70 protein-coding genes, 1 rRNA gene and 2 pseudogenes are annotated in these 55,255 nt (G+C 46.4%); 65 read left to right on the top strand and 8 right to left on the bottom strand.

Features of this window, described 5'->3' with window-relative positions:
• Window positions 1–149: 149 nt before the first annotated feature.
• The gene (locus ACO9K6_RS04335) at window positions 150–1,097 is read right to left on the bottom strand and encodes a metallophosphoesterase family protein (RefSeq protein ID WP_424766496.1); all 948 of its coding nucleotides are present in this window, start codon (window positions 1,095–1,097) and stop codon (window positions 150–152) included.
• 189 nt (window positions 1,098–1,286) lie between these two features.
• Here ACO9K6_RS04335 and ACO9K6_RS04330 point away from each other — a divergent pair, with 189 nt between their 5' ends.
• Window positions 1,287–2,408: an amidase domain-containing protein gene (locus ACO9K6_RS04330; protein WP_424766316.1), complete on the top strand. Its 1,122-nt coding sequence runs from the start codon at window positions 1,287–1,289 to the stop codon at window positions 2,406–2,408.
• 97 nt (window positions 2,409–2,505) lie between these two features.
• Window positions 2,506–3,960, top strand: a complete 1,455-nt coding sequence (locus ACO9K6_RS04325) for an oligosaccharide flippase family protein (protein ID WP_424766315.1) — start codon at window positions 2,506–2,508, stop codon at window positions 3,958–3,960.
• Between the two features lie 76 nt (window positions 3,961–4,036).
• On the opposite strand, the pseudogene ACO9K6_RS04320 reads toward ACO9K6_RS04325, so the two are convergent.
• Together ACO9K6_RS04320 and ACO9K6_RS04315 are read right to left on the bottom strand one after the other, a co-directional pair.
• A pseudogene (locus ACO9K6_RS04320) lies at window positions 4,037–5,320 on the bottom strand (SpoVR family protein); the annotation flags it as partial.
• A gap of 21 nt (window positions 5,321–5,341) precedes the next feature.
• Window positions 5,342–6,760, bottom strand: coding sequence for a recombinase family protein (locus tag ACO9K6_RS04315; RefSeq protein ID WP_424766314.1), 1,419 nt, complete (start codon window positions 6,758–6,760; stop codon window positions 5,342–5,344).
• A 744-nt stretch (window positions 6,761–7,504) separates the two neighbouring features.
• Here ACO9K6_RS04315 and ACO9K6_RS04310 point away from each other — a divergent pair.
• The 30 genes from ACO9K6_RS04310 (at window position 7,505) to ACO9K6_RS04165 (ending at window position 29,226) form a co-directional block, all read left to right on the top strand.
• Complete coding sequence (locus ACO9K6_RS04310) at window positions 7,505–7,654, top strand: hypothetical protein (RefSeq protein ID WP_424766313.1); 150 nt, start codon at window positions 7,505–7,507, stop codon at window positions 7,652–7,654.
• A gap of 1,464 nt (window positions 7,655–9,118) precedes the next feature.
• Entirely contained in the window at window positions 9,119–9,532 is a 414-nt protein-coding gene (locus tag ACO9K6_RS04305; RefSeq protein ID WP_424766312.1) for a hypothetical protein, read from the top strand.
• 12 nt (window positions 9,533–9,544) lie between these two features.
• Window positions 9,545–9,913: a phage tail fiber protein gene (locus ACO9K6_RS04300; RefSeq protein ID WP_424766311.1), complete on the top strand. Its 369-nt coding sequence runs from the start codon at window positions 9,545–9,547 to the stop codon at window positions 9,911–9,913.
• Between the two features lie 2 nt (window positions 9,914–9,915).
• Window positions 9,916–10,212 carry a hypothetical protein gene (locus ACO9K6_RS04295; protein ID WP_424766310.1) on the top strand — a complete coding sequence of 99 codons (297 nt, stop codon included), beginning with the start codon at window positions 9,916–9,918 and terminating at the stop codon, window positions 10,210–10,212.
• Window positions 10,213–10,215: 3 nt separating this feature from the next.
• Entirely contained in the window at window positions 10,216–11,574 is a 1,359-nt protein-coding gene (locus ACO9K6_RS04290) for a hypothetical protein (protein ID WP_424766309.1), read from the top strand.
• A 10-nt stretch (window positions 11,575–11,584) separates the two neighbouring features.
• Window positions 11,585–13,288 carry a terminase large subunit gene (locus ACO9K6_RS04285; protein ID WP_424766495.1) on the top strand — a complete coding sequence of 568 codons (1,704 nt, stop codon included), beginning with the start codon at window positions 11,585–11,587 and terminating at the stop codon, window positions 13,286–13,288.
• A gap of 12 nt (window positions 13,289–13,300) precedes the next feature.
• Window positions 13,301–13,519 (top strand): hypothetical protein, encoded by a 219-nt coding sequence (locus ACO9K6_RS04280; RefSeq protein ID WP_424766308.1) that lies wholly within the window; start codon window positions 13,301–13,303, stop codon window positions 13,517–13,519.
• A gap of 20 nt (window positions 13,520–13,539) precedes the next feature.
• Window positions 13,540–14,811, top strand: a complete 1,272-nt coding sequence (locus ACO9K6_RS04275) for a phage portal protein (RefSeq protein ID WP_424766307.1) — start codon at window positions 13,540–13,542, stop codon at window positions 14,809–14,811.
• Window positions 14,795–15,385 (top strand): HK97 family phage prohead protease, encoded by a 591-nt coding sequence (locus ACO9K6_RS04270; RefSeq protein WP_424766306.1) that lies wholly within the window; start codon window positions 14,795–14,797, stop codon window positions 15,383–15,385. The genes ACO9K6_RS04275 and ACO9K6_RS04270 overlap by 17 nt, the downstream gene beginning before the upstream one ends.
• Before the next feature lie 20 nt (window positions 15,386–15,405).
• Window positions 15,406–16,620: a phage major capsid protein gene (locus ACO9K6_RS04265; RefSeq protein WP_424766305.1), complete on the top strand. Its 1,215-nt coding sequence runs from the start codon at window positions 15,406–15,408 to the stop codon at window positions 16,618–16,620.
• 51 nt (window positions 16,621–16,671) lie between these two features.
• On the top strand, window positions 16,672–16,962 hold the full coding sequence (locus tag ACO9K6_RS04260) for a phage head-tail connector protein (protein WP_424766494.1): 291 nt from the start codon (window positions 16,672–16,674) through the stop codon (window positions 16,960–16,962).
• The gene (locus ACO9K6_RS04255; protein WP_424766304.1) at window positions 16,959–17,267 is read left to right on the top strand and encodes a phage head closure protein; all 309 of its coding nucleotides are present in this window, start codon (window positions 16,959–16,961) and stop codon (window positions 17,265–17,267) included. Before ACO9K6_RS04260 ends, ACO9K6_RS04255 begins: the two co-directional genes overlap by 4 nt.
• 2 nt (window positions 17,268–17,269) lie before the next feature.
• Window positions 17,270–17,722 (top strand): HK97 gp10 family phage protein, encoded by a 453-nt coding sequence (locus tag ACO9K6_RS04250; protein ID WP_424766303.1) that lies wholly within the window; start codon window positions 17,270–17,272, stop codon window positions 17,720–17,722.
• A 5-nt stretch (window positions 17,723–17,727) separates the two neighbouring features.
• The gene (locus tag ACO9K6_RS04245; RefSeq protein ID WP_424766302.1) at window positions 17,728–18,126 is read left to right on the top strand and encodes a DUF3168 domain-containing protein; all 399 of its coding nucleotides are present in this window, start codon (window positions 17,728–17,730) and stop codon (window positions 18,124–18,126) included.
• 12 nt (window positions 18,127–18,138) lie between these two features.
• Window positions 18,139–18,843, top strand: a complete 705-nt coding sequence (locus ACO9K6_RS04240; RefSeq protein ID WP_424766301.1) for a phage tail tube protein — start codon at window positions 18,139–18,141, stop codon at window positions 18,841–18,843.
• 58 nt (window positions 18,844–18,901) lie between these two features.
• Window positions 18,902–19,111, top strand: a complete 210-nt coding sequence (locus tag ACO9K6_RS04235) for a hypothetical protein (RefSeq protein ID WP_424766300.1) — start codon at window positions 18,902–18,904, stop codon at window positions 19,109–19,111.
• Window positions 19,101–19,481: a hypothetical protein gene (locus ACO9K6_RS04230; RefSeq protein ID WP_424766299.1), complete on the top strand. Its 381-nt coding sequence runs from the start codon at window positions 19,101–19,103 to the stop codon at window positions 19,479–19,481. Before ACO9K6_RS04235 ends, ACO9K6_RS04230 begins: the two co-directional genes overlap by 11 nt.
• A 38-nt stretch (window positions 19,482–19,519) precedes the next feature.
• Complete coding sequence (locus ACO9K6_RS04225) at window positions 19,520–19,807, top strand: hypothetical protein (protein WP_424766298.1); 288 nt, start codon at window positions 19,520–19,522, stop codon at window positions 19,805–19,807.
• 15 nt (window positions 19,808–19,822) lie between these two features.
• A complete protein-coding gene (locus tag ACO9K6_RS04220) occupies window positions 19,823–22,498 on the top strand; it encodes a phage tail tape measure protein (RefSeq protein WP_424766297.1) in 2,676 nt (891 codons plus the stop codon).
• Between the two features lie 12 nt (window positions 22,499–22,510).
• Complete coding sequence (locus ACO9K6_RS04215) at window positions 22,511–22,861, top strand: DUF6711 family protein (protein WP_424766296.1); 351 nt, start codon at window positions 22,511–22,513, stop codon at window positions 22,859–22,861.
• Between the two features lie 8 nt (window positions 22,862–22,869).
• Window positions 22,870–24,441: a hypothetical protein gene (locus tag ACO9K6_RS04210; RefSeq protein ID WP_424766295.1), complete on the top strand. Its 1,572-nt coding sequence runs from the start codon at window positions 22,870–22,872 to the stop codon at window positions 24,439–24,441.
• Entirely contained in the window at window positions 24,441–25,094 is a 654-nt protein-coding gene (locus ACO9K6_RS04205) for a hypothetical protein (RefSeq protein WP_424766294.1), read from the top strand. Before ACO9K6_RS04210 ends, ACO9K6_RS04205 begins: the two co-directional genes overlap by 1 nt.
• Window positions 25,095–25,108: 14 nt before the next feature.
• Window positions 25,109–25,291 (top strand): hypothetical protein, encoded by a 183-nt coding sequence (locus ACO9K6_RS04200; RefSeq protein WP_424766293.1) that lies wholly within the window; start codon window positions 25,109–25,111, stop codon window positions 25,289–25,291.
• 74 nt (window positions 25,292–25,365) lie between these two features.
• Window positions 25,366–25,902: a hypothetical protein gene (locus ACO9K6_RS04195; RefSeq protein ID WP_424766292.1), complete on the top strand. Its 537-nt coding sequence runs from the start codon at window positions 25,366–25,368 to the stop codon at window positions 25,900–25,902.
• Window positions 25,902–26,780 (top strand): hypothetical protein, encoded by an 879-nt coding sequence (locus ACO9K6_RS04190; protein ID WP_424766291.1) that lies wholly within the window; start codon window positions 25,902–25,904, stop codon window positions 26,778–26,780. Before ACO9K6_RS04195 ends, ACO9K6_RS04190 begins: the two co-directional genes overlap by 1 nt.
• A gap of 13 nt (window positions 26,781–26,793) precedes the next feature.
• Complete coding sequence (locus ACO9K6_RS04185; protein ID WP_424766290.1) at window positions 26,794–27,117, top strand: hypothetical protein; 324 nt, start codon at window positions 26,794–26,796, stop codon at window positions 27,115–27,117.
• Window positions 27,118–27,134: 17 nt separating this feature from the next.
• A complete protein-coding gene (locus ACO9K6_RS04180; RefSeq protein ID WP_424766289.1) occupies window positions 27,135–27,314 on the top strand; it encodes a hypothetical protein in 180 nt (59 codons plus the stop codon).
• Window positions 27,315–27,345: 31 nt separating this feature from the next.
• Window positions 27,346–27,633 carry a hemolysin XhlA family protein gene (locus tag ACO9K6_RS04175; protein ID WP_424766288.1) on the top strand — a complete coding sequence of 96 codons (288 nt, stop codon included), beginning with the start codon at window positions 27,346–27,348 and terminating at the stop codon, window positions 27,631–27,633.
• Window positions 27,630–27,866 carry a hypothetical protein gene (locus ACO9K6_RS04170; protein WP_424766287.1) on the top strand — a complete coding sequence of 79 codons (237 nt, stop codon included), beginning with the start codon at window positions 27,630–27,632 and terminating at the stop codon, window positions 27,864–27,866. The genes ACO9K6_RS04175 and ACO9K6_RS04170 overlap by 4 nt, the downstream gene beginning before the upstream one ends.
• Window positions 27,859–29,226, top strand: coding sequence for an N-acetylmuramoyl-L-alanine amidase (locus tag ACO9K6_RS04165; protein WP_424766286.1), 1,368 nt, complete (start codon window positions 27,859–27,861; stop codon window positions 29,224–29,226). The genes ACO9K6_RS04170 and ACO9K6_RS04165 overlap by 8 nt, the downstream gene beginning before the upstream one ends.
• 45 nt (window positions 29,227–29,271) lie before the next feature.
• On the opposite strand, the gene ACO9K6_RS04160 is transcribed toward ACO9K6_RS04165, so the two are convergent.
• On the bottom strand, window positions 29,272–29,607 hold the full coding sequence (locus ACO9K6_RS04160) for a DUF3862 domain-containing protein (RefSeq protein ID WP_424766285.1): 336 nt from the start codon (window positions 29,605–29,607) through the stop codon (window positions 29,272–29,274).
• Between the two features lie 449 nt (window positions 29,608–30,056).
• Here ACO9K6_RS04160 and ACO9K6_RS04155 point away from each other — a divergent pair, with 449 nt between their 5' ends.
• From ACO9K6_RS04155 to ACO9K6_RS04145, 3 genes are all read left to right on the top strand, one after another.
• Entirely contained in the window at window positions 30,057–30,257 is a 201-nt protein-coding gene (locus ACO9K6_RS04155; protein WP_424766284.1) for a hypothetical protein, read from the top strand.
• A gap of 315 nt (window positions 30,258–30,572) precedes the next feature.
• Window positions 30,573–31,793 (top strand): FtsK/SpoIIIE domain-containing protein, encoded by a 1,221-nt coding sequence (locus ACO9K6_RS04150; RefSeq protein ID WP_424766283.1) that lies wholly within the window; start codon window positions 30,573–30,575, stop codon window positions 31,791–31,793.
• Window positions 31,790–32,398 (top strand): replication-relaxation family protein, encoded by a 609-nt coding sequence (locus ACO9K6_RS04145; RefSeq protein ID WP_424766282.1) that lies wholly within the window; start codon window positions 31,790–31,792, stop codon window positions 32,396–32,398. Before ACO9K6_RS04150 ends, ACO9K6_RS04145 begins: the two co-directional genes overlap by 4 nt.
• A gap of 51 nt (window positions 32,399–32,449) precedes the next feature.
• Here the strand turns inward: ACO9K6_RS04145 and ACO9K6_RS04140 are convergent, their stop codons facing one another.
• Both ACO9K6_RS04140 and ACO9K6_RS04135 read right to left on the bottom strand, forming a co-directional pair.
• Window positions 32,450–32,689, bottom strand: coding sequence for a helix-turn-helix domain-containing protein (locus ACO9K6_RS04140; protein ID WP_424766281.1), 240 nt, complete (start codon window positions 32,687–32,689; stop codon window positions 32,450–32,452).
• 208 nt (window positions 32,690–32,897) lie between these two features.
• Entirely contained in the window at window positions 32,898–33,263 is a 366-nt protein-coding gene (locus tag ACO9K6_RS04135; protein ID WP_424766280.1) for a helix-turn-helix domain-containing protein, read from the bottom strand.
• A 419-nt stretch (window positions 33,264–33,682) separates the two neighbouring features.
• On the opposite strand from ACO9K6_RS04135, the gene ACO9K6_RS04130 reads away from it, so the two are divergent.
• From ACO9K6_RS04130 to ACO9K6_RS04015, 24 genes are all read left to right on the top strand, one after another.
• Window positions 33,683–33,994: a helix-turn-helix transcriptional regulator gene (locus ACO9K6_RS04130; protein ID WP_424766279.1), complete on the top strand. Its 312-nt coding sequence runs from the start codon at window positions 33,683–33,685 to the stop codon at window positions 33,992–33,994.
• Window positions 33,991–34,323 (top strand): hypothetical protein, encoded by a 333-nt coding sequence (locus ACO9K6_RS04125; RefSeq protein WP_424766278.1) that lies wholly within the window; start codon window positions 33,991–33,993, stop codon window positions 34,321–34,323. Before ACO9K6_RS04130 ends, ACO9K6_RS04125 begins: the two co-directional genes overlap by 4 nt.
• 181 nt (window positions 34,324–34,504) lie before the next feature.
• On the top strand, window positions 34,505–34,852 hold the full coding sequence (locus ACO9K6_RS04120; protein ID WP_424766277.1) for a type II toxin-antitoxin system PemK/MazF family toxin: 348 nt from the start codon (window positions 34,505–34,507) through the stop codon (window positions 34,850–34,852).
• Window positions 34,849–34,980 carry a hypothetical protein gene (locus tag ACO9K6_RS04115; protein WP_424766276.1) on the top strand — a complete coding sequence of 44 codons (132 nt, stop codon included), beginning with the start codon at window positions 34,849–34,851 and terminating at the stop codon, window positions 34,978–34,980. Before ACO9K6_RS04120 ends, ACO9K6_RS04115 begins: the two co-directional genes overlap by 4 nt.
• The gene (locus ACO9K6_RS04110) at window positions 34,964–35,221 is read left to right on the top strand and encodes a hypothetical protein (protein WP_424766275.1); all 258 of its coding nucleotides are present in this window, start codon (window positions 34,964–34,966) and stop codon (window positions 35,219–35,221) included. Before ACO9K6_RS04115 ends, ACO9K6_RS04110 begins: the two co-directional genes overlap by 17 nt.
• On the top strand, window positions 35,218–36,159 hold the full coding sequence (locus ACO9K6_RS04105; RefSeq protein ID WP_424766274.1) for a YqaJ viral recombinase family nuclease: 942 nt from the start codon (window positions 35,218–35,220) through the stop codon (window positions 36,157–36,159). Before ACO9K6_RS04110 ends, ACO9K6_RS04105 begins: the two co-directional genes overlap by 4 nt.
• 3 nt (window positions 36,160–36,162) lie before the next feature.
• Window positions 36,163–36,990, top strand: coding sequence for a recombinase RecT (locus ACO9K6_RS04100; RefSeq protein WP_424766273.1), 828 nt, complete (start codon window positions 36,163–36,165; stop codon window positions 36,988–36,990).
• Entirely contained in the window at window positions 36,991–37,617 is a 627-nt protein-coding gene (locus ACO9K6_RS04095; protein WP_424766272.1) for a DUF1642 domain-containing protein, read from the top strand. It begins immediately after the preceding gene.
• Window positions 37,618–37,632: 15 nt separating this feature from the next.
• Window positions 37,633–38,499 (top strand): DUF4373 domain-containing protein, encoded by an 867-nt coding sequence (locus ACO9K6_RS04090; RefSeq protein ID WP_424766271.1) that lies wholly within the window; start codon window positions 37,633–37,635, stop codon window positions 38,497–38,499.
• The gene (locus tag ACO9K6_RS04085; protein WP_424766270.1) at window positions 38,429–38,755 is read left to right on the top strand and encodes a replicative helicase loader/inhibitor; all 327 of its coding nucleotides are present in this window, start codon (window positions 38,429–38,431) and stop codon (window positions 38,753–38,755) included. Before ACO9K6_RS04090 ends, ACO9K6_RS04085 begins: the two co-directional genes overlap by 71 nt.
• Complete coding sequence (locus tag ACO9K6_RS04080; protein WP_424766269.1) at window positions 38,752–40,071, top strand: replicative DNA helicase; 1,320 nt, start codon at window positions 38,752–38,754, stop codon at window positions 40,069–40,071. Before ACO9K6_RS04085 ends, ACO9K6_RS04080 begins: the two co-directional genes overlap by 4 nt.
• Entirely contained in the window at window positions 40,055–40,258 is a 204-nt protein-coding gene (locus ACO9K6_RS04075; RefSeq protein ID WP_424766268.1) for a hypothetical protein, read from the top strand. The genes ACO9K6_RS04080 and ACO9K6_RS04075 overlap by 17 nt, the downstream gene beginning before the upstream one ends.
• Window positions 40,240–40,707 (top strand): SAM-dependent methyltransferase, encoded by a 468-nt coding sequence (locus ACO9K6_RS04070; RefSeq protein ID WP_424766267.1) that lies wholly within the window; start codon window positions 40,240–40,242, stop codon window positions 40,705–40,707. The genes ACO9K6_RS04075 and ACO9K6_RS04070 overlap by 19 nt, the downstream gene beginning before the upstream one ends.
• Window positions 40,708–40,857: 150 nt before the next feature.
• Window positions 40,858–41,538: a RuvC family protein gene (locus tag ACO9K6_RS04065; protein ID WP_424766266.1), complete on the top strand. Its 681-nt coding sequence runs from the start codon at window positions 40,858–40,860 to the stop codon at window positions 41,536–41,538.
• Between the two features lie 78 nt (window positions 41,539–41,616).
• Window positions 41,617–42,813, top strand: coding sequence for a DNA (cytosine-5-)-methyltransferase (dcm, locus tag ACO9K6_RS04060; protein WP_424766265.1), 1,197 nt, complete (start codon window positions 41,617–41,619; stop codon window positions 42,811–42,813).
• 43 nt (window positions 42,814–42,856) lie between these two features.
• Window positions 42,857–43,024, top strand: coding sequence for a hypothetical protein (locus ACO9K6_RS04055; protein ID WP_424766264.1), 168 nt, complete (start codon window positions 42,857–42,859; stop codon window positions 43,022–43,024).
• A complete protein-coding gene (locus ACO9K6_RS04050) occupies window positions 43,021–43,710 on the top strand; it encodes a sigma-70 family RNA polymerase sigma factor (RefSeq protein ID WP_424766263.1) in 690 nt (229 codons plus the stop codon). The genes ACO9K6_RS04055 and ACO9K6_RS04050 overlap by 4 nt, the downstream gene beginning before the upstream one ends.
• Entirely contained in the window at window positions 43,691–43,915 is a 225-nt protein-coding gene (locus ACO9K6_RS04045) for a DUF3310 domain-containing protein (protein WP_424766262.1), read from the top strand. Before ACO9K6_RS04050 ends, ACO9K6_RS04045 begins: the two co-directional genes overlap by 20 nt.
• Before the next feature lie 180 nt (window positions 43,916–44,095).
• Window positions 44,096–44,584: a pyrophosphohydrolase domain-containing protein gene (locus tag ACO9K6_RS04040; RefSeq protein ID WP_424766261.1), complete on the top strand. Its 489-nt coding sequence runs from the start codon at window positions 44,096–44,098 to the stop codon at window positions 44,582–44,584.
• Between the two features lie 29 nt (window positions 44,585–44,613).
• A complete protein-coding gene (locus tag ACO9K6_RS04035) occupies window positions 44,614–44,925 on the top strand; it encodes a DUF4406 domain-containing protein (RefSeq protein WP_424766260.1) in 312 nt (103 codons plus the stop codon).
• A gap of 219 nt (window positions 44,926–45,144) precedes the next feature.
• Window positions 45,145–45,615, top strand: a complete 471-nt coding sequence (locus ACO9K6_RS04030) for a hypothetical protein (protein WP_424766259.1) — start codon at window positions 45,145–45,147, stop codon at window positions 45,613–45,615.
• A 51-nt stretch (window positions 45,616–45,666) separates the two neighbouring features.
• Entirely contained in the window at window positions 45,667–46,062 is a 396-nt protein-coding gene (locus ACO9K6_RS04025; RefSeq protein WP_424766258.1) for a hypothetical protein, read from the top strand.
• Window positions 46,063–46,226: 164 nt separating this feature from the next.
• Window positions 46,227–46,700, top strand: coding sequence for an ArpU family phage packaging/lysis transcriptional regulator (locus ACO9K6_RS04020; RefSeq protein ID WP_424766257.1), 474 nt, complete (start codon window positions 46,227–46,229; stop codon window positions 46,698–46,700).
• Between the two features lie 67 nt (window positions 46,701–46,767).
• A complete protein-coding gene (locus ACO9K6_RS04015) occupies window positions 46,768–46,914 on the top strand; it encodes a hypothetical protein (protein WP_424766256.1) in 147 nt (48 codons plus the stop codon).
• A gap of 66 nt (window positions 46,915–46,980) precedes the next feature.
• Here ACO9K6_RS04015 and ACO9K6_RS04010 read toward each other — a convergent pair.
• A pseudogene (locus tag ACO9K6_RS04010) lies at window positions 46,981–47,157 on the bottom strand (SpoVR family protein); the annotation flags it as partial.
• Between the two features lie 238 nt (window positions 47,158–47,395).
• On the opposite strand from ACO9K6_RS04010, the gene arfA reads away from it, so the two are divergent.
• The 5 genes from arfA (at window position 47,396) to ACO9K6_RS03985 (ending at window position 54,295) form a co-directional block, all read left to right on the top strand.
• The gene (arfA, locus tag ACO9K6_RS04005; RefSeq protein ID WP_424766255.1) at window positions 47,396–48,910 is read left to right on the top strand and encodes an arabinosylfuranosidase ArfA; all 1,515 of its coding nucleotides are present in this window, start codon (window positions 47,396–47,398) and stop codon (window positions 48,908–48,910) included.
• Window positions 48,911–49,012: 102 nt separating this feature from the next.
• Window positions 49,013–49,930, top strand: a complete 918-nt coding sequence (locus tag ACO9K6_RS04000; protein WP_424766254.1) for an ArsR/SmtB family transcription factor — start codon at window positions 49,013–49,015, stop codon at window positions 49,928–49,930.
• A 163-nt stretch (window positions 49,931–50,093) separates the two neighbouring features.
• A complete protein-coding gene (locus ACO9K6_RS03995) occupies window positions 50,094–51,824 on the top strand; it encodes an ABC transporter ATP-binding protein (protein ID WP_424766253.1) in 1,731 nt (576 codons plus the stop codon).
• The gene (locus tag ACO9K6_RS03990; protein WP_424766252.1) at window positions 51,817–53,637 is read left to right on the top strand and encodes an ABC transporter ATP-binding protein; all 1,821 of its coding nucleotides are present in this window, start codon (window positions 51,817–51,819) and stop codon (window positions 53,635–53,637) included. The genes ACO9K6_RS03995 and ACO9K6_RS03990 overlap by 8 nt, the downstream gene beginning before the upstream one ends.
• 112 nt (window positions 53,638–53,749) lie before the next feature.
• Entirely contained in the window at window positions 53,750–54,295 is a 546-nt protein-coding gene (locus tag ACO9K6_RS03985) for a YkvA family protein (RefSeq protein ID WP_424766251.1), read from the top strand.
• An 89-nt stretch (window positions 54,296–54,384) separates the two neighbouring features.
• On the opposite strand, the gene ACO9K6_RS03980 is transcribed toward ACO9K6_RS03985, so the two are convergent.
• On the bottom strand, window positions 54,385–54,759 hold the full coding sequence (locus ACO9K6_RS03980; RefSeq protein WP_424766250.1) for a DUF4190 domain-containing protein: 375 nt from the start codon (window positions 54,757–54,759) through the stop codon (window positions 54,385–54,387).
• A gap of 423 nt (window positions 54,760–55,182) precedes the next feature.
• Between ACO9K6_RS03980 and ACO9K6_RS03975 the strand changes: the two genes are divergently transcribed.
• Window positions 55,183–55,255 (top strand): 16S ribosomal RNA (locus tag ACO9K6_RS03975); the annotation flags it as partial.

The raw sequence follows: 55,255 nt of genomic DNA, 5'->3' as shown, positions 1-55,255 counted from the left end.
AAAATGAAGAAATGGCGTGGCCAGGGGGTTATCCCTGGCCACGCCATTTCTGGTTGTTGGTCTTTGCCCAAACACGCTTTCTGGTTCAATCATCCTTCGAACCGATAACGCGCAGTCTTCCTCACGGGGATTAAGTCAGAAGCGATTGCTTATTTTAAATAAATCGTTTCATGCGGATAAATCCAGCGTTTTGAGATATGTTCTCTTTTTTTTATTACGATTCGGTTGTTATAAACCTCCACGATTAAGCTTTCACTTTTATGAGTCGGAACAAAATGTTGCTCTCTAACTTGGCGGATGGAACCAGTTCCAATGATATGGAAATTATCGAATGCCATTTGCTTTGTGTTTTCCAAATCTAAATGAGTGTGACCCGAAAATAAAAGGACATGCGGGTAATTTCGAAGTAATTGACGCAATTCTTTATGCTGAATTACTCCCCGAGCATTTTCACTACCATCCAATGATTGGACAAGTGGTTGATGCAGGAAGACGAAGATTGGTTTTTTGGTTTTACTGTAGGGTGTAATCGAATTTTCTTCCAGTCGTCTCGCCAACCAGTTTAATTGCTTTTGACTTAAATAGGCGTCTTCTTGAACAGATTTATCGAAGTCACGATACTGTTCGCTGCCTAAAAAAATAAAATGATAATCATCCAACCAAAGATCATGATAGGGCTTTTTATACCCAAATCGGTTTTGAAAAAGCTCCTTGGCTTTCTCGCTTGTCCAATGGGGATTAAGCCGCAGCCCAGCATGTTCATATTTCCATATTTGATAATACTCATGATTTCCGATCGTAGCGTGTACAGGCGCGTGCTGAACCTTCCTTAGCAATTTTTCCAATCGTTTGTAATTTTTGTTTTGTCCATTCGTCAAATCGCCATTAAGAATCAAGATCGAGCTGTTAGGATTGATATTTCGATGATCCCGAAGAGCTTTGAGAAAACGGATTTGGGCGATAGGATCACCCTCCTTAATATGAATGTCACTCATGACAGAGAACTGTAATAGGGGGAATTCAGCAGTTCCATCTCCTTTGCAAGCATGAACAAAATTGCTGCTAAAAATTATGGCACAAATAACAAGTGCGCGCACGAATCGCAAGGGAATTCCTCATTCCTCTCTTCTGAGTATTCTTGGCAATCAAATTATTAAATAAGTTGTGCAATTTTGAAGTGAAAAAAACGGTTCATTTCAATTACTCTGCCAAGGAATGAATCAATACGTTTTGGATACCCTAAGCAGGTACGCATTAGACCGCCTAAAAGGGGAGAATACTTTCTCGTGAACAGCTTGATAAAGGTATTTATGATTAGTTTTTTCCTAGTTGCTATAGCTTTTTCAAATCGTACAGCGGGAGTAAAAGCAGCACCGGTACATGAGCAAGATCTTTCATCATTTTTGAATGAATTATTTAATAAGAGAAACGATCTCTTAATCGATAGCAAGCAGGGAACAATTGAGCAATACTATCTTAAGGAAAAGACTAGCAAATACGCGCTTCATCATGAACGCAACAGAAGTAAATATATACAATTATGGGCAGAAAAACGTAAAATTGATTTTGTTGAAGCAACCGGGGTTATTCATATTAAGCGGCTTAAACCATTAGGAAGTGATCTCGCAAGAGTTTCGTTGGATCATTCATTAAAGCTCAGTTACATTTATTTAAATAAGATCTTGCCTCCACAGTCCTTTGGCATTGGTACCAGGCACGAAATAATGTTGAAAAAAATGAATGGCAAATGGCTTGTTCTTCGTGAATGGTACTCGGATCCGCTTGATGAGAATCCGAAATGGATACCTGAGACAACGGATGGTTTAGCTCCTTCAGTGAAAATGGGGGAAGCAGCGGAAAAATTCGACGGGAAATACAATCGGAAACGCGCCGTGGCATATGCAACAAAATATTCAGGTACCGCTTGGGGAGCAGGGAATAATCACCGTTATAATTCCAAATATTTGGACTATACGGGACAAGGCGGGGATTGTACAAATTTCGCCTCACAGGTGATTGGTGATCCTGTGGAAGGAGGCGGCCTGCCCATGTTTGGTGGATGGCGCTACTTGTATTCCGTCGGCGGTAAAAAAACTTGGGTCCAGACCGATGCATTTAAAAATTTTTTGCTTCGATCAGGGTACGGAACAGTCGTTGGTCGGGGGCGCTTTACGGACGTCGTGAAACCGACTGAAAAAAATGCACATGGCGCAATTTCGCAATTAATGCCTGGAGACCTAATTGCTTATGTAATTCGAGGCGATGTTGATCATTTCTCTATCGTTGTGGGATTTGATCAGAATGGTTATCCGCTTGTCAATTCTCATACAGCGGATCGTTACCGTGTCCCGTTTGATCTGGGATGGGATAAATATACAGATTATTTGTTGATTCATGTAAAGGGATAATAATAGTGTGATAAAAAGATCTTTTGCCTCATACACTGAGCAACTTTGTCATAAGAATGGACAAGGAGATGTTTTGGCTAAGGGGTGAAAGAACGAATTGAAGCTGCCGCTGCTAGCGAAACAAATGGCTTTGCGCTCCAGTGCTATAGTTATTGTTAAAATAATTGGTTTAATTGGCAGGATATCTTTGACACGGCTGGTTGGTGCGGAAGGGGTCGGGCTCTACCAGATTGTATATTCCTTTTATGGTTTAATGCTTATGCTAATTACCGGCGGATTGCCGACCGCTCTTGCGTTGTATACGGCGAATCATGTCTCCCGTGGTTGGGCTTTGTTCAAACTCTTATCGCTTTACATGATCGTAATTGGCGGATTCGTCAGCCTTCTTATTTACTGGTTTTCATCTGCCCTTGCACAAATTCTAGGTAATCCGCAGCTTGTGTTTGCACTGCGATGTTTGGCTCCGGCCCTGTTCGCGGTACCGCTGCTTGCTTTATTGCGCGGTTTTCTGCAAGGGGTTGAAAAATATGAATTGATTGCCTTTTCTGAAATAATGGAACAAGTCGTTCGCGTGGGATCATTGCTGTTATTCGTTCCGCTATTTTTGCCTTATGGCGTTTCAACTGCGGTGGGAGGCGGGATACTTGGAACTTTCACAGGGGCATTGCTTGCTTTCGCCGGATTGATCATATCATTTTTTTTATTTCAAAATTTTCAGATATCAAAATATAATTTCAAGGAAGTAACTTCTGACATATCGATGTTATATCAAACTTCACTCGTCATCGCATTCACACGCTTGCTTATCCCTGCATCTGACTTTATAGATGCCATTCTAATCCCAAACCGTTTGCAGGCTGCCGGATATTCGTCGTCGGAGGCGACTGCAATGTTCGGTGTCATAACGGGCATGGCAATTATCGTTGTATATTCCCCTACACTCATCACCGCAGCATTATCACATACTTTGACCGTGAAAATCGCAGCAGACTGGCAGGAAGGCCGGAAGGTACAATTTTGCAGACGCACGTATGCAGCGCTGGAATTGGGATGGTTATGGGGTTGGGCTTCCGGATTGTTTCTTTTTACTTATTCTGCACAATTATCCTGGCTCATCTTCGGGACAGAGGAGGCTTCTAATCCGATTAAATATTTAGCTTTTTTGCCGCTTATCGTCGGACTCCGCGAAATGACAACAAGCGTATTATGGGCGCAAGATCGTAAAAGAGTACCACTCATTGGTCTCATCGCAGGGATCTGTCTCAGTTTATTGCTTTTTTACTTCCTGGTCGCTATACCTAATTTCGGATATATCGGAGCTGCTGTCAGCATTTTGGCAATGGAGCTCGTGGCGGCAACGTGGAATTTGCAGGCGCTTAAGCAAGTTCTTAGAGACTATTTTCGTTTACTGCCGCTCTTATGTGATGTGCTTATTCTTGTGATTATGATGATCTTAGCAGCAGCCTTACCGAATGTCCCAGGAATGATCCTTTTTTTCGTCGGTGCGGGCCTTTATATGAATATTCGAATTCTGCAGAGAAAAGCTTACTAGCTCGTCCAGCTTTGAATACTAAAAAACCAAAAACACTGTATCCTCAAGTTGAAGGCACAGTGTTTTTGGTTGTTCTTTAAACAAACTTCCGGCTCGTCTTCTTCCCATCACAGCTGAATACAATTTTCTTATCCTCAACGAACGTCTCCAAATGAACGTTCTTGCCCCAAAGATGCACGACATGCGGCAGTGTCCGTTCCACATATTTCAGATCAAGCTCCATGCCCTCATACTCATGGACGAGGTACAGCTCTCCTACGCGATTAAAATCGCCGTCCTTGACCAGAAGACTTGGGAATCCGCCGTTAACCTTAGAGTACACAAGCTGGTCGCGAATGTTCTCCCACGACTTATCTGTAATTTTCCATTCCGGACCCTTCTTCTCGAAAATGTATAGATCCAGGTCGTTAACTAATGACTTCGTTAAGTAGTTGCGAAGGAACGAGATGTCGGAGTCGAGCTCCCGGACCTCGAACATTTTCTCCCGGCCTTTGCCGGGGACACGGCCGAAGCGAGCTTGCTCCTCTTTCGTAGGATGATCCCAGCGGCGCTCGATATCCTCAAATATTTTCAGACCCAAATAATAGGGATTAAGCGTGTGCCGCGACGGCACGACGACGGATGAATTAAGCTTAGCGAACTCGATCGTCTCATCGCTCGTCAGGTCAAGCTCGCGAATAATTCGTTGATGCCAGTAGGAAGCCCAGCCTTCGTTCATGATTTTCGTCTCAATCTGCGGCCAGAAGTAAAGCATTTCGTCACGCAGCATGGAAAGGATGTCGCGCTGCCAATCCTCTAAGATTGTGGAATATTCTTCGATGAACCATACGATATCCTTCTCTGGACGCGGTGGAAAGCGTTTGGCGTCAGCAGCTTGAGAATGGGCAGCCGATGCGGCTGTAGCCGTGCGATCAGGATCAAGATTCCATATATCATCATACTGTGATGCGGGAATATTCCACTCGGAGCGCTCGCTGTCTTTTTGCACCATTTCAATGTAGCGTTTTTTATCCAGCTGATATGGTTTGATCAGAGTCGGATCGACATGCTCCTGAATGGCGAGAATAGCGTCGATGAACTTCTCGACAGCTTCCGTGCCGTGATCCATTTCATATTGATGAATGCGGTCGGCCGTGGCGGACATGCTCTCAACCATATTTCGATTCGTGACGCTGAAGCGGGCATTGTTCTTAAAAAAGTCGCAGTGCGCGAGCACGTGGGCGACGATTAGCTTGTTTTGGATCAGGGAATTGCCCTCTAGAAGGAAAGCGTAGCAGGGGTTGGAGTTAATGACGAGCTCATAGATTTTGCTGAGGCCGAAATCATATTGCATCTTCATCTTATTAAACGTTTTGCCAAAACATCATGAGAATGAAAAACTCTATGAAGTCGCATTCCAACTAACCTCATGGGCTTCGCCTTTGTTTAACACAACTTTACTCACCACGGTTCTCAAAGTGCGTTTTTGCTCCGATTCTGTGAGGTAAGGCCACGCTTTATTAAAGTCCTTTATTCTTTTGTGTAACGTCCGATAATCGTGGTATACGGGAGCGTCTTCGATTTCCTCCATTTGTAGTTGAATAGATTCCCGTTCCTCTTCAAGCTTGCTCAATCTATCCCCAATTGCAGAAGCCTTTATAGCGCCCGATTGAATGGCGTCATATAGGTTTTCTATCCCAGCCGTAACCGTGTCGAGCTTTGCTTGCAAATTAATTCTTATGTTTGCGTCCGGCTCGAATGATCGTTTCTTTTCGATAACCCCTTTCACTTTCGTGGAACTAACAGACAACTCGCGAATTTCATCAATAACAAACTGCTCAACTTTTTCCCGACGAAAGTAACCAAGCGTGCAACTTGCACCAGCTCTGTCCTTTTTGCGCACATGCTGCTTCTTGCAGGCGTAAAGCTCATACACATATTGGCGTCCGGCTCTGTTTGTCACTCGCTTGACGTGTACGATGTTGCCGCCACAAACGCCGCAAGCCAGTAATCCAGTGAGCAAATATTCGCCTAAAGGTGTTGCGCCGTCCTTCCTCCGCGCGGTTTCCTCCTGTACTGCTCGCCATGTTTCATCATCAATTATCGCTTCATGGCTTCCTTCCACTATCTCGCCTGCGTTGATTAGCTTGCCAGTGTACAATGAGCGGGCCAATATGTCGCGAACTATGCTGTGGTCAAACTTGCGGGCTTTCGTTCGTTTGGCAGCCCATTCAGCTATAGAAAGCCGCGACTCGCCTTGTAAATACTTCTTGTAAATATCACGGACTATAGCTGCTTCTTCGGGTTTTATCTCAAGCATTTGCAGCTCCTTGTTCCACTCATAACCAAAAGCCAAGCGACCGCCGTACCACATTCCCTTGCCTGTCCGCTGCCTGCGTCCTGATGTTGTCCGCTCAATGATCATGTCACGCTCTAGCTGGGCGAATACGGCGAGCATACCAATTATAGCCGTACCTAGTGAGGTTGCCGTGTCAAACGGCTCTGTAGCCGATTTAAACACAACATTGTTTTTGTCGAATACATCTTCCAACAAGTGCATGACGTCCTTCTGCTTGCGTCCTAGCCTATCAAGCTTATAAACGACAACCGTGTCGATCTTCTTTTCTTCAATGTGCCTTATTAGTCTTTTGAGAGCTGGGCGATTCATATTAGTTCCTGTATACCCATCATCAATATAAAGTTTCGGATCATCCCAACCTTGCGATGTACAGAATGCGGAAAGCCTATCCCTTTGTACGTCAATCGAGAAACCCTGTACTTGTTCATCCGTTGATACCCTAACGTAAATGGCTATATTCATGCGGTTTTCACCTCTTCTTAGTAACCCAATCATAAAGCATGTTTAATTCATTCTCAATATTGTGGTAAAAACACACAAAAAAGTTCCCCGAATTATAGCAACAACGGATTAATCATTAGGTTTTAGACGTGGTAAATTTATAGCATAGGAAATCGAGAAACGAAGCAACACGCGACACAAACAAAGGGATCGATCATCATATGACGATAACCCATGCAGCGCGTTTAATTGCATCGTGGATTGATAGACTAAGAGAATAAAAGCCGTTGCATGCGCCGCTTGGACTCGGCAAAGGAACGCGGTTGAAGTTCTCGAAAATAAAGCAGAAAGGGAGCTCAATATGTAGTTACTGACTTATTGGACCCAAACTGCGAAATCCATACAAAAAGCAACCTTACGGACTTGGTTGCGCGTCTTGTGTAATGCTCTGAGCCTGTCCCGCACTTTTCGGATGGCAACCGAACGAAGGGATAAACGGAGGTGTGGCGCCTTTGCCCTAGTAACACAATTTGCGGGACAATAACCACGACTTGCGCAAATCAAATTTGCTCTAGCCAAGTTTCAAAAACAGCGGTATACTGCTTTCGACCTTATATGCTCTAAAGTTACTAAGTACGTATGCTTTTAATATAATCGCCGTTCTACGGCGTACCATGCAGTTAATGACGAGCGAAGCGTATGTCATGCCTTTGAACTGCTCCGCATGATATAATACGCCATATTGACGATATGGAGGTGCTAATTGTGCATGACTTGGAATGGTTCAGTTTGGAAGAAGCGTTAACCAAAATCGAATATGCTATTTCTCGGATGAGCAAGACCGACGAGGAATATGCAAAAATTCGCGAAATTGCTGATAACCTTAAAGTGATAGTCGAAAAGAATAACCGTTAAGTCGCCCAAATGGAGCGGCTTTTTTTATTGCCCAAATGAGGTGTTTTTGTGGCTAGGAAAGCAGCGCCGAAAGAGAAGAAGCCAACAAGCAGCAGGCCCGAGATTCAAACGCTTAACGTCGTGTATAAATGCGGTCATGAGGGACAGCGAAGAGAAATCGTATATCCTCATGTTGGCATTTCTCATACGTTGAGATGGATTAAAGGAAACGTCAAATGTGGGAGGTGTTACAGTGAGCAATCAAACAATGATCGTTAACGGAACAGAGTACATTGTTGGTATCGACCTAGCCAATAGTCCAGATCGCACAGTAGAGGTAAAGGTGAAAACCAGCAAATGAAGCCATGGGCCAAGAAGTTCTACAATTCGAAAGCGTGGAAGGACTGCCGCAAGCTTAAAATCGCAGAGGTACACGGTTTGTGCGAAAGATGCAACGAACCAGGCTACATTGTCCATCACACGGTTTACCTAACACCAAAGAACATAAATGACCCGTGGATCTCGCTTAATCCGGCTTTACTCGAATACGTTTGCCGAGATTGTCACAATGAGGAACACATGGGCTCTGCTGAGCCTATAACGGCTCAAGGAACGGCTTTTGATGTGGACGGGAATCTGATAAAGGTGGGTGAAACGTTTGAGCGTAGTTGAAAGGGTGCTTGGGGTGCTTGATTGGCTTTATAACTCTAAGGGCGGCCTAATATTAGGTTGGATATGGTTCGTTACTCTCGTTGTGGCTTTTGTTGTGGGATTGACAATAAGCCTTAACTAATAAGGGGGCTGCATTGTGAATGGGTAAAGAGCTATGTACGAGCTGCTTCTTCTCTAGCCTTTGTACTAATTGCAAACTACCACATTGTAATGGCGAGGACTATTATCCAGTTCAAGGAGGTCGCAATCGTGAAACGTCAAAAGGATTTAAAGAAACTAGCGTGTCTAGTATTGATCCTATCAACGTTGATCGTCAACACCAAAGAGCGCCTATGAGCATCATATACGGTCAGTGTGCAAGCTGTGACATAACGGCAGAGTATAGCGCCGATGAGATGAAGAAGCCCGCTATTGTGGCTTGCAAGAAGTGTGGAAGCAAATCAGTATGGCGAGTGTATACGCCTGCTGAATTAGATAAGATGCGAGAGGGTGAGAAGGTTGATTAAACTTCATCAAAAGCTTGAATACTTGGATAGGCTCATAAGGTTAGATAGTAATGATCGCATGACTAAGAGTGAGCATGACATCATTAACGATCGCATTAACCTTGTGTGTGACAGCATAGAAGAGGAGCTAGGCTTGAATGCAATAGACAAGATTGTTTGATAGGCGCTGAGGGCGTCTTTTTTTGTGTCCAAAAGCCCCCCCTTTGTCTTTTTGGGACTGGCTGGCCCCAAGACCGCCGTCTCCCATTTGTAAAATACACAGGGCGCGCGCGAGGGGGTAGGGGCAAAGTTAGGAGGTGACTGGAAAATGGGAACGTCGAAAAAAACGGACGAAGAGAAAGAAAAAAACAAGCAAGTCGGCGCGATAAAGGCGAGGATCACCCGCGAAGAAACAAGGTTAACCGCCGTATTTAAAAATTTGCCGCCGAATGAAAAAGCGGTAGCGGTTGGATTGATTCAGCGGGCGGCTTACATGCGGGTAACGCTTGAGGATTACGAGAAGGACATAAACGCCGGGGGATCGGTTGAACCTTTCCAACAAAAAGCGGGTGCGCCATCCTTTGACCGTGTTCGGCCTGTGGCGCAGCTGTACACCACGCTCGCAAAAAATTATCAGACGATCATTAAACAGCTCACCGACTTGCTACCGAAAGGCGACGAAGTTTCCGACCCCAAAAAAGGCGACGACGGTTTTGATGATTTTGTAAACAAAAAAAATTAGGGGGTTTTACAATTGCCTGGATCACTTTCGAATTATGCGGAAAACAACGTTCTCGACACGCTTTTATCTGGAACTAAATATGTCGGGCTATTCACCGACGCGGCGGGCATATCTGCGGACCAACCGACAACCGAACTTACAGGGACTGGCTACGCTCGGCAGGCTGTTACACATGCTGCGGCTTCTGGCGGCACTAAGGCAACAAACTCGGCAGTCACGTTCACGGCGGGCGCGGCATGGCCTACAGTTAATTACGTAGGCGTATGGGACGCAGCGACCGCAGGCAATCTTCTTTATTGGGCTTCTTGTTCCCCTGAAACACTAGCAAACACGAACACATTAACGATTGCTGCTGGCGCTCTTTCGATTAGTGGAGACTAATCATGAAATACAGCATACGCGGGGCAATCAATACGGTTGACGGTGTGCCTGTTATAGTCGCGGAAATCAATAAGTTCCCTTTATGGCGGCTGATTACAGCGGATTCCATGGACGATAACGGTGGCGATGTTTTCATTTTCGAAGCTTGGGTTAATACGCAATCTGATAAGACAACTCTATTCGAAGATTTAAAGCCCTTTGTCGATGCATGGGGCGGTCGGATTGATTGGCACGAATGCAGTCATGATGAACCTAAATCCACCCCTTGCTCCATATTTGAAACGTATACGGGGGTGTAGGTCGTGGCTTACTATCTCCAAATGGATGGTATAGACGATTCCATAAAAACACCACTCCTAACATTCAACAAAGTGGAAATGGATATGGATATTCCTAGCGGACAGGTAGGCAATAGGACATATTTTACTGCTAACCCTAATTCCGTAGTTGATACTCAAATCATCTATACAGAGGATGGAAAGGACTACACTGATTTTCCGGCTTGGGATTTGTATGTGAACAGCTCATCTACAAGACAACCAGACTTTTATCCTGCACTTCCTAGAAATACTAGGTACACGCTTAGAATGGTTGGGACTGTTCATCTAAACTCTGGTAATCCTATCTCGGCAATAAGCTATATATTTTCAAATCATAATATTATTCAACAACTTGCAGGGAAAATTTATAACATAAAGTTTTTCAGTAATAATATTCTAGTTGCTCATTACGACATGACACTCGGCAATGTTCAGGACCAAAGCGGCAACGGTAATCACGCTATTTTGACGGGCGGGACTTGGATTGATGAAGGTGGTAGCGTTGTAGATCATCCCGTTTCCGCTTCTGCTTCTGCGGTGTTCTCAGCTTCTGTGGCGGTCATCAAAAAAAGGTTCGTATCAGCTACAGCTTCATTTGTAACCTCGGCAGCGGCGACGCTGGTCAAGAAGAGGTTTATTTCTGCTTCTTCCCAAATGATCACAACCGCTTTTGCTTCTGTGGTCAAAGATCGGAAGATAAGCGCCAGCGCTCAAGCGGCATTTAGCGCGACAGTTTCCGTCATAAAGACTGGCGGCGCTAAGGCGACAACGGCAATGGCAACATTCAACACTTCTGCGGCTGTAACAGTCGTTCGCAGAGCGTTTAAATCAGGTTCTGTGGCGTTTGTAACGAGTGCTAGTGTAATAGTCGCCAAACGGGTTTATGTCACAGCATCGGCGGCTATGCGCTTTACAGCGACGTTGTTCCAAGGGACTGCAATCGTGGCTGATGAAGTTTTGCGAGCGGAGCGGGCGCTATATACGACGCTGCGGGCTGAAAGATCAATGTACATTGAAATGCGGGGTGACATTATGACGGCAAGGAATCAGAATATCGAGCTTTATGCCGGGGAATCGCGCCATATCAGTTACCCGTCCTTCGATGAACAAGGAGATCCGCTACTTTTGACGGGCGGCGCGGTTGAACTGCTTGTCGAAAGGCGAAACGTTGAGGTTTTGACAAAGGCATTGCCGATACTGGAAAGCTCATTCAATCTTTCGCTAGTTCCGGCCGACACAGAAGCCCTGTCGACAGGGATCTATCAGTATAAAGCAACGTTTACAGATGGATTGGGCAATGTCTCGGTACTTGCTGAGGGTGACCTAACCATTAAACGCTAAGGGGGTGACGATCATCGGCGCCTTAAAAGAATATCCAGTATCCTATAATCCTGTTATTGCTTACTGGAACGAAATCGAAAACGGTCTTGTCGTTAGCGAGAAAGTGCGCCGCATGTATCGGCAGCTCGCCACAGACGTTTATGACCAAAATAGCGAATATGAGTACAGTTCCAAACATGCTAATCATGCTATCGAGTTTATCGAAAACTTTTGCAAGCATAGTAAAGGCAAATGGGGCGGCAAGCCGATAGAGCTTGAACTATGGCAGCAGGCATTCATTGCAGCTATGTTCGGATTCATCCATAAAATTGACGGGACCCGCAAATATCGCGAGGTCCTTTTAGTTGTCGCCAGGAAAAACGGAAAATCAACAATCGCTTCCGGCATCGGTTTATATATGCAAATTGCTGACGGTGAAGCAGGGGCCGAGGTTTACGCAGCAGCGACGAAAAAAGACCAGGCTAAGCTCGTATGGTTGGAAGCAAAACGGATGGTTAACAAGTCGCCAGCGCTCCGTAAACGGATCAAGCCGCTCGTCGCTGAACTGGTCGGGTTAACTAACGACAGCACATTCAAACCGCTTGGGGCCGATTCTGAAACGCTCGACGGTTTGAACGTATCCGGCGCACTCATGGACGAGATCCACGCCTGGAAGGACAAAAACCTTTACGACGTTATTGTCGATGGTACAAGCTCGCGGGAAAATCCACTTATCGTGATGATCACAACGGCTGGAACGGTGCGGGAAGCGGTTTACGACCAAAAGTATAACGAAGCCAAGGACAAGATAGAGCGCCTTGATAATCCTTACATGGAGGGCGACCCCGATCCGTATGAACGCTTTTTACCTATCATTTACGAGCTAGACAATCGTAAAGAATGGGTTGACCCTGCATGTTGGAGGAAAGCAAATCCGGGTCTTGGTACGATCAAGCAAGCGGATCAACTAGCAACAAAGGTCGCTAAGGCTAAAGCTAACCCGATGCTTGTAAAAAACCTTTTGACGAAGGATTTCAACATCCCGGAAACGTCTGACGAAGCTTGGTTAACGTTTGAGGAAGCTTACAACGACGCAAAATTTGATATTGAGGATTTGCGCGGAACTTATGCAATCGGCGGTTCTGACTTGTCGAGTACAACGGATTTAAGTTGCGCGACGTTGCTTGTCATTAAGCCAGACAATCCAGAAATGATATACGCCATACAACAATATTTCTTGCCTGCTGACCTTATCGAAAAGCGGGTGCAAGAGGACAAAATCCCGTATGATCGCTATGCGGAATTAGGTTATCTGACGTTATGTGAGGGCAACAAAATCGATTATAAGGACATAACGGCATGGTTTAACAAGATGCACCGTGAATACGACATAACGCCTATGATTATCGGTTATGACCCGTATGATTCGAAGTATTGGACAGATGAGATGATTGACGAGGGCTATCGGATGGAAGTTGTCCGGCAGGGTGCATTAACACTGAGCCAGCCTATGAAGGAAATGCACGCCGATTTATCCGCAAAGCGCATCAATTACAATAACAGCGGTTTGACCTTTTGGAACCTGACAAACACATCTGTGAAGCATGACGACAACGACAACATACGGCCCGTTAAGGGCAGGAACCAAAAAGCTCGCATCGACGGAACGGTTTCGATGCTGATAGCCTACACGGTGCTTTATAACAATATGAACGACTTCAAAGCCATGATTTAGGAGGACTTTAATATGGAACACGATTGTAAAGAACTGCCCCAATCGTTGCGATGTACTTATTGTCAAAGAAAAGCAAAACCGCCGATCGGAATTATACCGCGTTACCTATGGGACAAGCAGCGCGCGGTAGGGTTGAAAGAAGCGATTGAACGTTACATTAACGAGGGTTTCCCCGTTCCTCCTGAATGGATCGAAGAATACAACGAGCTTATCAGTAAGCGCAATTGGTAACGGCTGAAAGGTGAAGGGGGGTGAAAGAAAAGTTGACCGAGAAGCGTAATTTCTTTCAAATGATATTCGGAATGAATCGCCAACCGCCGAAAAACGGGACGTACATGCAAATGATGAACAGCGCCCCAACCTTTTACGACTTCACAGGCGAGGGTTACGACAGTGACACGGTTCGCAGTACGGTCGATGCTTTTGCTCGGAACGTCGGTAAGCTCAAGCCGAAGCACATAAGGCGTGTTAACGGCAATGTAAGTGAGCCAGTGAACAAGAGTATCGAATGGCTGCTACAAACTAGGCCGAATCAGTTCATGGACGCTTACAGCTTCTATTATCGGCTGGCGACGCAATTCCTGATGAGCAATAACGTATTCGTCTGGATACGCTACAAGCCGAACAGCAGCGTGATAGAGGGATTTTATCCGCTTGTGTCGTCGTCTGTCGAGCTACTTAATGTTAATGGCGAAATGGCTGTGCGCTTCCGTTTCTATGATGGCAAAGAGTACACCGCGCCTTACAATGACGTCATTCACTTGCGGCGGTTCTTTTTTAATAATGACATGTTTGGAGAATCGAACAAATCGGCATTGTCGCCTATCCTTAATCTCATTTCTGTAACTAATCAAGGCATCGCGAACGCCGTTAAAAGCTCGGCAATGTTGCGCGGCATATTGAAGTTTACCGGGATGATTAAAGATACGGACATGGAGAAGCAGCGCGCAGATTTTCAAAGCAAATACATGTCAGCATCTAATCATGGCGGCATAGCTGCAACGGATTCAAAAGCTGAGTACGTCCCGCTTAATTCTGACCCTAAAATGATCGACGATAAGCAAATGAGTGCTATGGAACGTAAGGTTTACAGCTACTTCGGAACGAATGAAAAGATTGTCCAATCTAATTATTCAGAGCAGGAGTGGAACGCCTTTTACGAGTCCATGATTGAGCCGTTCGCGCTTCAAATGGGGCTAGAGTTTACAGCGAAAGTGTTCAGCAGCGGGGCGCAGAACCACGGCAACGAGATCATTTTCGAAGCTAATCGCCTGCAATATGCTTCGAATGATACGAAGGTCAAGATCATTGAAACGCTGATGGATCGCGGCATGCTGTCCATGAACCAAGGGCTTGAGATTTTCAATCTACCGCCGATCAAAGACGGAGATAAACGAATCTTGAGCTTGAACTTTATTGATGCGGATAAAGCGAGCGAATATCAGCTCGGGAAGGTCAAAGGCTCGAAAGAGCCACCACCAGACGAGGAAGGGGGTGAAGAACAAAATGACGATGAAGAATGACCGCGACTATAGAACGTTCGAAGTCGAAGCTCGTTCCATTGATGGCTCAGATGATTTGCTAGTCGAGGGCTACGCCGCGACATTCAATTCGCCTACGGTGCTTTATTCGTATGACGGAGTTGACTATAAAGAGGTCATTGACGCTCGCGCATTCGAAGGTGCTGACATGTCGGACGTGATTTTCAACTATAATCACGGCGGCAAAGTTGTCGCTCGGACGCGTAACAATACGTTGGAGCTTACGACCGATAGCAGGGGCTTGCATATCCGCGCTAAGGTCGGCGGCACCGTTGAAGGTCGAAATCTTCACCAGGAGATACGCGACGGCTATATCGACCGTATGAGCTTTCGTTTTGCTGTTGCTGAGGATTCATATGATCGTAAAACACAAACGCGAACGATCTTGAAGTTCAAAAAGATTTATGACGTGTCAGCCGTAGACATTCCTGCTTACGACGATACTTCAATACAGGCTAGAAGCTTCTTTGAAGCCGAAGCCGAAAAAATGAAACGAGAAGCCGAGGACGCCGAAAAACGTCAGCGGCTTTTGTTATTGATAGACACTATTTCCTAATTTGAGAGGGGTAATTATAAATGAATCGTCTACAAGAAATCGCAGCACGTCTGCAAGAAATTCGTTCCGCACTAGCTGGAACTGGTCAAGTTGATGTGGCAGCACTACAAGCAGAGGTTGAAGCGTTGAATGCCGAAAAAGGCAACATCGAAGCGCGTAACGCTTTGATGAACGGCATTCCTGAGAACGTGACAGCGGTGACGGTTCCGAATCCGGCGAACACTACGCCTGCTGCTGAGGTGGATCGTTTTAACACGATCGAATACCGTAACGCGTTCATGAAATTCGCAAAAACGGGCGTAATGGCTCCTGAGTTCAGCGGCCAAGAATACCGTGCAAATGCTACAACTGCGGTTGCCGACGCTACAGCGGTTGTGCCTACAACCATCTTGAACGAGATGCTTGTTAAGCTTTACACAACAGGTCAAATCTACAAACGCGTTCGCAAGCTGAACATTCAAGGTGGCGTCCAAGTTCCTATCTTGTCACTTAAACCAGTCGCAACATGGATCGGTGAGACAGCCGTATCCGACCGTCAAAAAGTACAAGCAAATACAAACGTTACTTTTACTTACTTCGGTTTGGAATGCCGCGTTTCTCAAACGTTGCTTTCTAACACCGTAACGCTTGCGGCGTTTGAATCGACAATCATTTCTCTTATTGTTGAAGCTATGGCAAGAGCACTAGACGTTGCAATCATTAAAGGTACGGGCGTAGGTCAACCGCTTGGAATCACTGTTGATCCACGGGTAGTGGCCGGCCAAACAGTTACGTTGTCCAAGGGAACAGCGAAGGAATTTTCTTCGTGGGAAGCTTGGCAGAAAAAAGTAATGGCTAAAATTCCATTGTCCTACAGCGCGGGCGGTACATTCATCATGGCTAAAGGTACGTTCGAAGCTCAAATCAACGGCATGGTAGGCACAGACGGTCAACCTATCGGACGTGTTAACTACGGTATTACTGATGGTTCGCAAGAGCGCTTTGCAGGCAAAGAGGTTATTTTGGTCGAGGATGATGTAATCAAACCATGCACAGACCAAGCAGCTTCGGTAGTTGGCGATATTCTCGCTATCTTCGTTCGTCTGGACGACTATGCAATCAACTCCAACATGCAAATGCAAATGGCGCGTTGGTTTGATCAAGACAAAAACGAGTGGGTAGATAAAGCAATCCTTATCTGCGACGGCAAATTGATCGACCCAGACGGCGTAATCATCGTCAAAGTAGCAGCTTAATAAACGCGAGGGGCTTCGGCCCCTCTTTAGTTTGGGGGTTATACCGTGTCTATGTTAACGGACATAAAGCAGGCTCTGAGAATTAGCGCGTCAACGACGATTTACGATACGGAGGTCATGGACTTGATAGCGGCAGCACGGGACGATCTGCGGCTCGCAGGTGTTATTGATTCCAAAGTAGAAAACGACGCTGACACGCTGATTAAAAGGGCTATAACGACCTACTGCAAAGCGCAATTTGGTTTTGATAACTCGGACGCTGAACGATTCCAGAAGTCCTATGACATGCTCAAAATGCACCTCACACTCTCACAGGAGTACACGGTAGAGGTAGCGCCATGATGTGGCGTTCATCTGTTGGGCTGATAGCAGTTACGAAGGTTCAAAACCAATACAAAGAGCTTGAAGACGTAGACGGCGAACCGCGAGAGGTTATGTGTAACAAAAAGTCTGTAGGCAGCCGTGAGGTTTACCAAGCCGCAGCAGTAGGCATGAAGCCTGAATTCATTATTGAGCTAATGAGTGCTGAGTACCAAGACGAGCCTAAACTCCTGGATAACGGCATTGTCTATCATGTCATAAGAACGTATTCCAAGAGTGGCGAGAAAGTCGAGTTGACTTGTTCTCGCTATCCAATGGGGGGCTGACAATGGCGCGTAGGACGTTAGCAGACATAAGAGGGCTTGACGAACTTCGCAGGGCTGTACGCGAATTGGAGAAAGTCCCGACAAAGGTAGCAAGCAAGGCAGCACGTGCAGGCGGTAAAATCGCTCTAGCTTCTGCCAGGTCGAGCGCTCCAAAGGAAACGGGCGCACTTAAAAAGGGAATCATCATGCGAGCCGAGAGAACGCGTAAACGCGGCAAGAAGGTTTTTGACATAAAGATTGACCCAAAGAATAACGACATTTTCGTTAAGGAAACGAGAAACGGTCGGAAGTATTATCCGGCATCGCAGGAATACGGCTTTTTGACCGTTAATGGGAAGTTCATTGAGGGCAAGCGTTATTTGCGAAAAGCCATAACGGACAATGAGCGTGAGATTGAACGCGCAATAGTCAGAATGGGCTTACAAGAAATAAATAAGGCGTTGAATGAGAGGTGAATTGAATGAGTTTTGAAGCTGCTTTGTCCGATGAACTGGAAGCAATCGCAGGGCTTGCGGGCAAGGTCTTCCCCTTGTTCGCTCCTGAGTTCGACGACGATAACAACGGCATCAAAGCCCCTTACATTCGCTATCAGTCGAATTACGGGGTGAACGGAAAGACCCTCGACGGCTTTACTTCTGACCGGGAAATTGAATGCGACATTAAAATTCTCGCAGTCAAATACCGGGAAATGAAAGAGCTGGTCGAGCAAGTCATGAACGTCTTAAAAAGTTTCGAGCGTCGGGCCATTGGCTCCGGCGCTTTTTTTATACAAGAAATAACGTTTGAACCGCCGGCGGAGCTTTACGAACCGTTACCCCGGCTTAATCGGTGCGACATTGTTTTCACAGTACATTTATAGGGAGGTTTTTTTATGATTCAACGGGCATTAGGTACTACTATTCAAATCGGCGCAAACCTTATCGCAGGATTGACGTCTATTGCAGGCTTGGAGCTTTCGGCTGAAACAATCGATACAACTACACTTTCGTCTGCTGGCGGTTACCGCGAGTTTATCGGCGGGTTTAAGGACGGCGGTGAAGTTGGTATTTCCGGGCACTTTGACGCTCAAGACACAAACGGTCAAATTGCTTTGTATGATTCTTTTCAATTGGGCAGCACTAACCCATATACAATCATTTTTCCGGGGGGCGGTTCGTGGACATTTAGTGGCGTCGTAACTGGATTCAGCACAGGCGCGGAGCTTGAGGATACTATCTCCTTTGAAGCTACAATTAAGGTATCTGGCGCCCCGGCGTTTGGTCTTACACAATCTGGCGGGTTAACGGCTCTAGCCCTTACAGGTGCAGGCGGCACACTATCGCCTGCTTTTGCTGTAGGCAACCGCGCTTACAGTTTCGGCGGCGTAACTGCTGCATCCGTTACAATCACGCCTACAGCAGCAGCGCACACAATCAAGCTTTATATCGATGATGTGTACTCGCAGGATCTTGTTTCCGGCTCGCCGTCTGCTGCTATCCCGCTGACTATCAACGTCGGTAAGCGTCTGACAATCATCGCGTATGAAGCGGCCAAAGCGCCGAAAATTTACGAGGTAGTAGCTATTAAAACAGCTTAATTAATCAAGGCCGGGGCGTTCGCGTTCTGGCCTTATTTTATTTTGCAGGAGGTACAAAATGATTTTCCATGACTTAAAAATAACCGGGAATGGCCGACAATGTGAAATCACGTTAGACGGTCAAAAGATCAACGGCGTTTACAGCGTCGAGTTTTCGGCTGCGGTTGATGATATACCGAGGTTGAAGCTGGAATTATTCATTGGCAAGCACGACATCGATATACAAGTTCTGAACATTGAAGTGGAGGAAAAAGAAGATGGCAAATAACAATGATGTTGTATGGATCAAGTTAGACAGGCTTCGCGAACTGCGGTTTGGTCACAAGGCAATCAAAAAAATGTTGGCGCTAGGAAGCAAAAGCGTTGAGGACATGGAAGAAGGGCAAGAGGCGGCAGCAACCCTTGAGATGATGGAGGAAATCGAAGAAGTTCTATTCTTTGGATTGCAGAAGGATGCCGAAGACAACAACGAAACGTTAACCCTCGAAATGATGGAGGATTTATTGGATCGTGCCGAAAGCTTCGAATACGTACAAGAAAAAATTGCTGAAGCTTACGCAAAGGGCATGGGCAGGAAATCGGGAAACGATCCAACTCCGGTGAAACCGAACAGGGCGACGCGTCGGGCGGCGAAGTAAATCCGTTCGATTGGGATCAATCACTAAAAAACGCGTTTATGATCGGGATCAAGCCGCATGAATACAACGACATGACCCCGCACGAACTGAACCTCTGTATTGAAGCGTATCTCGAAAGGACGGAAACGGAGCGGAAAGGCGCAGAATTTTTGGCGTACATGAATGCGAAATTCCCGCTGTATAAGAAATTCCCGAAAACGTTTGACGAAGCTTTTGGATACGACAAAGAAGCGAAACAGGCAGAGCTTCGGAAAGAACAAACAGAGGATCAAATGTTGAAAAAGATCATGGAATTGAACGCTGCATTCGGCGGGACAGTTTACTAGGAAGGAGGGAGAACCATGTCACTCGTTAAACAGTTAATGATCCGCGCTGGCGCTGACTTTTCGCAAATGAGAACAGAGCTTATAAAAGCGCGGAAAGACCTCGACAAGTTTAGAAGTGGCATAAACCGTACCGTTGCGGGCATTGGTGCGGCATTGGCTGGCATTGGGGCGGGGATTACGTTAGGTTCTGCTATGGCTGACGCTATCAAATTCGAAGCTCTAATGGGGACATTGAGCCAAACGCTAGGCAGAAGCGCGAACGATTTTGTTAAATGGCAACAGACCGTTGGTGACGCTATGGGATTTTCAAAGCTGGAAGCTGTGGAAATGGCTAACAACTATAGCTTGCGGCTGAAATCCATAGCGAAAGATGAGCAGGACTTGCTCAAGAAAACGACCGACTTGATAAAAGCGGCTGCAATCATCCGAAGCAAAACGGGCATGAGTTCGATTGAGATTTCAGACCGCATGCGCTCTGCGATGAACCAAGAAGCGGACGGGGCTGACGAACTTGGTATTAACGTTCGCGTCGCCGCTATTCAACAATCAAACGCATATAAGATGCTGGCGAACAATGCGCCGTGGGATTCGATGAATGAGGGTTTAAAGAAAACAATTCTCTACCATCACATTTTAGAATCAACGACCAACAATTTCGGGACTGAGATTGCGCAAAACACAGCTTTACTAAAAGGCGGCTTTGTTGCTGCGCTTGGTGACACTAGGCTGGCGCTAGGCCAAGCGTTTCTGCCTATACTCAACATTGCATTGCCGTTGCTCACAAGGATGGCAAGGGCGGCAGAAGTCGCATTCATTAAGGTTGCAGCACTCATGCGGGCTTTGTTCCCAAAGTCAAACATAGCGGCAGGCGCGGCGACTACAGCCGTCGTTGATTCACAAGAAAGTTCGGTAAGCGGTCTAGGTGACGCGTACAAAGATGCAGCAGGCGCCGCCGACAAAGCAGGCAAGGCGGCTAAGAAAGCGGCGGGATCGGTCGCGGGCTTCGATGAGGTGAACATTCTCGCGGATCCGAAAGAAGCGGCAGGCGGTGGGGATGAACCGATAGGCGGCGTGGATATTCCGGCTTTTGACCCCGGCAGTTTTGCAGATCCTACTTTACAAGTCACTGAGCAAGTGGGCGCAATGGTTGAAAAGATCAAAGGTTTGCTATCCAAGGTTAATTTTAATCCTTTGATCGAAGCTTTTGGAAAGCTCAAAACGGCTGTTGCTCCGATAACGGCAACATTATTCGATGGTTTAAAATGGCTGTGGGATAACATTCTTGTACCACTCGGCAAGTGGACAATTGAAGATTTTCTGCCCGCGTTTTTAACCGCTATTGCCGGAGCGTTAACCGTACTAAATCCGCTGCTTACAACCTTTCAAACCCTTGGCATATGGCTGTGGGATAACTTCCTTAAGCAAATAGCTACATGGACAGGGGCGGCAATTGTTGCCAGCCTGAACAGTCTTGGGGGCGCTTTGACGACTATCGGCAATTGGATGTCAAAAAACCAGTCAGTTGTCACTGTCACGACTGCTGCCGTTGGTTTGTTTTTCGGAGCTTGGAAGGTCGTTGAATTAATGGCCTTCATTCAAACCTCTGGCGGGTTGGCGTTGGCATTTGCGAAGATCACAACGGCAATTAAAGCGGCGACTGTCGCAAAGATTGCAAACGCGTATCAAACTGTTGTTCTATCTGCTATGTATGCTAAAGATTTAGTTGTCGCTATCGCCGCATCAACCGTTGAGCTTATTAAGAGCGCGGCGAGGTGGGTTGCTTCGACTGCCGCTATGGTTGCAAATAAGATCGCCCTCGGCGCTTCCACTGTTGCTCAATGGTCTATGACAGCGGCAACGATCGCTTGGAATGTTGCTGCGGGTATTGGCGCGGCGGTCACTACTGCTTTCGGTGTTGCAATGGCTATCCTGACCTCACCAATTACATTAGTTATCGCCGCAATAGCGTTGCTTGTTGTAGGCATCATACTGCTCGTTAAACATTGGGACGAGGTTAAGATCGTCGCGGGTAAAGTTTGGGATTGGATTAAAGGCGTGTGGTCGGTCGCTTACAAATGGCTCGACGACAAGGTTATTAAGCCTATAGCTGATGGATTCAGCGGCATGTGGGACGGTGTAACAGAAGCCGTTGGGAATGCGTGGGAAACTGTTAAAAGTGTATGGGGTAACGTAACGCAATGGTTTTCGAGTAATGTTTTGGTACCATTCGCGAATATGCACCTTGCTATCTTCAACGGAATAATTGACGGTGTGAATTGGGTCATTCGGGCGCTTAATAAAATCAAATTTGATATACCTGATTGGGTGCCTGGGATTGGCGGCAAGAGCTTCGCAATCAATTTAGAAGAAGTTCCTAAATTGCCTAAGTTCCAAACGAAACTAGCTCGCGGTGGTATCTTTGATACTAAAACCGACATAGGCAACAATCGCGTCGCTGGCGAATCTGGGTCCGAACTTGTCATGCCGTTAGAAAATACTGGTTTTGTCGAAAAGGTAGCTTCTGCGCTCGGAACAGCTGTAATGACCGCTATGCAAATGTCACAGGGTCAAAACCAAGGCAAGGGCGAAACGGTTATACAGATGGACGGCCGCGTTTTGGCTCGCGCTATCCAGCCGTATTTGTCTAATGAAAGTGGTCGATTAGGCGGCTCACTGATTACAACGACATAGGAGGGGCGCATAATGGCTCTATTGCAAATTAACGGGGTTGATATGCCGGCCCCTTCTTCATTAAGTATCGGCGCACAAGATATAGGCAAGTGGGAACGGAACGCCAGTGGGAGTATGATCGGGGAGATTATCGCAACTAAAGCGAAAATTGAACTTGAGTGGAAATACCTTACACCCGCGCAGCTTGCGCAGATTCTTTCGGCTATCGATTCGACATTTTTTAACGTGACTTACACGGACCCGAAGACTAATTCGCTCCGTACTATGAGTTGCTACAAGGGCGATAGGAACATGGGAATTATGGATTTTATCGGCGGCGTGCTGCGGTATAAGGATTTAAAAGTAAATTTTATTGAAAAGTAGGTGGGCGCATGTATCCAACAACTAACGAATATAAAGCGGCGGTTTACGCGCCCACTCGCCGCGTTACCGCTCGCGTTACTGTGGACATATCTGACGTTACCGCAGAGGGCGACGTGTCAAGCATCGCCACAACGACAGAATTAGCTTCTATCAGCCAGAAAGCCCAAGTCAATAACGATGTGTACGATTCGACATACCACCTCGCTACGCTTGAGCAGGATCGTTTCAAGCTTGACGGCTCTTTTTCATTCCCGGATTCAACAGCGGCGAACAATGGCGAAACGGGTTTCGTTTCAAGCGTCTTGTGCGGTGCTGACGGGGTGTTCTCCACGCCGCAAACGATCGCGATCACATTCGGCGGGTTGCACACAAGCGCGGGCGTTACGGTGACGTTTGATCGATTTGGCAACGAATACGCGACAGACTTCAACGTTAGTGTTTACAATGCTTCTGACTTCCTTCTCGAAAGCGTCAACGTTACGGGCAACACACTGGCGCTATGCCCTGTATTCGGGCAATTCGAAAGTTATAAAAAAGTAGTGGTGACGATAAATAAATGGAGCGTAGGCAATCGGCGGGCGAGGGTGCTGGAAGTTGACTTCGGTTTCCTTGCATCTTATGACGATGAAAAGCTCATTTACTGCGGGCTTATTGAAGAAATGGATATGACAAGCGGTTCCCTGCCGTCGCCTGAGTTCCGTTTTGTGGTTGATAACTCGGATCGTCTTTTCAACATCTTAAACCCTGCGGGATACGTCAAATATCTACAGCAACGGCAAGAAGTCATTGCTGAACTAGGCTTGGAAATAACTCCGGGGGTTTATGAATACACCCCGCTAGGCAAGTATCTGCTTTGGGATTGGACGAGCGAAGAAGGATCGTTAACCGCATCGTTCACAGCTCGGACTAATCTTGATTTGATGGCGAATTTCACTTACGAGCAATTAACAGCCAGCGCGAAATCTCTCGCAGCTCTAGCTATTCAAATATTCACCGCCTGTGGCATAACAAATTACAGTTTGGATGCTGCGTTATCCGGCATAACCACAAACTCTATGGTTAAGGCGACCGATTGCAAGACGGTTATTCAAATGATCGCCATTGCCGGACGATGCAACTTATTTGTAACCCGCGACAATGTAATCACGGTCAAGCGCATGACGTTCGGTTCTGCCGTTGATCGCATCGACTTCGACAACGCCTATAACGAGCCTAAGATTGAGCTAGAGCGCGTTGTTAAACAGGTTGACGTTACGTACTGGACTAACCTTGATACGGCGGTTGTGTCCTCAGTGACGGCGGCAGGCGTTGACGTTGGCGACGTTCTCAAGCTTGAAGGGAACACGCTGATTAATGATTCGACGGTCGCGCTTGCTGTGGCAAATTGGATATTGGCACAAAAACAATATAGAGCGAAGTATTCCGTCAACTGGCGCGGAAATCCTTCGCATGAGTTGGCAGACGTAATAGCTATTGAGAACACCTACGGAGCCGATATGAACGCGATGATTACAAAAACCGAGCTGACATATCAAGGATACTTGCAAGCTCGGTCAGAAGCGAAAGGGGGCGTTAATTAGTGGCAATAATTACGCTAAATGATTTATATGATAAGTGGAAAAAAGTCGCAGATTGGGTGACGGGATCTGATGCGGTTTCTGCTCCTGCTGTCAAACTAACGGGGAGCATACCGGCAGGCGATAACGCGCTTGGTCAAGTTAAAGAATTAGTTTGGGCAGGCGGTACTAATTTTCAAAACCCTATTATGGGAACAAGTGATTCGCAAAGTTCACTTTATATTCCAAGCGCAGGAACAACAGCTTTCAATGGCACTACATGGGACCGATGGCGAAATAATCAGCAAGGTACACTTTTGGCTAGTGCTACGAGAACGGCTAATACAACAACGCCTAATCAGACTAATCATAATGCACGTGGTGTACTTGTTAGTTTAATAGTTACGGCTGCTAGTGGTACAGGTGGATTACAAATTCAAGTTTATGGTTTAAGTCAAAATGGTGGCGTTCTTGGATATAGTGCTCCACTTCCCTCATCGGCTATTACTACCACTGGTCGCTATGTTTATACTTTATATCCTTCTGCATCATTATCTATAGGAGGAAACATGGTTGCTGCTGTAAATCAACCACTAGTGAGAACATGGTATGTAACTATATCACATTTAGACGGCACTAATTACACGTATTATGTTGATTTTGCACTAATTCAATAGGGAGGTTTTATAATATGCTAACATTTGTTTATGAATATCCTGCTTATTATCAAATACTTGTAACCGATGGTACAGAAACAAACTCTTTTTCTTATAATTGGGGAAAAGATCAAGACCTTGAAACAAGTGAGAGAGAAGCTTTGCTATTAGCAGAATCAGAAATCGCGAGCCGACAAGCGCCTGTTATGGTTCTATAGTTGTTCGATAGCACAATAAGCAAAGGCTCATGGTTAACTCCATTGAGCCTTTTAAGCATGTAAGGCGGTGATGTATGAGGGATTATACAGCGTTTTGGACACCGAATGCTGACGGTGACTCGGCTACGGGACAAGACTCAACAACGACATACGACGACACGCAGGGCGCAGAAGTTTTTTTCATTGACTTCATCGACCCTGCTTTATTGTTCTACGATCCTCGAATTGATTGGACGGCGCAAAATTTCATAAACGCCGACGACTTCAACGCAATTGAGTGGAACGGCGAAACGGTCAAGCAGTTTCTTGAAAGCATTCAATACGAAATGCCCGCATTGACGACGGTCACGAACCGTACACAGGCAAGCGTCGATTTCCTGACGAGCATAAACCGCATCGAAAATAATCTTGATGCGATCCGTTCCGCGTTCTTAACGCCGCCGAGCTATCAACCTAAAAAGGTTTGGACGCTGGGAAAAGGGTTCAACAATAACGACGCTATTCGGCTTGAACAAAATATTAAATTGTTAATGGATTACGGGTTGCTTGTATACCAAAGCTTTCGCTATTGCGGCGCTACGATATGCGGCGACGGGGGAGGATTGATCTAATGGCTTACAGTAAAACAACGTGGGTAGACAGGGCGGTAGCTACTCCGAATAAGTACACGAAAAGTGGCGAAACGCCAACCGAAGTCACACTTATACAAGCGCCTGGAACTATCACGCAAGCGGGAACGCCGATAAATGCGAACAATCTTAATAAGATTGAAGTAGGTTTGGAAGCTGCGGCGGCGATAGCGGATACGGCTTTGGCGGCAGGAAACGCGGCTTTGCCGAAAGCTGGCGGCATTATGACAGGCGGGGTAACTATCGACGCTGTGAACGGAATGATTGAATTAGGCAAGATAGGTTCGTCTAATACGCCTTATATCGATTTTCATTCTAGCGCGAATGTTAATGATTATGACGCAAGGATGATCGCGACAGGGGGTGCACCATCTACAGGACAAGGTACAATCGATGTAATATCGAGCGACTTTATGGTGAATGGTGTAACTGTAAGGAACAAGTATATAACTCCAAGTGATACGGTTATTCTCTCATCGCCTACCGAGAAACAAGGCGAATCAGCCGTTCTAAAAATTTTCAATGTAAGGTATGGCGGTAAGTATCGCTTAAAGGGGGAAATTAGATCGGCTACCGCTGGCAGTACGGCTAGAATTTATGCTCTGATAGCCCCTGCAACAACTTCTTCATCAATAAGTCACGACTCTTCAAGTCCAAACGCACTACCTCCAAATACGCCGCAGACTACATCTGGAACATATGTCGCATTCTCTACTGATTTTGCAATTGACATACCTCCCAATAGTTCAATAACTATTTATGCAATGACTAATAGCTCAAACACATTTGTTCGAAATGTCACATTGTGCGGCTCAGAAGGTTACGAAAACAATGGAGTAAATTCCATCCAGCTTAACTAGGAGGTGAATGTGCATGTTGATTGAATACGACAAAGCAACCGGCGTGTTACTTAACGCTACAATGGGTGGAGTTTCATATTCGGAACTACCCGAAACGAGTGGTTCGTGCATCGTACTCGATGAGCAACTTTCCGAAGAGATTTGGCTATCTCACACAAATGGCGGTCAAGTTATAATCGCCGTGGATGCAGATGGAAATTTCCTTTCAGCAGATATTGAAGCAGTAACACCGAAAACTCCAGACATTCCAAAAACAGACGATCAACTTCGCATTGAACAATTAGAAACTGAACTAGCAGACGTACAACTAGCTTTGGCTGAATTATTCACAATATAAAATAGGAGTGATTTATCATGGCAATGCCAATGTATAAGATCAGAATTATAGCAGCAGCTTGTATTACTCGTTACAACCACGGTGAGGGCGACATAGATGATATTGTTAATTCCTATCACATGGGCGCGGAGGATCGCGCATTAGTCATGGCTGAGATTTACAGCCGCCGTCCTGACATCGAAGCGGCAAACGTTTAAAAACGGTTTCAATTATAGGGAGGTTGAAGCCGTGACAACGGAACAACAATTAGCGGAAATATCGGTAAAGGTCGGGCGTGTAGAGGTCATGCAAGAAATGAACGCAAAGGCGATTATTGAAATGGCTGCAAGTGTTCAACGTCTCGTTGATAAGCTTGAGAAATCCGATGACGTAGCGCGGGAAGCATTGGATAAATCAAAATCGGCGCATCACAGGTTAGATAACATAGACGATAATCAAAAATGGATCTGGCGAACGGTGGTCGGTGCAATTCTAGCAGGACTAATCGGGCTATTCTGGAAGGGGTACGGAGGATGATAGAAAGCGAAATCTTACAGCTTGCCGCGCTTGTCGCTGCTTATGTTGGCGTCGCTAAGAGCTTTGGCTTAAAAGATAAATGGACTCATCCGACCGCGATCATCATAGCCGCGGTCTTTGTTTTGGTACCAGACGTTGTACAAGACAAAATTGCACTTATATCGATCATTGGATTAACTGCCAGCGGCGCTTACCAGTACGTTAAAAAGCGGGAAGGTGAGAAGAGTGGCTAATTACGTTTACAAGGTCTTTGACCCTAAAACGGATACCATTTACGCGGCCCACTTAAATGGAGCAACGGTTAAGGAGATAGGACAGCGGGAACAAGCAGACGTTGCTCTGAACTTCAACTATGCCGATGATGATATTGGTGTACCAATTGGGCGGCTAATAGCAGGCGGTAAGACTGTTATAAACGACATACCGAAAACGAAGCTGCGCGATGAGCTTTACATGCTGCCGGACAAGTCTTTGCACATAGGCAAGCATCCCGCGCCTGTATGGGCTATTCAAGGCTCGCCGCCGCTGCTTAAAAGTGGTAAGGACGTTATTGCCGCAGGCGTTAAACGTGACCGAACAGGCACAGACATTTACACGCGGGCAGCACTCAGAACGGCGGTAGGTATTACGGCAGATGGTAAGCTTGTTGTCGTGAGAACCTATGAAGCGTATACCCTGACCGAGCTGGCAGCGTTAATGCTAAAGCTCGGCTGCGTCGATGCTCTTAATGGTGACGGCGGCGGCAGCTCCTACATGTATCCGGCTGATACCGGGTTCGGTCGCAAACTCGGCTCGGCGCTGATTATGAAAAAAGGGGAAGTGGAACCAGTGAGCAAACCTATATTGATTATCGACCCTGGACACGGCGGGACTGATCCAGGCGCAGGCGGTAACGGAATCGTTGAAAAAGAATACACGCTCAAAATCTCGCTATATCAGTATGAACGTTTCAAGCAGCTCGGCGTTGCGGTTGCGTTAACCCGCGACAATGACCGCTCGCTCGATTCGATTCAGCGAACAAACATAGTCAAGGATAGCGGCGCGAAGTATTGTATTTCGAATCACATTAACGCGGCTGGTTCTGCGGACGCTGCAGGCGCTGAAATCATTCACAGCATCCACAATGACGGCAAGCTTGCTCATGCCATCGCCTACGCTCTGAGGGATGCAGGACAAGTGCTGCGGAAAACCCCTGTGTACTCGAAAGCGAATGAAGCGGTAGATCACTTTTTCATGCACAGGCTGACAGGATCGGTGACGACCTTAATCGTTGAGTATGGATTTCTTTCTAATGTTGCCGACGCCGATAGAATCAAAGCCAACTGGAAAGCATACGCAGAAGCCGTTGTACGCTCTTTCTGCTCGTTCATCGGACATCCTTACACTAAACCAGTCGAAGAGGTTGCGAAGCCACAACAGCCAACAGGGACGTTCAAGGACGTACCCGCGAATCATTGGGCGAAAGCTTCAATCGACAAGGCACTAGCGAAAGGCATCATTGCTGGCGTATCTCCTACATTGTTCGGGGTTGGTCAACCAGTGACCCGTGAACAGCTTGTCGTCATATTGGATCGGCTCGGACTACTTGAATAAAACGAAAGCCCTTGACCTTAATCGGTCGAGGGCTTTTTTTTGTTCTTATTTTAATCCTACCTGTGCTTTAGTTATCAATTTACCACCTTGAAACATCAATTGTGCATTAGCGCCTATACTGCCTTTGCCCTCAAATTGGTAAGCGGCTGTGTGGAGTTCTTCACCTTCCGTACCTGATTCGACTGTTAGTTCTCCTTCTCCTCCGATGATTCCAACAATCTCCTCGTAGGTCATTCCGTCTTTAATTTGATCAAATTCTTCCTTTGTAATTTCCGGCGAGTTTTTAGATTCGTTTGTTGATACTCCTGTCGGTTCAGTACCCCCACAGGCAGTGAGCAAGATTACACCAAGAACTAATAATGTTAGTGCGATTTTTTTCAAATTAACAACCTCCCTATTTTATCCACTATTTTACTCTATACTAACTTTGCCGCCTATAGGTTTCGGAAATTATCCCCAAAAATCATCGACCCGTACATCGTAGCCTTTTCTACGCAACGCACTTACAATCTTTTGTTTTGTCTCAGGATATGGATTCCTTTCGATTCTCCCATCACAAAGCTTTATCACCTCATTCCGGCTTAAGTTCGCCGCTTCCTCCAAATCCCTTTGTTTCAATCCAACCTTATCTATAAACTTTCCCAGCGGGCTTCTCGGTTTTCCTAGTCCCATTATATGCACACTCCTTTATATCAGAAGTGTGGACAACTCTATGAAAATTTATTCCAAATCCGTAGACATTTTTGACAAGCTATGCCCCATAGGATAGGTCATAACTAATTACTGCATTAGTTGATTTGCAGTAAATAATAAAAAGGAGCGTGGAAAGCATGGCAATATTACTACCAGCAGCACTAAAAATAATGGGGATCGCGTTCGCGTCGAGTATGATTGGTAAGCAACTAGAGGAGCGTGGACACGGTGGGAAAGTGGTTTTTATCAATATTATCGGACAGCTCGGATGCGCTTATATCGCTTTGGATTTGGTTGTCGATAGCCTGCATCATTTTGCTGCTTTGTTGGGGGTATGAGTTGTGAAAGTAACAATCAACGGCAAGCCATTGAGTGAGGGCGTAGCGTCTGACATCATCGGGTGGGGATTGGTCGGGGTTTCCTTTTTTGGTGGCGTGTATATTTGCTGGATTTTTGGGCACACTCTCGCCCGGTCCTTAGCTCTTTTAATTCTCCACTCTCCCACCTTCCCCTTTCCCTTCTCCTTTTGAACATTTTAAAAAACTGAGTCGTATCAAGTCATTTTGCTTGTATTAATGCAGTTGTGATAATGCGTTAAATTGTTCGTCCATTACTTCACTATGTACGGCATTACAAAACAGAGGGGTGCTTGTATGATATTGGCCGGATCTACTGCTATAGTTACTGCTAAAATTGCGGGGCTTGTCACTAGCTCTTATGTTGCCTGGAAAGCTTATGCCACGATGCCAGAGACGGAGCTGCGGCGGGATATGATGAAAGCGTTCCGGGCTGGGAAGCTTGGGTTGAAAGTTAAACGTGGAACGGGTAAGAACGCCAGGGAGGTTGTCCTGCCGCCGAAAATACAGAGGGTATCGAGTTCGCTGGAACGAAAGCAAGTTGTTTTCACGGTTCCTGTAGGCGTTAACCCGAAGGAGATTTTTGACCATGATTGGTTATTTCGCCAGGTCTTTGGCGAGCATATCGAACTTGACGGCAACGTTAAGACATTTGTATTAAATGTATACCGCGAAGGGATCTCAATGTTCAATTACGATGTCGAGGAAGTGAAGAAAGCAATTGATAAAATGCGGCTTCCGATCTACATTGGGAAGGGCCGGAGTGGTCACGTAGCGTATGATATGACCGAACATCCTCACCTTTTGGAAGCTGGCGAGACGGGCAGCGGCAAGTCGGTTTTGCTCCGCTCCATCCTTACGACATTGATTCTTTTTGCCCGCGACCGCATCGAATTGTATTGCGCGGATCTTAAGCGCTCGGAGTTCCACTTATTCCGCGATGTGGCGAACGAGGTCGTTTATGATGCGTTAGAGTTAAGCCAAATCTTGAACAAGGTTAAAAAGGCAATGCGCAAGCGTGGCGACCTTCTGAACAAAGAACGGGTTGCACATGTCGATGATCTGCCAGCAGCTAAGCGGCCTAAATATATCGTTGTCGCCATTGACGAAGTGTCTTTGCTCAAAAAAGATCCTTGTATGGATATAGTCGAGGAAATTAGCGCGATTGGTAGGGCGCTTGGAGTGTACATTATTTTATCTATGCAAAGGCCGGACGCCGACGTTCTCGACGGCAAGCTCAAAAACAATCTAACGGTTCGTTGCGCGTTCCGACACGCTGATGAGATTAACAGCCGGATCACAATAGGCAGCGGCGAAGCTGCTCATATTAAGCCGAGCCAAAAAGGGTTGATGATTCACAAGATGGAGGGAATTAAGTATGTGCAAGCTCCGTATTTGGAACTAGAAGCGGCGCGGGTTATGCTTGAGCCTTTTATACCAGAAGTGAGTGAGGGCGCAACAGAAGGACCAGAGGACGAGAGCGATGAGGACTTTGAACTAGGGGGGCTACCGTTTTGAACGCGAGAGACGTAGCTATCGTGAAGGACTTGGAGCGGTTCCGCTGCTTATCACGGGACGACATAGCGGAGCTGCATTTCACGAACGTTAAGAACGCAATCAATGAAGCGAACAAGGTTTTGCTGCGACTGCGGCGGGATGGCGTTATAGGCGTATCGAAGGAGCGGCGAAAGTATATTTATTTCCCTGACCGCAGCATAAAAAAGGATTCATCGAAGATCGGTCACTTTTTGGCTATCGCTGAATTTTATCGAGAGATCCGCAAGCATGAAGCGCCGACGATGTTCGAAGTTGAACCGAAGCTCGGCAGCAAGGGTCTGCCGGAACCTGATGTATTCACGACCTGGAAGCGGACACCGTTCTTTGTCGAGATACAGAACAGCCGATTTTCTTCCTCGGTCATGCAGGCCAAAATGAAACGATATGAAGCTTATTATGCAAGTGGGATTTGGGAACAAGCGAGCTGGCAACCGCCGCAGGGGAAAAAGCTGTTTCCGTTCGTGTGGATAATTGGAGAGGGAAGATATGACGTAGGTAAACCATCTTTCAAGGTGCTGCAAGGAACCGTCGAGCAGATAATTTCCATGTACAAAAAAACGCAATAACATGTTCGATTTGAGAACTTATATGTTCTCAAAATGTCCGGGGGAGTGCGGTCATTCCCGCATTCGCCTACTTTCACTGGCTTCAAGTTTCCATTGATAAAGTTGATCCATTTTTATGTCTAAGATGATCGCAGCGGTATACATGGCTTCAACGCTCATAGGTCTTTCGGCATTACACCAATAAGAAATGATGCGGGTTGACCAACCTGTTCGCCTAGAAAATTCAGCTTGCGTTAACCCCTTTTTATCTAGCCAGTATTGAAGCAGGCACTCCCCACGGGAGAAGTGCATTACGACAAAACGCCCCCTTTCTTGTCATAAAATGTCGCAAAATTTCATATCGTGTGTTCGTACTCTGTTCGCATTTTATATGGTATAATTTTCTCGTAAACCGACAACTAAGGGGGGATCGTTATTATACAAGAAATCTTCGACCTAAACGCTCAAAGCGAAATCGACGAAACGGAACTTGATACGATTAGGCTCGGAATTGCTCAACTTAACTTTTCATCTGACGGTTTGTACGAAGAACCGCAATAGCGAAACGGGCTTCTTCCTCTGTAAGTGTTTTACCATCCAATACAATCGTATATTGATTCATTATTTCCTCATCCGATAGCTCAAGCCGCTGCATAAACTCCGATTTAGGTTTATCGGAGTTTTCGCTTTTTCCGAGCAAGTAATCTGCTGATACCCCGAACACATCCGCTAATTTTTTTAGCGTCTCACTAGGTATGTTCTTATTCAAACCCCGCTCATAATTTGAAATGTTAGCCCTAGTCATTCCCATGCGACCCGCTAGTTCGTCTTGGCTCCAACCTCTTTTGGCCCTTAATTCTTTTATCTTCTTTTCCACGTTTTTCATTGAAAATTACCGCCCTTCAAACACATTATATTAGTTTATTATCAAAAATTCGAAATTATTACTTGCGAGACTGATAGTGTCTATGGTAAAGTGTGGTTATTCCAAAAACGGGTGGTGATTGATGGCAAATACTTCGAAACGGGTTCCTTATTCCGCTGCAACGGATTGAAGAACAAACACTTAAAAACCGCTTATTGTTTTATTTAATTCATTGCTCCGCTATTAATTATTACCGCATTTTAATCTACATCTATTTCACGAGCTTTATGTTTGATTACAAGTTGTATTATAAACTGCAAGTAACACTTGCGCAAGGGCATTTTCATTTAATTTCCATTTTTATCAAATGGTTATCTTTAGTATGCCCTCGTAGACAGTAATTATTTCGAAACAATCACTTTCATAAATGGGGTGAAAGCATGAAAACAACAGTTGAGTTATCCCGCGAATTGGACGAGCAGGAAGCAGATCAAATCCGAACGATTTTAAACAGGAGGAAGCCACTTATGAAGATCAAAGTCAAAAGCACGGACGAGCTTATCAAACTCATTTTTATGAAGGGATTCAATAAAACCGAGTTCGCAAACGAAATCGGAATGTCCCAATCAATAATCAATGCTATAGCGAATGGAGACCGAAACCCATCACCAAAGACCGCCAAGCGCATCTGCGAAGTTCTTGAATGTTCTTGGGTAGACGTTTTTATTTTCGAAAGTGAGGAAAGCAAATGAATCCTACCGCGTTTGTTATTACAGCTGAACAACTAGCTCAACTAAAGGCTGAAATCATCGATGAAGTTCGTCGGGGAGCAGCTAATGAATCTCCTAAACTTGTTCAGCAAACAGAGTCGCGCTTCCCGGTAATGGACGCAATTAGGGAATTGACAGATCCGCTTTTCGGTTGTGATTCCCCGGTTCAACCAGCTATTTCGTCCATCATTCGAAAGACTTTAGATGTAAAGCTTCAATCTTTATTTTTCGGCGAACGTCAGAAAATGGCCATTGAGATGGTGAAAGAACTTGTTGCTGTTATTGAAAAATACCGCCATATGAAGCAGTAGAAAGGACGAGCCGCCATGAATGACAAGATCACTCGCAAGGACGTATGCAAGATCGCTTTTCTCGCCTTGGTCGTAACGATGCTTTTAATGGGATTCATTCATCTTTTCTCACACCTAATGATTGCGATATGGGGGATTGTTCAATGACATTCGGCTACACATTTAGAGAGGAGCGTGGCCTATGAAGCAGCCAAGGCGCGGCGATATATGGATTGCTCATTTAGGAAGCAATAGCGGATCGGAACAGAGCGGTGCAAGGCCGGTTTTAATCATTCAGAATGATATTGGCAATTCCTACGCTCCAACGGTTATCGTTGCCGCCATAACGGACGCCAGGAAGCGGGACATGCCGACGCATGTAAACATCGGAGACGCGGACGGCGTTTTGAAAAAGCCTTCCGTTGTACTGCTTGAGCAAATCCGGACCATTGATAAATGCAAAGTTGATCGTTTAGTCACAAGGCTATCGGCGCAAATCATGAAAGAAGTTGAAAACAAGATTCTTATAAGCTTGGGGATTTCGCTATGACGGAACCTAACCTTGATCGCTTCTCAATCCGCTTTGCAGATGAATGGCAACCTAGACCGTGGCCTGTTGTTGAGGAAGAAAACGAGCTTCATATAGAAGATGAGAGCGAGAGTGAAGAAAATGGCTAACGTTTACTACCGTACAGTTTCCGGCGCAAGTGTTGATCACCTGTCTTTATTCGAAAATTTTCTTGACAATAATCACGAAGAAATTTCCAGCGCATTGCACAGTGATTTGGCTTCTATTTACGAAGAAATGAACGATAAAGCTCGGGATGTTCAGAGTGAATATGAATCAACCGTTGAGGACATGCAAAGTGAAATCGAAGACTTGAAAACGCGCATTGCTGAATTGGAGGACGCACAATGAGTTTTAAAATACTAGCGTCAACAACAGGGCAAACCCGCGAGGAATGGCTCAAGGTTCGGCAGCTTGGAATTGGTGGCTCTGACGCTTCCGCTGTAGCTGGCCTAAATCGTTACCGTTCACCGCTTTCTGTTTACTTCGACAAGGTAGGCGAGGGCATTCCAGTAGAGGAAAACGAGTACATGTATTGGGGTAACACGCTTGAGCAAGTAGTCGCTGACGAGTTCGTGAAGCGGACAGGCTTAAAGGTTCGTCGGAAAAACGCAATCCTTCAAAACATCGAACACCCTTTCATGCTGGCAAACGTTGACCGCTTGTTGATCGGAGTTGACGAGGGGTTAGAGTGCAAGACAGCCAGCGCGTACAAGTCCGGCGAATGGTCGAACGATAGCATTCCCTGGGAGTACGAATTGCAATGTCATCATTACATGGCGGTTACTGGTTATTCTGCATGGTGGATCGCTGTACTACTCGGCGGCAATCAATTCATTTACAAACGGATTGAACGAGACGAGAACATTATTGAACAGCTAGTGAAAATCGAATCCGACTTTTGGCATTGGCATGTTGTTCCCAAAAGACCGCCGCACCCCGACGGAACGCCAGCATCAACACTGGCGGTCAACGCTCTCTACCCATTATCATCCGGCGGCGAAATCGCCTTACCTTCCGAGGTTGACAAGTGGGTGTCGCAGCGTGACGCAGCTGTAGAAGCGATGGAAGCCGCGAAACAATACAAGGAAGAAGCGGAGAACCGTTTAAAGGTTCTGATGGGTGAAAACGAGGTAGGGCGGTTCCGTGATATTAAGGTCACTTGGAAGAATGTCGTCGCTAATCGAATTGATTCCAAAAAGCTAAAGGCAGAGAAGCCAGAAATATTCGCGGAGTATTCGAAAGAAAGCTCAAGCAGACGTTTCGAAATTAAAAAGGAGAGTGTTTAACATATGGCGACAAATCAACGGGATTTAGGAACGACACTAGCAAATAAGGCGGCAGGCGGGCAAACTCCTGCAACATCTACTCCAGCAGCATTAGGGGTTAAGGGTGTTCTCGCATCTCCGACAATGAAAAAGAAAATGGATGAGATCCTAGGCAAGCGGGCGGCACAGTTCGCAGCAAGCATCGTTTCACTTGTAGGCAATGATTCCTATCTTCAAAAGTGCGAGCCTATGAGCGTTGTGCAGTCGGCAATGACGGCGGCTATTCTCGATCTCCCGATTGATAAGAATTTAGGTTACGCGTGGGTTGTTCCTTATAAGAACGTCGCCAGCTTCCAGATAGGTTGGAAGGGTTTAGTACAGCTCGCATTAAGAACGGCTCAATACCGCTCAATCAATGCCATTCCTTTATACGAGGGGCAGTTCAAAAGCTGGAACCCATTAAGCGAAAAGCTTGAGGTCGATTTCGAGGGAAAGGTTTCCGATGTGGTCACGCATTACGTGGGATATTTCGAACTAATTAACGGCTTCAAAAAGACGGTTCTATGGACGCGTGACGGCGTAATATCGCATGCTAAGAAGTTTTCGAAAAGCTACTCTTATAGCTCAAGCGCGTGGCAAGATGCGGAGAAATTCGACGCCATGGCCTTGAAAACAGTTATCCGCAACATGCTTTCCAAGTGGGGTATCTTGTCAATCGAAATGCAGCAGGCATTTGTTGATGATGTTGATACGAAGGAAGAAACAAACGCAGATCCTACGGTTAACATTATCAACGGTGATTATGAAGTAGTTGAAGAAGAAGAAGGACAAGAACAAGGGGAGGTCGTTTAAATGGGACGCATGAAGGATCGGGATTTTCAGACTATTAAAATCAATTCTAAACCATACGGAGCTAAAGCACATATCGATGTTGTACGCGATCTTATCTCCCACGCCGAAGCAATCGAGCTAGAACTTAAAATCTCCAAAGAGGACGAAGTCGAAGCTGTTCGGAAATATGGGGAAGCAATGCAGAACATTGATCGTCTTATCAATAACGTCGAGCAGCTTAAGCGGGAGTTGACGGAAGCCCGCGAACCTAAAAAGGTTGTGTTGCCGAAGGAAGTAGCGGAAGCAATCGACGAATGCAGGCGTCAAGATGAAAAATGGAGCATGGGCACTGGACGTAATTTCAGTTTGTTAGACAATGTCAACCAAGCAATAAGAGTTAGACACGGGTCAAAGTTCATCAACACTATTGCAGCTTGGATCGTTGATGACCGAAAAAGGCGTGACGTCCTCCTGCAAGCGCTCGTTAATGGCTACACTGTCGAGCAGACGAAAGAGGATCGGCTGCGGGAGGGCATTGAGGGGCTGGTTAAAGAATGGAGCCAAAAACCGCAACACTCTGCTTACATCACAGCTAACCTGACCCAAGCCGTATTCAACTTTGTAACCAAGTTCAACGCTGAAAACTAGTTAGGCGGCGATTTCATGGCAAAGGATGTATATTACTTTTCACACGATGCGAATGCCCGCCATGATCCGAAAATTTTAGGAATGCGGAGTGTGTACGGGGCAGAGGGTTACGGATGGTTCTGGATTCTCGTCGAGATGATGCGCGAAGCTGACGGTTATAAATTGGACATGCAAGGCAAGTACGTTTTTCATGCATATGCAAAGCAAATGGAATGCAAATGCATGGAGGATGCACAACAGTTTATTACGGATTGCATTCATGAGTTCGAATTATTCGGTAGTGACGGCGAATGGTTTTGGAGCAATTCGCTTCTAAATCGGATGAATAAGAGGGAAAAAGTCAAAGAAGCGAAGCAAGCGGCAGCAAATAAGCGTTGGAACAAAACCGAGGGAAATCAAGGGTTTTCGGGTTCTGATGATGCAAACGGAATGCAGACGCAATGCAAAACGGATGCATATGCATCAGAAAACGATGCATTAAAGGAAAGTAAAGGAAAGGAAAGGAAAGTAAAAGAAGATTTAAAAGATATTGTGCCTAACGACACGACACGAACTAAATTTATCCCTCCACTTCTTGAGGAAGTCACAGCCTATTGCAAAGAACGCGGCAAAGGAGTTGACCCCGAAAGATGGTTTGACCATTACACAGCTAATGGCTGGATGGTAGGTAAAACGAAGATGAAGGATTGGAAAGCCGCCGTTAGAACGTGGGAGAAGAACGCAAAGCAATATCCAGCCGTTCAGACCAAGCAACAAAAGAATGCAGAGCAGATGGACGTTCTCGCAAATTTCTACAAGGAGGGAGCAGCGAGTGAACAAGCAGGAAACGGCGCAGCTATTGGCGGTTATCAAAACGGCGTTCCCGCACTTCGAGATAAGTGAACCAGTTGTAAGGCTGTGGCATGACTATGTTTCTGAAATCCATTTTGATCGGGCTAAAAATAATCTACAGAAATACATTAAGGCTAACCGTTTCCCGCCAACGATAGCTGACATTATGCGAATTGAGGACGATGTGACAGGTCACGGGCAGTTGCTGCTTCAAACAGTTGAGAGATTCGCAGAGCTGGAAGAGTGGGAGCGCAAAGCTGTACCGCCGCCTGAACACTTGCTCAAACGAAAGGCGGTGGACGTTTGAATCAACTATACGACGCAGAAGCCGCTTTTCTAGGCTCGTTGATTTTTCAGCCTGACTTGATTGACGACTGCTATATTCAACCGCAAGAGCTGGCAGCAGACGGACGACACGGACTTATTCTTAAAACCTTGCAATATTGCTTCGAGCTTCATAACACAGTCGATGTTCTCCTAATCACTCAGGCAGCAGGCGAGAACATCGGCAAGATCGGCGGCGTGTCTTATCTCCAACAGCTTTTCAGCTCGGTGCCGTCTGTTTCCCACTTCGAGCATTATCAAGCCATCATTCGCAACAGCTACATACAGCGAGAGACAGCGGCGGCGATGGAAGAGATGGCGGCAGCGGCAAGGATGGAAGGGATCGACGTTAAGGAGCATATCGCCAAAGGTCAAGCGCGGCTCGAGGAATTGAACGAGCTTACAGCTGCCAATAACGGCGAAGGGCTCCGGCACATGGGTTCTACGCTCGACGGTCATGTGAAAGAAATCAAGGAACGGCAGACGAAGAAAGGAATGACAGGCGCCAAGACGATCAGCAAGGAAGTTGATCGCATAACGAGTGGGCATCAAGTCGGAGATATGGAGATCATTGCAGCGCGGCCTTCAATGGGCAAGACAGCAGCGATGGTGTGCGATGCTATACGAACGTCTACGGGCGGCGGCGTGGCGGCGGCAATCTTCTCGGCAGAGATGAAAGAAATCAAAATAACTGAACGCGTTATTTGTGCGCTGGCCCATTTGGACAGCAATAAGATGCGAACGGGGATGTTCGATGAAACAGATTGGCAGAAGTACAGCCAAGCCCGCGACGAATTGGATAGGCTGCCGCTGTACATCACCGATAAGCCAGGAATGACCGTTCAGTTCATTAAGAGCGAGGTTAAGAAGCTCAAGAAGAAGCATGACACAATTGTTGTTTATGTGGACTACGTTCAAATCATCGGCGGCGGGCGTAAATTCAACAGTCGGCGCGAAGAGGTTGAATATGTATCTCGCCAGCTCAAGTTAATCGCTCGAACCTTGGGTGTGACAGTGGTCGCTCTATCGCAGCTCAGTCGGAAAGTTGAGGAACGGCAAGACAAGCGGCCTATGATGTCTGATTTGGGGGAGTCGGGCGGCATAGAGCGGGATGCTGACATTATAACGTTCCTGTACCGAGACGAGTATTACAACAAAGATTCTGACAAAAAGAGGATCGTTGAGCTAATTATAGCCAAAGGCCGCGATGTCGGGACAGGCACAGTCGAAATGGCGTTTATCAAAAACATCGGGAAGTTTGTTGACCTGGATCGGGGGCAACATGGCAAAGCTTCCTGATCGCATCGAAACGTATGAAGAATACGAAGTGCAGCTTGCTCGGTTGGTTGCTGCGGCAAAGGTGATTAGTGACCCATTGCTTGATGAATCAGAACGGGTGCGATATATGCAGGCTTACAACCGCATTGACAAGCTGCTCGGAGACTATAGCGAAAGGATGGCTGGTAAATGGGACCACGTATTTTAGACGCATGTTGCGGGAGTCGCATGTTTTGGTTCGATAAGCAAAACGAGGACGTCCTGTACATGGACAATCGAACGCTTAGTGATACATTGTGCGACGGTCGGAAACTCGAAGTGAATCCGGATGTCGTGGCTGATTTTAGGAATATGCCGTTCGCGGATAATTCGTTCTATCTTGTTGTCTTTGATCCTCCGCACTTATTGAAGGCTGGCGAGGGTTCATGGCTGGCCAAGAAATACGGGAAGCTAGGGCCGGATTGGCAGGAAGATATTAAGCAGGGGTTTTATGAGTGCATGAGGGTTCTAATTCCGAATGGAACACTTATTTTCAAATGGAATGAAGATCAAGTTGGCTTAGGCGAGATTCTTAAAGCCATCGGGCGTCAGCCGCTATTCGGTAATCGCAGGAGTAAAACTCATTGGCTTGTGTTCATGAAAGACTCTAACACATGAAGCCCGCACCCAAGAAAGAAAGGTTTGACCCCTTCTTTCAAACTACACCTTGGGAAATCATCTATGACGATGAGGGTAGGGTTATTGGCGAAGTGTACAAACTGCCGAAAGAAGTTGCAAGCGAAGGAATGTGGAGAGGGGCGAAGCGGAGTGAAAAGATTTGTGGGTCTGGATCCAAGCACTAAAACGGGCTTTGTTGCAATGAATGAGCAAGGAAACGTACTCCGGCAGAAGGATTTACAGGGAGTCGGAAACGTTGACCCGAAGCGAATGGAATCATTGATACAAGAAATTATGGATCACATACAGCCGGAAGATGTTGTTTGTATCGAGTCGCCAGCTATGGGCGCACAAGGGCAAGGCGTTGGCTTTATGTGGGGGCTGGCTTACGGCATACGGGGCGCATTGTTCCGCAGGGGTATCAAATTCCATGACGTAGCGCCGACAGCGCTCAAGAAGTTCTGTGACGCTTCACGGCATCGGTTTGACGCAGACGGTAAAAAACTGGATGGCAAAGCGGCGGTTGCTCAAGGGGTGTACGAGCATTGGGGCTATTCACATTCGAGCAATAACGTCATTGATGCTTATGTGCTGGCTCAAATCGCTTATGCATTAACTTTGAATGATTATGAACTAATGGCAGGCGATTATAAAGCTTATCAATACGAGGTTGTGAAGACTGTTCTAAAGCCAGCCGCAGACAAGAAAGCCGAGAAAGCAGCAGCTAACAAAAAGAAGAAAGAAAAAGCAGCCGCGAAAGCTGTATCAGAGTTAACGGGTAAAAAGCCGCGCACACGCTCTCAGAAGCCCGCTGACGCCGTTTTATTCTGACTTCGATGTAAGTGGTGATTTCGAAAGTGATAGTCTCAAACTGGCTCGTAGGGGCTTAAAATGATGGGGGAGAGGGAAATGGGATTTAAGTTCATTGAATTGTTCGCAGGGGTTGGGGGATTCCGGCAAGCGTTGGACGAGTTAGACGGCGAGTGTGTGTTCGCTTCTGAAATTGACCCTTTTGCAGTCAAGGCTTATCGGGCGCTTTACGACGGAGCAGCGGAATTGCATGGAGACATTACGAAGATTGAAGCGCACGACATACCCGATCATGACGTATTAGTCGGTGGCTTTCCGTGTCAGGCGTTCAGCGTTGCCGGCCAGCGTAAAGGGTTCGAAGAAGCGCGCGGTACTTTATTCTTCGAGATTGCACGTATTGCATCCGCTAAACAGCCGCGTTTGATGCTGTTGGAGAACGTGAAGGGCCTGCTCTCACACGATGGCGGCAAGACGTTCGAAACGATGTGTACCGTGCTTAACGACATCGGCTACGCAATCGACTTCCGCGTGCTTAACTCGAAGCATTACGGCGTTCCGCAGAATCGCGAACGGATATTCATATGCGCCAGCCGTGACGCAGAACATTCGGATTGGATCGTCAGTGGTAACGGCGTGGAAGCGAAGGCAAAGCGGCGGGCGCAAGACCTCGGAATCAGAACGTTTAACTTCGATTGGCCGACGAATGACACGGTGACGACGCGGCTGCGGGATATTTTAGAGACGAACGTGGACGAGCGTTATTATCTGTCGGAGGAAAAGACGGCGAAAGTGTTAGTACGATTGGAATCTGCACCTGCGGCATTAATCGCAAACATTCAACAATACTCGGAAGGTAGTGGAATCTCATACACAATCGATGCAAATTACGCAAAGGGCACGTCGCCAGGCGATATTGGCAAGGGACGCAGAACACACGTTTTACAGGGGATTGAATACTCGCGCAAAAGTGGTATAGGACGCGAGTTAGATCAAGCACATTGCTTATCCGCTTCGGACTGGCGCGGGCTGAACCGAAACCAAACGCAGACTGCCGTATTAGAGACGTCGCCACGCTACCGTATCCGCAAACTAACGCCACTCGAATGCTGGCGCCTGCAAGGTTTCTCGGACGAAGCGCACAACACGGTAGCAGCCGCAGGGGTATCAGATTCACAGCGTTATAAGCAGGCGGGAAATGCCGTGACGGTTAATGTTATCCGGGCCATAGGTGAACGACTGGTTCCGCTCCTTGGAAATTCGGAACACGCTCCTTTGCTGGATAGCTATTCGTTTTAACGTGCCGTTCGTGTAATTGATGATTGCGAAAGGAGTGGTTTCAGTGGACATGAGCAAAGCGTCGAACGCGCAGTTGAACGAAATCATTCATCATAGCCGGGTTGCTACGTTGGCAGACAAAGCCGCAGCTCGTAATGAGCAGATCCGCAGGAGCCGCAAGCGTAGCGGCAAGGTAGCAAAACATTCTCGGAAAGGAGTTGTATTCAAATGACGTTTCCGAAAGAAAAAGAGCAAATGGTTTTAGATAACATGGGCTTGGTCATAAAGATGGCGAACAAAATGATCTTGAGGGCCAATAAAAACACCATTGTTGATTTTGATGATTTGGTTCAAGTCGGAAGCATTGGGCTAATGAGCGCCGTTCAAAGGTATGACGATTCGAAGGGTTACTCATTTTCAACCTTTGCTTGCTCGACAATCAACTTTTACATGATGTCTGAATTAAATCGCAAAGCGGATATAAGCGCCAGTGTTCGAGTGATTGAATTGAGCCGCTTCATACGGATGAGAGGTCAACAAGAAATGGAACTTGAAGAGTTGGCGAAGATTTACAAATGTCCCGTTAAAAAAATTGAAAGCGCGCTTGAGTTCTTGAAAATCAGAACGAAGTCGGCTGATAGAACGGTAAGGGATGAAGAAAACGAAGATAACATTTATAACATCATCGGTTTGGGAGACGACCACGACGGGCGTTTGATAATTGACGACTTCATTTCAAGGTTAAAACCATCATATCAAACAATGATGCGGGGCGTTTTGGATGGCAAAACATTGGTCGAAATTGCTCAAGAACGGGGCAAATCACGTCAAAACATCCACCGAATGCGGGTAGAGGTACAGCTTAAATGGCTTGATTACGTGGAAGGGAGGGAGTTGCGTGGAAGGAAATTCAGTTAATTCCCCCAATCACTACATGGCGGGCGGCATTGAAACAATTGACTATATCAAAGCGAAGCTTACGCCGGAACAATGGCAAGGGTACTGCCTGGGTAACATCATGAAGTATACGAGCCGTTACCTTCTCAAGAACGGCGCAGAGGACTTGCAAAAGGCTGACAAACATCTGAAATGGCTCATCGCTTCCGTCAATGAAAGACCATAGCCCACGACAAAGAGCAAGGGCGCTGCCGCAACCGACAACAGAGTTTATGAAGCCCGCAAACGGCCCTGTAACAACGCGGAAAATGACTGCGGAAGAATGGGCGCGTAAAGATTTATTTATACCGCAAGGCAAGCAAAGTGTACAGATCGGGGTTTTTAAAAACAAGGAGGATAAGAGGACATGAAAAAGCATTACGACCAAGTTTACCGATTTCACGCCGCTGCCGGGATTGAAATGCCGGACAAGCCGACGAAGTTAGATAGAGGGGGAAGGCCAGCCTGGCCTGATAAATACGGGCAAAAGCTTGCAGAGTTGTCGGAAGAAATGAAAATGTGGAATCCGATGAACGGCGGCGAAGCCTTGAAACGTGCTTCATACATGGTTGAAGAGATGGGCGAGTTCTTAACAGCCGAAACCATCGAAGACCAAACCGACGCGCTGATAGATTTGATTTACTTTGCAATCGGCACGTTTACGTTGATGGGTGTTAATCCCGAACCGCTGTTCAACATAGTGGCTCGCGCCAATCTCGGGAAGATCATGCCGGATGGAACTGTTTTAAGGGACGAGCAGGGCAAGATTCAAAAGCCGGACGGATGGAAAGAGAAGTTTGCGCCAGAGCAGAAGATCAAAGACGAGATTGAGCGGCAGGCTCAGGTATCTGAATGAATATTAAGTATCTTGGGAGGTTATAACGCATGAATATATACATTTCAGGACCCATGACAGGTCACCCAGAATTCAATTATCCAGCATTCCGATTAGCCGCGCATAGGCTAAGAGAGCTAGGTTATAGCGTAATTAGTCCTCATGAAATAGAACCCTATGAAAAGACTTGGGAAGGGTTCATGCGAGCTGATATTAAGGCGCTTATGGATTGTAAAAAGGTCGCCACATTAGCGGGCTGGGAGGAATCAAGAGGAGCACGCATTGAGGTTGATTTAGCAAAAGCACTAGGCATGGAAATAGTGACGATAGATTCACTGGTCACAGAAGCGGAAAGCGCATGAATATTGAGGAACATGGGGGGGATTGCGAGAATGAAAGTTCGTGAAGCGGTGGCACTCTTACTAGAGGCAGACCAAGAAATGGATTTCCGACTAATTTTGCAAGTGAACAATATGGTTCATTACGTTAGTAAAGTTGAACTATCGAACAGATCTGGATTTGTAGCACTATTTGGGAAGACGTACACCGACTGAATACGCAAATACATGAGGAGGGATTAAGTGAACGCAAAAGAAGTTGTTGACGCACTCCGTAAACGACACGGAGCAGTAGGTAGGGAATGGGCGTTTTTCGATGAGTTACGAGCAGGCACAGGATACAAGAACATACGCAAGGGAATGAATCCCGAACAACGTTTTGATGCTTGGGCGATAAACCTATACCCGTCAAAGGGGCATATGACTATCGCGTATGAGGTAAAGGTTTCGCGAAGTGATTTCCTGCATGAAATTTCGAACCCCACGAAACGAGAACAGGCACTACAGCACTCCAATGAATTTTACTTTGCAGTCCCAACTGGTCTTGTCCGTCCAGATGAAATTCCGGAAGAGTGTGGATTGCTTTATGTCGCAGAAGATTTGACCACCAAGGTCATTAAGAAAGCACCATACCGCAATGAAGTATTGCTGACTTGGGGGCTGCTGGCGTCTATCGCTCGAAGGGTTGTGAAGCAAAACGTGAACGCAGGCTGAACACGGAAGAACATCGCTCCACAAAAACTAATTTTAAGGGGATATGACCATATGAAAATTCAAGTGAAAGCTAAAATCTTTAAAGCGGTAAAGGATTCGAAAAAGGAAATGCTGCAATTCCATATCACTGGCGACGAAAAGCACAATCACGACTTTAGACCTTTTACGGGTGAAGTCACAGAGATATTCGTTGAAGGTTGCACGCACAAGCTTACAACCGAATTTAAAAAGACGGTTGGGGATGTTAACAAGTTGGTTATAGAGTTCGAAATTCGCGGCGATGCAACGATGAAACAGACGGGCGAATATTACGCTCTTGTCGGTAGAGAAGTGGATTTAACCATCGCTTCGGCACAAATGAGCCTTGAAGAGTTCCGCAAGCCAGCAAAACGAGAAGGAAAAGAGGACGAGGATCAGCAGGAAGCCGAGTTCGAGGATCTTGATTAATGCGAAGCGGCTGGAACTGGCCTTTCATCATAGCGTGGTCGGGAATCTTCATCTTTTGCAGTTTCTTTTGGGCGGGCATCATCTACTTAATAAACGTACTTTTTTGATTGAATATATAAGCGCTCTGGCTCCGGCTGGGGCGCTCCCATAAAAGGGGGTGTGGCGTGGTGCAGCAAGAATTGGAGTTTGACATGCCAGAGCTGGATGTAGAAAAAACAAAAGTGGCAGTCAGGCGGGCTCTTGAAAAATATCAATTATACAAGTATTTAACCCATGATGAACGCGAAGCGAGCATAACGGCAGGGTACACAGAACGGTTTCATGGGCCGACAAATACAACCAGTGACCAAACCGCGCAAATTGCCATTCATAATGTAGACGTTCCGTCAGAACGCAAAACGTTTTGTGAACGCATAGAACGAGCTGTGAGACGGCTACACCCGAAAGAAAGACTCCTTATAGAGCAACGGTATATGCGCGAAGAGTACGAAGGTGAATACATGAACGATATGAAAGTGTATTGTTTCATCTTCAACCCGCCAATCAGTCCCAAGACATACGATAAAATCAGATGGAAAGCATTTTATAAACTCGCGCTTGATTTGAATATAGAAGTTAAAAAAACGGGTGGAGGTTGAAATTTCTATGGTTGTCCTATCGAAGAAGCTGCATACACATGAAGTGAAGACAAAAGGGGGCTTGCCAGTGGATAAGAAAAAATTGAAATTCCCACCTGATGTTGACGATCTCATTCACGAAATGTACGCTCTTGCAGTCATGAGAGCGGCAGAACAAGGAATAGACTTACTTGCTGATGATGAAGAAGACGACGAAGTAAACGAAGATGAATAAGAAAAAGGGAGCCATTACGGTTCCCTTTTTTCATGTCTATATATCTTCATATAGTTGATGTTACGTTTTGCCAAAGCTCCAATGGCTGAAGCGGGTGGGCATGCCGTAAGCGCCGAACGTGTAAATAATGTCCGCAGGACATATCTCATATCGCATTTGGTAAAAATCCAGCCCGAAGCTCTGAGCAATTTCTGTTATTTCATCGATGGATCGCTCCAGCTCGCGAATCTCATCCTGGTTCATGCCTCATCCCTCCGCATTCGAAAATACGATTCATACCATATGTATGTCAGGGGAGCCATGGTTATTCGCAAACTCAATCATATAACCGGTAAATTGAATTAATAAAAACATAAATTTAGTTACATAAAATTAATTCTTGAATTAATTCAAATCCTGTAGTTAAATGAAAACTAGAGATTTGATTAATAAATAATGAAGTACTTAATGAATCTATTAATTCGATGATGGGGTGGAGAACATGGCAAACAAAGCATCAATGATCGTGGATAAGGATTTTCAGATCGGTGAAGTGGATAAGCGTATTTACGGCTCTTTTATTGAGCATCTTGGTCGTGCGGTGTATGGCGGAATTTATGAAGCGGATCATCCAGAGGCGGATGAACAAGGCTTCCGTGCCGATGTGCTTGAGCTTGTAAAAGGCATTGATGTGCCTATCGTCCGTTATCCTGGAGGCAACTTTGTATCCGGTTACAACTGGGAGGACGGCGTTGGTCCTGTTGATAAGCGTCCGAGAAGACTTGAGCTGGCTTGGAGAACCATCGAACCGAACTGGATCGGCTTCAATGAATTTATGGACTGGTGCAAGAAAGCGAATACCGAAGCTATGATGGCGGTTAACCTGGGGACTCGGGGCATTGATGATGCGCGTAATCTCATTGAATATTCCAATCATAAATCCGGCTCCTACTGGAGCGATCTTCGTATAGAGCATGGCTATAAGGATCCGCATAATGTGAAAACGTGGTGTCTTGGCAATGAGATGGACGGTCCATGGCAAATCGGTCACAAAACAGCAGTGGAATACGGCAGACTGGCTAACGAAACGGGCAAAGCAATGCGCTGGGTTGATCCAACCATTGAACTAGTCGCTTCCGGAAGCTCGTACATTGGCATGCCGACCTTTCCGGAATGGGAAGCGACTGTGCTTGATTTATGCTACAATACGGTAGATTATATCTCGATCCATCAATATTACGGCAATCATCAAAACGATACGAAAAGTTTCCTCGCGCAATCGATGGGGATGGATTCTTACATTAATACGGTAATCGCAACCTGCGACTATGTTCAAGCGAAAAAGCGCGGCAAGAAGAAGATTAACCTTTCCTTTGATGAATGGAACGTATGGTTCCACTCCAATGCTCAGGACAAGGAGCTGGAGCCTTGGACGATCGCACCGCCGCAGCTGGAGGATGTCTACAATCATGAGGATGCGCTTGTAGTCGGCTGTATGCTTATTAGCATGCTGAAGCGTGCGGACCGTGTGAAGATGGCTTGTATCGCTCAGCTTGTCAACGTTATTGCGCCGATCATGACGCAAAACGGCGGCCCTGCCTGGAAGCAAACCATTTACTATCCCTATATGCATGCCAGCATTTTTGGACGGGGAACGGCGCTTGTGCCGCTTGTTAAATCGCCGAAATACGATTCAAAGGAATTTACAGATGTGCCTTACCTGGAGACGGTAGCCATCCATAACGAGGAGAAGGAGGAAGTGACGATCTTCGCGGTTAACCGCAACATCGAAGAAGCGCTTCCGTTTGACATCGATCTTCGCAGCTTTGGTAGCTTCTCCATTATGGAGCATATCGTCCTCGAGCATGAGGATCTGAAAATGACGAATACGGCGGAAGCGCCTAATCGAGTAACGCCGCATATAGGCGGCAATGCAGTGCTTGGCGACGGCGGGAAAATTCAAGTGACGCTTGGCAAAGCCTCGTGGAATGTTATACGTATTAAGCTGAATGCATAAAGCTAAGTAAATGAAGTCGAAGCCAGGGGTGTCCGAAAGTCGCAATCGCGACTTTCGAGATGCCCTTCTATTGTTATAGAATAAAAAAAGGAGGAGACGAACATGATCCATGCAAATACAAATGAAACATGGCTGCCATTATATGAAGCGCTGGCTAGTCCGGTTCGATTATCAATTATCAATTTGTTAGCTGAGAAAAAAATGAATGTGAAGGAGCTGGCCGAGTCGCTCGGACTTAGCAGCGCAATCATAACGATGCATATTCGCAAGCTGGAGAAGGCGGGACTCGTGCAGACGAAGATGGTGCGAAAGAATGGCGGAACGCACAAAATTTGCACACTCGCTGAGCGTTCAATCTCCATTGAATTGCCGCATCCTGCACTGGATGTGAAGAAGGTGCATGAGGTTAGCGTTCCTGTCGGTCACTTTACCCAGTTCGAGGTATCCCCAACCTGCGGCCTTGCTACCGTAGAGAAAATAATCGGACAATTCGATGATCCGCGGTTTTTCCTCGAGCCTGAGCGGATGAATGCCGGAATCCTTTGGTTTGGCAAGGGCTACGTCGAATATAAGGTGCCCAATTATTTGCTGACGGGCCAGAAGCCTGTCGCTCTTGAAATAACGATGGAGTTAGGCTCGGAAGCGCCCGGCGTGAATGAAAATTGGCCGTCGGATATTGATTTTTCGCTGAATGGAATGGGGATCGGCATGTGGACGAGTCCGGGGGACTACGGCGAAGTGAGAGGCAGATTTTCACCAGCTTGGTGGCATGATCGAATCAATCAGTACGGCTTGCTCAAAGTTATTCGAATTCAAGAGGATGGCACATTCATTGATGGTCAGCATATGTCGAACGTCGGTATCGGCGAGATCGGACTTGATCGCAATTATTGGAGCTTCCGAATCGGTGTCAGGGAGGATGCTGCGCATGTGGGGGGCCTAACCTTGTACGGCAAAGGCTTCGGCAACTATAATCACGACATCATGTTTCGGGTGTTCTACGAGGATGTGCGCAATTGATCGGGCGGCATGGCTGCCTGAGTCACGCGCAGGTTTACTCTTCATCTCGGGATAATTAATTCTTTCTCCGCTCTTTTTATCCTAAAGCATTCCATTTCTTCTAGAAGCAGATATAATGAGTACGATAGCTTTTACAGCCATTCATACTCGGAGGCCCTATACAATGCGAACCATGTTCACTTATTTGAAAAAATACCGATTTGCTGCCGTCGTCGCACTTCTGCTCATGCTAATGGAGCTTGCTGTGGAGCTGCTGCAGCCACTAATTATATCGAAAATTATTGACAATGGTATCGGAGAGAATAATTTAACCGTTGTGCTGCAGTGGGGCGGCGTGTTGATAGGCTGCTCGATTCTAGCTTTTGTTGTCGGCATTTTCAGCTCCTTCTATGCTTCGCATGTCAGTCAAAGCTTTGGCTTTGATTTGAGGGAGAAGCTGTATGATAAGGTACAATCCTTCTCATTTGCCAATTTCAATCGATTTCCAGAATCCTCTCTCATTACTAGATTGACAAATGACGTCACGCAGCTGCAAAATACAGTGTTTATGGGGCTGCGCATTATGCTCAGAGCACCGCTGCTCGTCATTGGCAGCATCGCAATGGCGTTTGTGGTTCAGCCTAAGCTGGCTCTTTGGCTCGCTGCAGTCATTCCTTTACTTAGCGTGTTTCTGTTCTGGGTGCTGAAGCGTGGCGAGCGGTTGTTCCGTTCCGTGCAGCAGCAGCTTGATCATGTGAATGGCGTAATGCAGCAAAATCTGATCGGAATGCGAATTGTCCGCGTGTTCGTTCGAATGAAGCACGAAGCGGGTCGCTTCGGACACGCCAGTGAGCAGCTAATGGACAGAACGGTATCGGCGCTTCGCTTGACGGAGCTTACGATGCCGATTATTTTGCTGGTGATGAATACGAGTGTTATTGCGATATTGTGGTTTGGGCGATTCGAATTAGATTCGAGCGGCGCATCCGTCGGCGAAGTTGTTGCCATCGTAAATTATGCAACAAGGACGACCGCAGCTTTATCGATTATGTCGATGATCGTAGTCAACTACTCGCGTGCCCGGGCTTCGGCCCAGCGGATTGAAGAGGTAATTCTGACAGACATTGATCTGAAGGATGCAGAGGAGAGCGTTGATAGGGTCAAGCTTCAACAAGGAACCGTCTCGTTTGAGCAGGTTTCCTTTCAATATGCGGATAATGATCAGCGGGTGCTCAGAGATATTTCATTCCAAGCCAATCCGGGAGAGACGATTGCGATTATGGGAGCGACCGGCTCAGGCAAGTCTTCCTTGGTTCAGCTAATACCTCGTCTATACGATGTACAGAGCGGAACGATTCGGGTCGACGGGATAGATAATCGGCAGATGAAGCTGGAGCAGCTGCGCAAGCAAATCGGATATGTCCCGCAAGAGATCATGTTATTTACCGGAACAGTTGCTGATAATATTCGCTGGGGCAAGGAAAATGCCACACTTGAGGAAGTAATGGAAGCGGCTAGACTGGCGCAAATCCATGAAACGATCATGAAGCTGCCGGAGCAGTACGATACGATTGTCGGTCAGAAGGGCGTTAATTTGTCAGGCGGTCAGAAGCAGCGGCTCACGATAGCGCGGGCGCTCGTACGAAAACCATTTATTTTGCTGCTTGATGACAGTACAAGCGCACTTGATGTTCATACTGAAACCGCCTTGCTGCATGCGCTTAAGCAGAGAAAATGCACAACCTTCCTTGTTACACAGAAAATAAGCTCCACTGTCGGAGCAGATACGATATTGCTGCTGGATGAAGGAGAGCTGCTTGCACAAGGCAAGCATGAGCAGCTGCTTAGCTTATCTCCCTTGTATCAGAAAATTTACGAATCGCAGTTCGGGAAGGAAGGTGTATCCCGTGCTTAAACAAATAATGGAGCCCTTTCAATATTCTAAACCGTCGCAAGCCGCAGGTCTTAGAGAAGAGGCCCCTGGCAAAGGTAAACCTAAGCCGAGAGCCAAAAACGCAGCACAGACGCTCAAACAAATGTGGAGCTATCTGATTGTATACAAAGGCCGACTTGCCGCAGTTATGGCAATGGTCGTGCTAAGCTCCGCGTTCTCCCTGCTTGGTCCATATCTGGTAGGAACAGCAATCGATCATTATTTAATAAATCGCAACAGTGGATTCATTGTATTTCTTATTGGAATAGCTGCAGTGTACGTTCTTCATTCTCTTACGATGTGGCTGCAGAGTATATGGATGATTACGATTTCCCAGAAGACCATTTATCGGATGCGTGTTCAATTGTTTGAGCATCTGCACCGGCTGCCGATTCCCTATTTCAGCAAGCGTCAGCATGGAGAATTGATGAGCCGAGTCACAAATGATATTGAGAACGTGAGCTCTTCCCTGAACAGCTCTGTCATTCAAGTGCTCTCGAGCGTGCTGCTGCTGATTGGTACGATTACCGTCATGCTGTCCCTTAGTCCGCTTCTGACGTTGCTGACTTTTCTTGTGGTTCCGCTGATGGCGCTGGGAATGAATTGGATCACGAGACAGACGGGACGATTGTTCAAGGCACAGCAGCGCAATCTGGGTGATTTGAACGGTTATATAGAAGAAACCCTTTCGGGACAGCGAATCGTAAAAGCTTTTTCTCAGGAAAAGACGGTTATTGCCTCGTTCAAGGAGCGTAATGAGCGCATACGCCTATCGGGGTTTTGGGCGCAGACGATATCCGGCTTCATTCCGAAGCTGATGAATGCATTAAACAATTTAAGCTTCGCGATCATTGCGGGAATTGGTGCGATCTTTGTTTTAAACGATGCGATTACCGTTGGTGTTATTGTCATTTTCGCAGAATATTCAAGACAGTTTACGCGTCCGCTTAATGATTTGGCGAATCAATGGAATACGCTGCTGTCAGCAGTAGCTGGGGCGGAGCGGGTATTTGAAGTGCTTAGTGAGGATGAAGAGCGTAAAGATGAGAGTGCGGCCCGGGAGCTTGATATGGTTAGGGGGTCTGTCGTATTTGATGATGTATCCTTCGCATATGAGGGACGCGGCTCTACAATTAGCGGAGTCAGCTTTACTGTGCAGCCAGGCGAGACGATTGCTCTCGTAGGACCGACGGGAGCTGGCAAGTCCACGCTTATTCAGCTTTTATGCCGATTTTACGATCCAAGCTCAGGGAGCATCAGCATTGACGGCCATGACAGTCGGGAGATTAAGAGAGAAAGTTTACGCTCGTATATGGCGTTCGTGCTCCAGGACCCTTTTCTGTTCGAAGGGACCATTCGTGAAAATATTCGCTATGGCAAGCTCGACGCGACGGATACCGAGGTTGAGCAGGCGGCAAAGCTGGCTAACGCGCATTCCTTTATTGCGCGTATGCGGGATGGCTATGACGCTGTCCTAAAGTTCGATGGCAGCGGCATTAGCCAAGGACAGAAGCAGCTGCTGGCAATCGCTCGGGCTATTTTGGCCAATCCTTCCATATTGGTACTCGATGAGGCGACAAGCAGCATTGACACGGTTACAGAAATTAAAATTCAGGAAGCGTTGCAGCGTTTGATGCAGGGTCGTACGAGCTTTGTTATCGCGCATAGGCTGAACACGATTCAGCAAGCGGATCAAATTGCGGTGCTTCAGGACGGCGTCATTATAGAGAAAGGATCACATGCGCAGTTGCTGGAACGAAAAGGGTACTATAGTAGAATTGTTAGCGGACTTTAGGTACATATTGTCGGCAGCTGTTCAACTACTGTGCTTTAATTGGAATGATTTCCAATGCAACTATTCGCAAGGGATCGGAGTATACCTATATATGACGAAGGAGGTAGAGATCATGACTGCTATAGATTGCGTGAATTGTGGCCATCACAACCATGTCGAGAAGAACAGGCTGTTATCAGCGAATTGCTCCTCTTGCGGATCGAAGCTTATTGAAGAATCTATTCCATATGAACTAACGGATAAAGAGCTGGAGAATGCTGTGCAGGCTAATGTGCAGCGCGGCTCGCAACAGGAAGTTGATATAAATAAGTGGGTTAGTAAAATCGGTGATCAGGAGCAGCAGGCGAAGTATGTACAGGATGGTTTTTTGGCTAAGGTGAAGCGATATGCCTCAAAGGTTCCCTTTGTGAAGGAAGTCGTTACGCTTTATTATTGCTCCATCGACCCGAAAACGCCTCTAGCCGCAAAAGCTACGGCAGTTGGTGCGCTAGCCTACTGGATTTTGCCGCTTGATTTAATTCCTGATTTTATACCTATAGCGGGATTTGTTGACGATGCCACAGCGGTTCTCATTGCATACAAATCGCTTAGCGGACAAATTACAGATGAGCATCGCGAGAAAGCGGAACAGTTTTTTGTATTGAACAAAAACGTTTAGCTGGTAAACCCGAATCATAAGTAAGCAATGTTGAGAACGTAACTAGAAAAAAGCCGGGTTTCCAATAAAGGAATCCGGCTTTTATTATTCTAGCCAAGGCTATAATTGTTGTCGTAGTTGAATGAATCACCAGAGCTTGCTGCAAATATGAAAATCGCGACTACAACACCAACGATGAGAACCCATAAAATCGTGCCAATGATTGAGCAGACAAGACCGGCTATGCCTAGTCCGCGTCCCTGTTCGCCAGTTCGTTTAATTTCCTTTAAGGACAGGTTTCCGAAAATAATGCCTACAATTCCAATAAAAAATCCAATATAGGGAATGACAATGGATGAGACCCCCAAAACCAGCGCAGTTATCGCTTTGCCGTTTGTCTTCGGCGGTTGATAGTAAGGCGGTTGCTGCTGGTAAGGGTTAGGCTGTTGTTGAGAGCCAGGCTGCCCATCGTAATGCGAATCCATAAATAATAATCCTCCTCGGTGCTACATTTCCACCATTATACTCAAATAATAACTCTATATCTATATGAAAATGAAGGCTTGACCCGCCCGACATGCACATGTCGATCGGTACAAGAGAAATGATCAAGGATTTAATAAGTATTTTGTATAGGTTCTTTGGCTAGCAAATAGGCTTTATCTACTCTTTTGAATTTTTTTTGTGCAAATGCTTGACCAATTGGGCAAGTGCATGGTATATTCTAATTCCGGCCGAGAGAAACACTTGGACGGAGAGAAAGAAAAGATTGCTCTTTGAAAACTGAACAACGAGTAAAACTGCCTCATGAATCCTAACGGATTGATGAAAAAGCGATAAAAAGTAATGAGCAGACGAGAAGCTTCAATCTGACCTTTGGTTAGAGAGAGGTTTCGCGGACAAACACCAATTTGGAGAGTTTGATCCTGGCTCAGGACGAACGCTGGCGGCGTGCCTAATACATGCAAGTCGAGCGGAGTT

Source organism: Paenibacillus praedii (assembly GCF_049725345.1).
In the GTDB taxonomy this organism is placed as follows: Bacteria; Bacillota; Bacilli; order Paenibacillales; family Paenibacillaceae; genus Pristimantibacillus.
This window is presented reverse-complemented; position numbering and strand designations above follow the sequence as displayed.

Bases quoted from the DNA above. Each gene is read 5' to 3' on its own strand.
- ACO9K6_RS04295 (WP_424766310.1), top strand. From the start codon at position 9,916: ATGAAATACAGCATACGCGGGGCAATCAATACGGTTGACGGTGTGCCT.
- arfA (WP_424766255.1), top strand. From the start codon at position 47,396: ATGGCAAACAAAGCATCAATGATCGTGGATAAGGATTTTCAGATCGGT.
- ACO9K6_RS04260 (WP_424766494.1), top strand. From the start codon at position 16,672: ATGTTAACGGACATAAAGCAGGCTCTGAGAATTAGCGCGTCAACGACG.
- ACO9K6_RS04035 (WP_424766260.1), top strand. From the start codon at position 44,614: ATGAATATATACATTTCAGGACCCATGACAGGTCACCCAGAATTCAAT.
- ACO9K6_RS04075 (WP_424766268.1), top strand. From the start codon at position 40,055: ATGGCAAAGCTTCCTGATCGCATCGAAACGTATGAAGAATACGAAGTG.
- ACO9K6_RS04070 (WP_424766267.1), top strand. From the start codon at position 40,240: ATGGGACCACGTATTTTAGACGCATGTTGCGGGAGTCGCATGTTTTGG.
- ACO9K6_RS04025 (WP_424766258.1), top strand. From the start codon at position 45,667: ATGAAAATTCAAGTGAAAGCTAAAATCTTTAAAGCGGTAAAGGATTCG.
- ACO9K6_RS04230 (WP_424766299.1), top strand. From the start codon at position 19,101: ATGGCAAATAACAATGATGTTGTATGGATCAAGTTAGACAGGCTTCGC.
- ACO9K6_RS04235 (WP_424766300.1), top strand. From the start codon at position 18,902: ATGATTTTCCATGACTTAAAAATAACCGGGAATGGCCGACAATGTGAA.
- ACO9K6_RS04130 (WP_424766279.1), top strand. From the start codon at position 33,683: ATGAAAACAACAGTTGAGTTATCCCGCGAATTGGACGAGCAGGAAGCA.
- ACO9K6_RS04245 (WP_424766302.1), top strand. From the start codon at position 17,728: ATGAGTTTTGAAGCTGCTTTGTCCGATGAACTGGAAGCAATCGCAGGG.
- ACO9K6_RS04125 (WP_424766278.1), top strand. From the start codon at position 33,991: ATGAATCCTACCGCGTTTGTTATTACAGCTGAACAACTAGCTCAACTA.
- ACO9K6_RS04115 (WP_424766276.1), top strand. From the start codon at position 34,849: ATGACGGAACCTAACCTTGATCGCTTCTCAATCCGCTTTGCAGATGAA.
- ACO9K6_RS04135 (WP_424766280.1), bottom strand. From the start codon at position 33,263: ATGAAAAACGTGGAAAAGAAGATAAAAGAATTAAGGGCCAAAAGAGGT.
- ACO9K6_RS04305 (WP_424766312.1), top strand. From the start codon at position 9,119: ATGGGAACGTCGAAAAAAACGGACGAAGAGAAAGAAAAAAACAAGCAA.
- ACO9K6_RS04190 (WP_424766291.1), top strand. From the start codon at position 25,902: ATGGCTTACAGTAAAACAACGTGGGTAGACAGGGCGGTAGCTACTCCG.
- ACO9K6_RS04270 (WP_424766306.1), top strand. From the start codon at position 14,795: ATGACGATGAAGAATGACCGCGACTATAGAACGTTCGAAGTCGAAGCT.
- ACO9K6_RS04090 (WP_424766271.1), top strand. From the start codon at position 37,633: ATGGCAAAGGATGTATATTACTTTTCACACGATGCGAATGCCCGCCAT.
- ACO9K6_RS04220 (WP_424766297.1), top strand. From the start codon at position 19,823: ATGTCACTCGTTAAACAGTTAATGATCCGCGCTGGCGCTGACTTTTCG.
- ACO9K6_RS04180 (WP_424766289.1), top strand. From the start codon at position 27,135: ATGGCAATGCCAATGTATAAGATCAGAATTATAGCAGCAGCTTGTATT.
- ACO9K6_RS04265 (WP_424766305.1), top strand. From the start codon at position 15,406: ATGAATCGTCTACAAGAAATCGCAGCACGTCTGCAAGAAATTCGTTCC.
- ACO9K6_RS04195 (WP_424766292.1), top strand. From the start codon at position 25,366: ATGAGGGATTATACAGCGTTTTGGACACCGAATGCTGACGGTGACTCG.
- ACO9K6_RS04155 (WP_424766284.1), top strand. From the start codon at position 30,057: ATGGCAATATTACTACCAGCAGCACTAAAAATAATGGGGATCGCGTTC.
- ACO9K6_RS04315 (WP_424766314.1), bottom strand. From the start codon at position 6,760: ATGAATATAGCCATTTACGTTAGGGTATCAACGGATGAACAAGTACAG.
- ACO9K6_RS04250 (WP_424766303.1), top strand. From the start codon at position 17,270: ATGGCGCGTAGGACGTTAGCAGACATAAGAGGGCTTGACGAACTTCGC.
- ACO9K6_RS04150 (WP_424766283.1), top strand. From the start codon at position 30,573: ATGATATTGGCCGGATCTACTGCTATAGTTACTGCTAAAATTGCGGGG.
- ACO9K6_RS04105 (WP_424766274.1), top strand. From the start codon at position 35,218: ATGAGTTTTAAAATACTAGCGTCAACAACAGGGCAAACCCGCGAGGAA.
- ACO9K6_RS04240 (WP_424766301.1), top strand. From the start codon at position 18,139: ATGATTCAACGGGCATTAGGTACTACTATTCAAATCGGCGCAAACCTT.
- ACO9K6_RS04210 (WP_424766295.1), top strand. From the start codon at position 22,870: ATGTATCCAACAACTAACGAATATAAAGCGGCGGTTTACGCGCCCACT.
- ACO9K6_RS04140 (WP_424766281.1), bottom strand. From the start codon at position 32,689: ATGCACTTCTCCCGTGGGGAGTGCCTGCTTCAATACTGGCTAGATAAA.
- ACO9K6_RS04040 (WP_424766261.1), top strand. From the start codon at position 44,096: ATGAAAAAGCATTACGACCAAGTTTACCGATTTCACGCCGCTGCCGGG.
- ACO9K6_RS03980 (WP_424766250.1), bottom strand. From the start codon at position 54,759: ATGGATTCGCATTACGATGGGCAGCCTGGCTCTCAACAACAGCCTAAC.
- ACO9K6_RS04050 (WP_424766263.1), top strand. From the start codon at position 43,021: ATGACGTTTCCGAAAGAAAAAGAGCAAATGGTTTTAGATAACATGGGC.
- ACO9K6_RS03995 (WP_424766253.1), top strand. From the start codon at position 50,094: ATGCGAACCATGTTCACTTATTTGAAAAAATACCGATTTGCTGCCGTC.
- ACO9K6_RS03985 (WP_424766251.1), top strand. From the start codon at position 53,750: ATGACTGCTATAGATTGCGTGAATTGTGGCCATCACAACCATGTCGAG.
- dcm (WP_424766265.1), top strand. From the start codon at position 41,617: ATGGGATTTAAGTTCATTGAATTGTTCGCAGGGGTTGGGGGATTCCGG.
- ACO9K6_RS04255 (WP_424766304.1), top strand. From the start codon at position 16,959: ATGATGTGGCGTTCATCTGTTGGGCTGATAGCAGTTACGAAGGTTCAA.
- ACO9K6_RS04095 (WP_424766272.1), top strand. From the start codon at position 36,991: ATGGGACGCATGAAGGATCGGGATTTTCAGACTATTAAAATCAATTCT.
- ACO9K6_RS04000 (WP_424766254.1), top strand. From the start codon at position 49,013: ATGATCCATGCAAATACAAATGAAACATGGCTGCCATTATATGAAGCG.
- ACO9K6_RS04100 (WP_424766273.1), top strand. From the start codon at position 36,163: ATGGCGACAAATCAACGGGATTTAGGAACGACACTAGCAAATAAGGCG.
- ACO9K6_RS04200 (WP_424766293.1), top strand. From the start codon at position 25,109: ATGCTAACATTTGTTTATGAATATCCTGCTTATTATCAAATACTTGTA.
- ACO9K6_RS04215 (WP_424766296.1), top strand. From the start codon at position 22,511: ATGGCTCTATTGCAAATTAACGGGGTTGATATGCCGGCCCCTTCTTCA.
- ACO9K6_RS04225 (WP_424766298.1), top strand. From the start codon at position 19,520: ATGATCGGGATCAAGCCGCATGAATACAACGACATGACCCCGCACGAA.
- ACO9K6_RS04170 (WP_424766287.1), top strand. From the start codon at position 27,630: ATGATAGAAAGCGAAATCTTACAGCTTGCCGCGCTTGTCGCTGCTTAT.
- ACO9K6_RS04120 (WP_424766277.1), top strand. From the start codon at position 34,505: ATGAAGCAGCCAAGGCGCGGCGATATATGGATTGCTCATTTAGGAAGC.
- ACO9K6_RS04185 (WP_424766290.1), top strand. From the start codon at position 26,794: ATGTTGATTGAATACGACAAAGCAACCGGCGTGTTACTTAACGCTACA.
- ACO9K6_RS04280 (WP_424766308.1), top strand. From the start codon at position 13,301: ATGGAACACGATTGTAAAGAACTGCCCCAATCGTTGCGATGTACTTAT.